Genomic DNA, 57,671 nt, shown 5'->3' with positions numbered 1-57,671 from the left:
ATGAATGCTTCTACGAGGGAAAAGGGCACTGGAAACGGATTAAGCCTTTTTTAATGCGTTGTGTGGAGTTAGGAAGAAAGGACTGTATTCGAAGGGTATTGTCGAGGCTAACCGAGGACTTGTCCTATGTATCGACGGTATTTGAGTTTGCAGAAGAACTGCACGAAGCAGGCAAGGAAAAGGAAGCGATCCCCTTTTACGAGTGTGTGGTAGAGAACGAAAGGTACCATCATTCCGAGCGGTTGGCAATCAGCCAGTTTAGGCTATTTTCTTGTTCTTTAAACAAAGATTTAGAGAATAATCGTCAACAAGCTATAAAATTTGCTCCTTATCGCAAAAATTTGCCTGAATCTCATCAATTGGATGCTTTATTAAAGCTGGCAAATGTGTACTACCAAGTTGATGATTGTGAGACAACTATACGATATACAAGAGAACTTGAGGTAATTGCCACAAATATTTATCAGCAGCAGATTCAGGTTAGATTAAGAAAACGTGAAGTTAAGCCTCTAAATACAGAAAGACATCTAATCGTCTATTATGGTCAAGCCTATTTAACGCAGGGGAATGCCTACGAGAAACAGGGGTTATACAAAAAAGCTATGGAGTTCATCCCCTACTATGCAAATTTAACTGATTTTGAAGGTCTAGATGAGGTTGGTATGTTAGAGGCACGGAAATTTGAAATGTGGGCGGAAGCAAACCGCTTGAATTTAGAAATTCTGATGGGAGATATGACTAATTTACCTGCCTATGTAGAACTTATTAGGAATAATCCTCAGGAAATATTACTTGGGTTACTAACCATATTAGAGTCTGCCAATACTTATAATTATATGATAGACGAATATTTAATTCTTTTTGGAGAGAATATTAATGAGTTTAGAGACTTACGTACAAATATTTCTTATTACAAGACGAATTATAATCTAGCAAACTATTCCCGTTTTTTTCTTGAGCTTAGTCGCTACTATTTTAATAAAGGGAACTATTCTGAGGCAATAGACTGTATGCTGAATAGTTTAAAGGCAACTTCACAGTTAAACGATAAGGCTTACTATATCAAGTCTATCACGTTGTTGTTTGAGAAATATAAGGATCATTCGACACATGAACAACGGACAGAATATGAAAAAGTGATTAAAGCAGTGGAGAACAATATCAAGGAAATGACTTTTTAGAATACAAAAGGGCTATATAATCTACTACTCTAAGTAAATTATATAGTCCTTTTGACATATTACGTGTATGACTACTCGGGAAAAAGTTAATTTTTTAGTTAGTTGCCTGAATCATCGAAGTTATTTTCAGAAAGCTCACGCTCTGAAGAGGTAAACAGTTCTTTTAAAATACGATAAGCTTTATTCTGATCCGCTTCATTCTGCTGGGAAAGGATATGAACGCATTCCCATATCCAGGGCTGACTTTTGAGTTCTTTAAAAGGATTAAAATCAAAAAATGCAAATACATTGGTGTCTAGCGCTTCGGCTATTTTCTCCAAAGTTTTAATTTGTACATTGACCTCACCGCGCTCCAACTTGCCGATATAGGAACCTGTTGAATCGGATGCTTCTGCTAACTGTTCTTGTGTAATACCCCGCAATTTTCGAAATTGACGGATTTTCGTTCCTAATAGTTTGGTTGTTTCCATAGACACCCACACTCCTATAGTATGAGTGTAGACAAAGCTGGATTAAGCGTGGAGGTAATTAAATTACCTTAATTATTCGATATTTAGTTCTTGTAAGAACTATTTTAATAAACATCAAATTCCATAATATAATAAAACAGTGTAGAAAAGGGGTTGACCGTCATCCAATTTATTCATATAATTTCTAGTATATTGTAATTGATTGTCGAGGAGGGTGATTTTTTAAAATCCTCTGAATACGCCGGGGGGGTTTTTATTGGAAAATGCAACCACGATCCGTTCGGAAATTGAGAAAGAATTAAAACTAGGTGGCTACACTTTTAATAGTTTTGGACAAGCTACGGGGCTTAACCGGGGCATATTTAGTGCTATGCTTAACGGCAATCCGCCTAAACCTATCTCGGTAAGACAAATGGACTTGATTACCAAAGCCTTTAATTATCCAGAAGGCTGGTTGTATGACCTGTATGTGGATGAATGTTTTTATGATGGAAGACCACATTGGAAAAGGGTCAAGCCGTTCCTGATTCGTTGTGTTGAAGTAGGAAATTTGCGATGCGTGGAGAAAGTGCTCTCACGCTTAATGGAAGATCTTAACCACATTCCAACAATCTTTGCTTTGGCAGAGGAGCTTTATGAAGAAGGGAAGTTAAAAGAGGCAATTCCTTTCTATGAATGTGTCATTGAAAATGAGAAATACCAACATTCAGAGAGGTTGGCAATTAGTCATTATAGAATTTTTTCAATCTCTGTTAGTGAAAGTATGGAAAGAAATTTGGAGGCCGCCCTAAGATTTGTACCCTTTAGAAATCGGGTACCCTTAGAATATCATTTAGATGGTTTGCTTAAACTGTTAAATCTTTATCACAATTTGCATCAATGGAAAGAAGCGGAGCGTTATGCGGATGAATTAAGAGCGCTTACAACTATTGTATGTAAAAGTAGAGAAACTAATAAAAAGAGTTTTACATTGAAAACTGAAAGACATTTAGTTGTCTACTATGGTCAAGGTTATTTGATGAAGGGAATTGCATTGGAAAAACAAGAAAGATATGAGGAGGCCATGAATTATATTTCTGGCTATGCTGATCTGAGTTGGTTTGAAGATTTAGGGGAAATTGGACAAAAAGAAGTACAAAAGTTCACCCTTTGGGCAAATGCTAATCAACTTAGCTTGAAAATTCTTATGGGCGATACAAGTAGTTTACCAATGTATATTCAATTTCTGAAAAATAACCCACCCGAGATTTTGTTGGGTTTATTAACGATAGTTGAGTCGGCTAACAAGCACGGTTTTTTAATTGAACATATTCTCCAACAGTTTTCTCATGAATTGGCCTCATTTAATAATGAATTATCTATGAAAGCCAGCTACTATAAACAGTCATTTAGTTATGACACTTATGCTGATTTGTGTTACCAACTGGCCATATATATGTTTAATAACCTTTCCCATGAAAAAGGCATCTATTATGTTTTAAAAAGCTTGAAGAAATGTCTGGAAATCAGCAGTAAAGAAAAGTTTATGATTTGTACAGCATTATTTGAAAGGTTTAGAAACAAAGCAACAAAAGACCAAAAATCAGAATATGAAGGTATCATGGAGGAGGTTTTAATCAATGCGAGTAAAAAACCTTAAATACATGCTGATTATGGGTTTTTTTAGCTTTTTAGCATTCTCTCATAACATTGTTGTTTTTGGACATGGTGCAGGAGGTTAATAGTTATCAAAAAACCAGCCTTACTGAGGCTGGTTTTTTGATTCATCCCGTTAAAGGGATGAATTGGGTTTTATTATATTTTTAACCTGTAGGGAAGGTATCAGCTTGTAAACTAATGTAAATACCACACCGAACAGGAGGTTTATTGATGTGAAATGGAAACAATTGGAGGAATGCATCGAAGAAAAGCGGAAGGAACTAAATGATTTGGCGAATGAGGTGGGATTGAAGGATCGGCGGGTGTTAATCAAGTCCATGGAATTGGATCGACTCCTTAATAAATACAGCGACTGGAAATATAGCTATCGTAGACAACAGAGCATACCCCAAAGTTCACAAATACAAGAGAAGCAACACGAGCTTGTCCTATCTTATTAATCTTCAAGTATCATGACAAGATAAAACCTAACTTCACCAGGGCTTCTAATACATAGTGGGATATAGAATAAACAAAATAATCTCTATGCATCTCGTACGCCGCTCTTATCCACGTTGTTCGTACGGTTTATTGTTCTGCGTCTACATCAGAGCGGAAGCCATGTATTAATGATGAATATGTATCAAAAAAACCTCCCGATTCACGTTATTGCGTGACTCAGGAGGTTTTTGGGTTTTACTGTTGAAGCTGGCGTAGTACGGTGATTTCGACACGGCGGTTTTTTTGTCGCCCAGCTTCGGTGCTATTGTCACCAACCGGCCGGGTATCTGCATAACCCGCATACTGAAATCCTGAGGGTGACAGTTGCTCTCTGTCGAGAAAGAATCGGAGTACAGATAGTGCCCGTGCGCCGGAAAGCTCCCAGTTATCCTTATACGTCGATGAGTTCGAGGAGCGCGTGAACGGAATGTTGTCCGTATGGCCCTCAATGCTAATCGGTGTTTTCAAATCTCGAAACAGACTGGCCAACTTGGATAGCGTGTTGGCAGAGCCTTGCTTGAGTGCAGCTCTACCTTGATCGAATAAAAAGCGGTCATTTAGCGTAATGACAATACCACGCGGCTGATCTGACACAAAAATCTGGTTTTCCAGTTTGTTGTCCGTAATATATTCTTGAATGACACCCATTAAATTTTGCAGCTCTTTTTCCTGCGTGCGAAATGCTTGTTCACGTTCGGTGAGCTTAGTCGATCCAGCTTCCTTTTTATCGGCTGCTGGTTGCTTGGTCGTGGGTGGATTCTTGCTGGTGTAACGATCGGCAGTACCTGTAATGCCCGAGCCTTGCTCCAAAATAGAATCTCCTTTGTGGAACGTATCCTGGAGGGATTGAACAACGACATCGTATTTTTTAGCATCCAGACTACTCATGGCATACATCACAACGAAAAATATGAGCAGCAGGGTGATCAGATCGGCATAGGTAATCATCCAGCGGTCACGATGGTCTCCGCCGCCTCCTTGACCCCCACGGCGCTTACCGCGCGCTCTCATGGAAGTCCTCCTTTGGAGAAGCTTCCTCTGTGAGCGAGCGACGAGGCGGTTTGCGATCTATATTTTGCTCTGAGCGGATAAAGAACTCTAACTTTTTGCGTACAAGCTTTGGATTCTCTCCGTTTTGAATAGCCAGAATACCTTGCAGCAGCAAATCCATAGTGATAATTTCACTCTCACTGGCTGCTCTTATTTTGGATGCGATGGGCAGGAAGATCAGGTTGGCGCTAGCAACGCCGTATAGTGTTGCGATAAAAGCAACAGCAATAGACGGACCAAGCGCAGTAGGCTCGGTCAGGCTGCCCAGTACATGGATCAGGCCCATGACAGTACCGATAATCCCCATCGTAGGGGCATAACCGCCTGCGGATTCGAATATTTTGGCGTACCCTTCATGTTTGTGTTCAATGGCATCTAACTCAAGCTCTAAAATCTGTTTGATCTGCTCCTGCTCGGTGCCGTCGATGACCAACTGAAGACCTTCACGCAAAAATGCATTCGGATGCTCTGATGAAGTACGCTCTAGCGCAAGCACACCGGATCGGCGTGAGGTGGCCGCCATGGAAACCAAATCTTCTATATATTGCTTCGTAGGATTGTCCTCACGGCTAAATGCCATCCGTAGAGCGGTGGGGATCGTCTTCAGCTTGGAAGCTGGGTAGCTGATCACAACTGCGGCGAAAGTTCCCCCAAATACAATTAGAGCCGATGTACCTTGAAGCAGCCCTGTAAATTCGCCGCCTTCCCATAAGAAGCCACCGATTAATGCAATGATTCCTGCGATGATGCCCAATACGATGGTGATATCCAAAATTTAATTCACTCCTATTCAAGACTTATCGTTTGCATCCACGGTAAGAAAGAGGTATAATACGGGAACAAACATTCTTATCCAACCATATTTCCCAAGTATCATTGCTCGGGAAATATCGACATAGAGTTACAGGTAAAGACGTTAAAGCTCGACTGGTGTAAAATCATGATGTTTCCATTTTAGACGATAAGGGTGATGCAGGGCAATGAGTGATATCGTTGTTAGCGATAAGACTTTTGAAATTCAGTCGGAATTCCAACCTCAAGGCGATCAACCTCAGGCCATTTTTGAATTGGTAGAGGGAATTGCAGAAGGAAAGAAGCATCAGACGCTATTGGGTGCTACGGGAACAGGTAAGACGTTTACCATCGCACAGACCATTGCCAAGTTGAATCGGCCTACGCTGGTTATTGCACATAATAAGACTTTGGCTGCTCAACTGGCGAGTGAGTTTAAAGAGTTCTTTCCGAATAACTCAGTCGATTATTTTGTCAGCTACTATGATTACTATCAACCGGAAGCATACATTCCGTCTTCCGATACGTATATTGAGAAGGATTCCAGCATCAATGAGGAGATTGATAAACTTCGCCACTCAGCGACAAGCTCTCTGTTTGAGCGTCGTGACGTTATTATTGTAGCGAGTGTCTCCTGCATTTATGGTTTGGGTTCCCCGAAAGAATATTCAAGCTTGCTGCTTTCGCTTAGAGTCGGCATGGAGAAACCCCGCAATCAGATTTTGTCCCGCTTGGTCGATATTCAATATCAGCGGAACGATATCAACTTCGTGCGGGGTACTTTCCGTGTACGGGGGGATGTTGTCGAGATATTCCCGGCTTCCCAAGGGGAACACGCTATACGTGTAGAACTGTTCGGGGATGAAATTGAACGAATTACCGAGATTAATGTGCTTACGGGTGAATTGATCGGTGAACGTGATCATATTGCCATTTTCCCGGCATCTCACTTCGTTACTCATGAGGATACGATGAAGGTAGCGTTGGTCAACATTGAACGTGAGCTTGAAGAGCGATTAGCGGAGTTGAAGGAGCAAGGGAAGCTCTTAGAGGCACAACGTTTGGAACAACGTACCCGCTATGATATCGAGATGATGAAAGAGGTTGGTTTTTGTTCCGGCGTCGAGAATTATTCAGGTCCACTGACATTCCGCGAGCGAGGAGCGACACCATATACGCTGATGGATTATTTCCCGGATGATATGCTGATCGTCATTGACGAGTCCCATGTTACGTTGCCGCAGATTCGTGCCATGTATAACGGTGACCAAGCACGTAAGAATGTACTGGTAGAACATGGATTTCGTTTGCCATCTGCATTGGATAATCGCCCGTTGAAGTTTGAAGAGTTCGAGGACAAGGTAAGTCAGATCATCTATGTATCTGCTACTCCAGGACCTTATGAGATGGAGAAATGCGAAACGATGGTACAGCAGATTATTCGTCCTACCGGGCTTCTTGATCCGATTATTGAGGTGCGTCCGAGCAAGGGGCAGATTGATGATCTCATTAGTGAAATACGGCTTCGCATAGAACGTGAAGAACGGGTGCTGGTGACTACACTTACGAAGAAGATGTCTGAAGATTTGACTGACTATTTAAAAGAAGTAGGCATCAAGGTTCGGTATATGCACTCCGAGATTAAGACGTTGGAGCGGATGGCTATTTTGCGGGATCTTCGTCTAGGGACCTTCGACGTGCTAATCGGGATCAACTTGTTGCGGGAAGGCCTCGATTTGCCGGAAGTATCGCTGGTCGCGATTTTGGATGCGGACAAAGAAGGCTTCCTGCGTTCTGAGCGCTCTCTGATACAGACGATCGGACGGGCAGCACGGAACAGTGACGGTCGTGTTATTATGTACGGCGATAAGATTACCGATTCTATGGATAAAGCGATAAAGGAAACGGAACGTCGTCGTGCGATCCAAATTCAGTATAATGAAGAACATGGGATTACCCCGCAAACCATCCGTAAAAAGATTCGTGATGTTATTGAAGCAACCAAGGTGGCAGAGTCTAAGAATGATTACCTTCCTAATGAGACGGGTAAACTTTCCAAGAAGGAGCGTCAATCACTCATTCAGCGTCTGGAAGCAGAGATGAAAGATGCCGCCAAGAACCTACAGTTCGAGCGGGCAGCCGAGCTGCGTGATGCTTTGCTGGAGTTACGAGCTGATTAAAGATTGAGAATAAGCTAGAAGCAAAACATATGAAAATAAAATGTTTGATTGCTTTGCTTTTAAAAATAGTGAGGGCGGCCTATGTGGTCGTTCTCTTTGCGATATATCACTTCCATGGGATAATCCAATGCGATATAGCATGACGTGAACTACGGCTAAGGAGATGAAACATTTGGCGAATGAAAGCATCATCATCAAAGGCGCACGCGCGCATAATCTCAAAAATATTGACGTGACGATTCCACGGGACAAGTTCGTCGTCCTGACAGGGCTTAGCGGCTCAGGTAAATCGTCACTGGCTTTCGATACGATCTATGCGGAAGGGCAGCGGCGGTATGTGGAATCTTTATCTGCGTATGCCCGTCAATTCCTCGGGCAAATGGAGAAACCAGACGTTGATTCGATTGACGGTCTGTCTCCTGCCATTTCCATTGACCAAAAAACAACAAGTCGGAATCCGCGTTCTACTGTCGGAACGGTTACCGAAATCTATGACTACCTGCGGTTGTTGTTTGCTCGGGTGGGTCATCCTCATTGTCCTGAACATGGCATTGAAATCACTTCACAGACCGTTGAGCAGATGGTAGACCGCATTTTGCAGTATCCTGAAAAGACAAGACTGCAGATTCTGGCTCCATTGGTTTCCGGCCGCAAAGGTGAGCATAAAACACTGTTCACGGATATAGCCAAGCAGGGCTTTGTACGGGTACGTGTGAATGGAGAACTACGTGAATTGTCTGAGAAGATTGAGCTGGAAAAGAACAAGAAGCACTCGATTGAAGTGGTCGTAGACCGCATCGTAGTCAAGGAAGATGTGCGTGCGCGTCTGTCTGACTCTATTGAGACGGCGCTGAATCTTTCAGGTGGGCAGTTGCTTGTAGACATTATGGGGCAAGAGGAGTTGCGGTTCAGCTCCAACTTTGCATGTCCTATTTGTGGATTCAGCATAGATGAGCTGTCTCCAAGAATGTTTTCCTTTAATAGTCCGTTCGGCGCTTGTCCCGATTGTGATGGGTTAGGAGTTAAAATGGTGGTTGACCCTGATTTGCTCATCCCCGATCCTGAAAAAAGTGTGGAGGATGGAGCGTTTCAGGCATGGAGCGGGGGAACTTCCACTTATTATCCTCAATTTTTACAGTCAGTATGCGAGCACTACGGTATTCCGCAGGACATTCCTGTTAGTCAATTGACGACAGAACAAATGAACCTCATTTTACATGGAACGGGAGAGCAGAAGATCCGTTTCCGCTATGAGAATGATTTTGGTCAACGTAAGGAAGCCTATGTGACCTTCGAGGGGATTATTCCCAATCTGGAGCGTCGTTATCGTGATACGGCTTCCGAAGGTATACGTGAATTTATTGAAGGCTTTATGAGTGCAAAGCCATGTAACACCTGTAAGGGACACCGTCTGAAAAAAGAAAGTCTGTCGGTAACCATTCAAGAGCGTAATATAGCTTTTGTGACAGCTTTGTCTATCGGTGAAGCCTCAAACTTTTTCCATACACTGGAGCTGAGTGAGAAGGAGAAGTCGATTGCCAATCTCATTTTAAAAGAAATTAACAGCCGCCTGGGATTCCTCGTTAACGTTGGTCTGGAATACCTGACTTTAAGTCGTGCGGCAGGCACGTTGTCAGGCGGTGAAGCACAGCGTATCCGACTGGCGACACAGATCGGGTCCAGTCTGATGGGTGTGCTTTATATTTTGGATGAGCCTAGTATCGGTCTGCATCAGCGAGATAATGACCGTCTGATTAGTGCTTTGGAGCATATGCGAAATCTTGGCAATACGTTGATTGTGGTGGAGCATGACGAAGATACGATGATGGCAGCGGACTATATCATTGATATCGGGCCGGGAGCTGGAATCCATGGTGGGATGATCATGTCGCAGGGGACTCCGCAGGAAGTTATGGAAGACCCGAATTCCTTAACCGGGCAGTATTTGAGCGGACGTAAGTTCATTCCGGTCAATACCGAGCGGCGCAAGCCTGCTGATAAATGGCTGGAGATTCGCGGAGCCAAGGAGAACAATCTCAAAAATGTGAATGTCAAAATTCCGCTGGGTGTTTTCTCAGCTGTTACTGGTGTATCCGGCTCTGGAAAATCGACACTGGTCAACGAAATTTTGTACAAAACGTTGGCGCGTGATCTGAACCGGGCGAGAGTACGTCCAGGGCAGCATAAAGAAATTCGCGGACTAGAACATATCGAAAAGGTTGTTGAGATCGATCAATCGCCAATTGGCCGTACACCGCGTTCCAATCCTGCAACGTATACTGGTGTATTTGATGATATCCGTGACTTATTCTCGCAGACGAACGAGGCCAAAGTACGAGGCTACAAGAAAGGCCGCTTTAGCTTTAACGTTAAGGGAGGTCGTTGTGAAGCTTGTAGAGGCGACGGCATCATCAAGATTGAGATGCATTTTCTGCCGGATGTGTATGTTCCATGCGAAGTGTGTAAAGGCAAGCGTTATAACCGGGAGACCCTAGAGGTTAAATACAAAGGGAAAAGTATTGCCGATGTGCTGGAGATGACGGTAGAGGATGCAACGGAGTTTTTTGAAAATATTCCGAAGATTCATCGCAAGATCCAGACACTGATGGATGTAGGTTTGGGGTATATCAAGCTGGGTCAGCCTGCGACTACCTTGTCTGGCGGTGAAGCACAGCGTGTGAAGCTGGCCTCCGAATTGTATCGTCGCAGCACAGGCAAAACCATTTATATTTTGGACGAGCCGACAACCGGTCTGCATGTTCACGATATTGACCGATTATTGACGGTGCTGCATCGTTTGGTTGATTCAGGAGAGACGGTGCTGGTCATTGAGCATAATCTGGATGTGATTAAAACAGCCGATTATCTGATTGATTTGGGACCAGAAGGCGGAAGCGGCGGTGGAACGATCTTGGCTACCGGCACACCGGAGCAACTTGTGAAAGTCGAAGAATCCTATACAGGTCGATACTTAAAGCCGATCCTTGAACGGGATACAGAGCGTAGCCAAGCGCTTCAGACAGTCGATCTATAGATACCGTTTAACATAGTTTTAAAAGCCCTGCATAGGCAGGAAGGCAGAATACGAGCTACTGTATTGATGCCTTCGCCTTGGCAGGGTTTTATTTTTTTTGTAGAAAAAGAAAACTTTTATCAAATTCCTGCGTTAAAGCATGTGACACATAGTTTACCAAGCGCTGGAATAATAAATCTATACGTATATTCATCGACAGAAAGTCTCTGAGTAGGCTCTAAATTTTGGAGTTTTGAATGTTTAGGCTCGGGCTTGAAGAGGTAAATATATAAATCATGATTATATAGCATCATACGAAGTTCCGTGCCCGCGTGACAACCATTACAAGTTGAAGCGAAACCGTCTGTAGTTTTATCACATCTAAGGTTCATACAACATCTCTGAGGAAGTCATGAAGGGAGCTGGAACGCTTGAAGGTTAAGCAAAGTAGAGTTTTACGTACACGTGTGTATACATGGGCAGCAGGAGCTGCTTTGGCGGCATGTTTGATGGGTTATAGTGCTGCACCGTCCTATGCCTCCGAGGTGTCCGAGGCGTTTGCGCCCAAACAAGCCGAAATCGAAACAAGTGCAGCAATTGGCAGTATTAAGGATTTAGAAAACGCTCATGATTACATTCAACCCGCAGCGAATGGTGGGTTTTTAATGCTGAACGTCGAGGACGATACAGAAGCAAGTGTAGTACACGTCACATATGGCAAGCTGGACAGTTCTGTGGAGGCTATATGGAAACATCAGCAGGACCTGAACGTACAACCCGGAACAAGCAGCAGGGGAGTCCAGCGGGAGACGTCGGATGGTGGCTTGCTGTTTCTGATTGATTATACAAAACCGAACGGAATACGAGAGGTGCAGGCTTCACGATTGGACGAGGGTGGAAACACCTTGTGGTCCAAAACATTACCCACAGATGGCTTGATCTCTCATGGGCAGGATTCTCAGGTTGGTTTGGAGACACTGGAGGATGGCAGTTTCCTGGTCTCCTATCTAAACCTTGCGGAGCAGTCCTTCACTGTACTCAAATACACTGAAACTGGCGATCTACAATGGAATCGAACGACGGCCGGAGTGACCTCGGGTTGGCTGGTCGGCAGTCACAATGGATATTATGCGCTTTTGAACAGCTCAGATGGTCCCGTTGGGGTACAAGCAGATGTATATGGTCGCGATATTCGTGACATCCATCTGGACTTAGGATCAGGTAAAGAAATTGCCGCAGTACGTGAGTTGCCGAGCGGTCATATTGCTGTAACAGGGCTTAAAGGAAACAGCAAGCGTACACAGGTGCTTAGTAATGGTCTGCAATTATTTAGTAATACAGAGGACTATGCGGCTGACCGGGTGTATCTGCCTGAGGAGCAGTTGTATGTCCAGTTCAGTGATCAATATGATCCACTGGGTAAAACCACGAAGATGCATGGCATCACCATTACAGGCCTGAAAGGAAACGGTACGAAGGTGTGGGAAACGAGGACTCATTATAAGGAGGATAATTCCTTCGGCATCCGATACGATACGGGATTGATATACAAGATACCTTCAGGCTACGTGGTGGTGACATCTACAACAGGAGCTCATAAGCCAACAGTACTGGATTTTGCGAAAATATTGATACCGGAGTAATCCGGTGTCTTTTTTTGTGAAATTGAGGGAAAGGATATTGCGAGGTTGTATGACGATAAGAAACAGCCTGCTTGTATATGTGATACAAGCAGGCTGTTAATAGACTCTATATTTAGGATGCAACGTGGCTGGATTGTAAAATGGCAGACAGCTTTTCCTGGAAAGTCGGAATACCTACACGCTGTACATATGCGTAAAAGCTTTCGCCAGCGCTCCTATTTTCTTTGTAGAACAGAATGAGCTCTGCCAGTACAGGTCCAACCTGATCCCCGCGTACGCGACCTTTGAGCGCCTTGTTAAACTGGGCGCCTGCTCCAAGCGCTCCGCCGACAGCGATATCGAACGCGTCGACCAAGCCTTCCGGTGTCTTAATAAGCGAGCCTTGCAGACCAATGTCCGCAATATGCTTTTGACCGCAGGAATTCGGGCAACCGATAAAATGAATGCGCACTTTTTCATCCAATTGTACGTGCTGATCCAAATACTCGGCAACGTCAACCGCCCGTTTTTTGGTTTCCACTATCGCCAGATTGCAAAACTCATTTCCTGTGCACGATACTGTACGGCTCATAAAATGCTTGGGCTGTGGTGTCAGGCGTTGCAGCACGGGGGCTTCCAGTAGTTCATCCACTTGCTCATCCGGCACGCCGCTCAGCAAAATATTTTGCGACATCGTGGTACGAATCTGACCATCGCCATAGCGGTCAGCCAGGTCGGCCAGTTCATGTAACTCATCAGCACTAAGGCGACCGACAGGCACGTTCAGACCGACATAGTTCAGACCTTTTTGAGCTTGAGGATGCACACCGTCAAAATAGGCGGCTTGCCAGCCAATCGTTTTGTCCTCGCCTCGTCCGGGCATTTCACCGATGTACTCGGTGAGCTTAGCCAGAAATTTGTCTGGGCCCCAATCGGCAACGAGGAATTTCAAGCGGGCATGGTGCCGCTTTTCCCGATAGCCGTAATCACGGAAAATGGTGGTGACAGCAATAGCAACCTTCAGTACTTCCTCAGGACGAACAAACAAATCCAGAGACTGTGCCATATGTGGCTTGGCGGACAAACCTCCACCAACCATCACATGGAAGCCGATCACTTCTTTTCCGTCAAGTATCTTGGTGGCCGGAGTGAAGGACAGGTCGTTAATTTCAGCCTGTGCATTGTTGTACGTATTACCGGAGATAGACATTTTGTACTTACGTGGCAGATTGGAGAAGTCTCGATTTAATAAGAAAAAGCGGTTTACTTCATCTACAATCTCCTGGGTATCCACCAATTCATTGGGATCGATGCCAGCCAGCGGGTTACCGACAATGGTACGCGGGCAGTCTCCACAGGCTTCAAAGGAATACAAATTGACTTTTTCCAGTCTTTCGAAAATATCGGGCAAGCTTTCGACCGTCAGCCAGTGAAATTGAATCGCCTGGCGAGTGGTGACATCCACAAGACCGCGTCCATATAGCGCGGATATGTCCGCCAATGCATGTGCCTGTGCTGAAGTCATGATCCCTGTGTTGATGCGGACCCGCATCATGAAATGACCATCCTTGGGCTTTTGCTGATATACCCCAGCCCATTTGAAACGGTCCATATCGTCCGCAGAGATCGAGTCATAGCCTTCGTTGGCATAGTTTTCAATAATGGTACGGATAACGTCGAGACCGTCCTTTTCCAGCTTGACTAACTCGAATTTGTTAAGCTTATCGGGATGAGCGTTCCAGATTGGTTCGTAGGCCATTCTTTTAACCTCCTGTAGGTGCTTATTTATACTTTAGTGTTTTGGATAGAGGATTCATGATTTTATTCTTTATTTCCGACAATAAAACTAAGATATAATGTGATGGTATCACAGTTGGTTATGCCCGTAAACGAAGGAATGACCTAAACGGTATAACGATTATTTATCGTTTTTGCTTATTTTTTTGATATAAGGATTTGGAAAATTTATAATATAAATAGCATGAGAGGACAGGGATGTAGCAAACGGCGCCTTTTAGAAAAAGATAGGGCTTAAAGCGATTGTATACGTGTCCCCTCTATGGTAGATTTGGACTAACTGATAGAACAGGGTCATGTAAGAGAGGAAATGGTGAGTATATGCGTAAGATGGGGAAAAGGGCAGTTGTTCTGGCTTTGGGCAGCGCTCTATGTATTTCTGGAACGGCAGGTGCAGCCAGCAGTGGGACTGCGTTAAAGGCCAAAGTCATTAATGGTGGGGTCTATGTTAATGTAAGCGATATGAATAAAGCATTAGGAACCAGCGGCGCATATAACAGCGCAAATGGTACATATACGTTATCGGCCGATCGTGTGCCGCAGGTGGTTAAAAATGTATCTCCTTCTGTGGTCGGTATCATTGGCCGTTCAGCCACGGGAGAGACCGTAGCAGGAGGAGATCGATACAACCTGGCTCACGGCACGGGTGTTATCATTCGTACCGATGGATGGATTGTGACGAATGCACATGTTATCGAAGGATTAGGTGATGCCGTGGTCGTAACCTCGGACGGAAAATCTTACGGAATCACCGACAGCTACAGCGACCCGATCAGTGATTTGGCATTAGTCAAAATCAAGGCAAGCGGCCTCAAACCCGCCACCTTGGCAGCTTCAACGAACAGTCTACAGGTAGGTGAGCAGGTAGTGGCTATTGGTACTCCTATATCCTTTTCACTTCGCAATTCGGCAACCTCAGGTGTTGTTAGCGGGCTGAACCGTGGTGTCAACGCTGCTTATCGTTTGATCCAAAGTGATACCGCGATCAATCCTGGTAACAGCGGCGGTCCGCTGGTCAATCTCAAGGGTGAGGTCATTGGAATCAATACGATGAAATTCTCGGCGGTCGGCATTGAAAATATGGGCTTTTCGATTCCGTCGGATACGGTGAAATATGTCATCGGCCAATTTTTCAAATACGGAGAGGTTCGGCGCGCCAGTCTTGGTCTGAGTCTGGAAGAGAGCTGGTCAGCTATCGTTGGATTACCTACCGAGGACCCTCTGAAAGTTACGAAAATTACCTCAGCCAATGCCATTCAGGCCAAAATCAAGGAAGGCGATGAGCTGTATAGCATTAACGGTAAGCGTGTGGCTTCGGCCATTGATGTCAATGAGCTGCTTAAAAACTATCAACCAGGTCAAACGGTGAGTGTACTAATGCAGTCGGACGGTGATATTGTGAAGCGCAAGCTAGTACTGACACAGGATAATGGTGAAATCTATGAGTCCATTCAGTCTGGAGAAGATGGTGAAGATTCGAACGGTTCGGAGGCCGCTGAAGATGGCGGCGTAGCGCTTCCTAAGGAAACATCGGAGCCAGCTCAAGGGGCAACTACTGGAAAGTGAACAATTACGGCACTTGAATCTATAAAATAAAGCTAAAGGGAGATTTACTGTGAAGCATATTCAAAGAAAAATGATGCGTAAGCTGGGGGTCGGCGCTGTCGCATTGTCCCTTCTGCTTTCCGCTTTGCCAGCAGTTGCAGCAGATCATGATAAAACCATGCTGGAATTGCGGTTGCAAAGCGGCAGCAATACAGCCATCGTGAACGGCCATAATGCCAATATTACGAAGCCATATTCAAAAAGTGGTGCACTGATGGTTCCAGCTGGTATTTTTAAAAAGGCATTTAACAGCAAAATTCGATTGGCTGAAGATAATGTGGTTAAAATCACTAGCGGAACTCATGTTGTATCGCTGACCATTGGTAGCCGTACTGCTTGGGTGAGAGGTCACAAGGTGACACTTCCAGCTCCACCGGAAATGTCATCAGGTATTCTCATGGTGCCTCTGCGTCAAGTAGCAGAAGGGCTTGGCGGTAAGTTGGAGAAGAACGGCGCCGGAATCATTATCCGGATGGAAGCACAAGAAGAGGCGGGCACGGTAGCTGAAGAGACACCGAACATTGATAATGATGAGGGCAAGACGCAGATCGGGAACAGTTACTATGGCTGGTCTATGAACTATCCAACAGGTCTCGTCATCGGTCAGGGAGGTGGAGATGAGAGTATCTCCACTTTTATGGATGAGAACAGTGCCTACTATATGGAGGTGCACACAGCGTCACAGCCGGTTCCACTGAATGCGGACGATCTGTTGCAACAATTAGTGCAGGCAGCCAAGGAAACGGGAGAAACTGTGATCGATCGAAAATCCTTCCCGAAAGCGAAGGTACCTTATGCTCGTGTCATTACGAAGGATGGGGACGGCGTACTGTGGGAAAATCGTCAGTACTATGATAACGGGCGATTGTATGTAGTTTATTTTTCCGATGCTAAAGCAACGAATTATAAAGATCTGGCTCAGTATGCGGGACTGTTAAATTCCTTCAAGACCTCTTTTAATGCGCAGGATAAAAGTATTAAAGACTTGTCCACTGTCGTAGGAGGCACACGCGAGGCCGGAAATCCAGACTACGGTGTGTCACTCAGCATACCCGCAGGCTGGAAAATGGACGATCAACGGATGCAATATGAAAGTAATGATGGATCGAGCTTCCGCATGAAAATAACCTCGGCTCCAGCGGATGGAAAGTTGGAGAACTGGGGCCAGCAACTGCAAAAATGGCTGAGCGATTCATTTGTGTCTACGGCTTATGAGGCACAGAAGACGTATCCGCTGGAGGTTGCAGGCGTTCAAGGATTAGTACAGGAGTACCGCTATAATTTTGGCGATGGATGGGTCAAAGAGTACAATGTGCTGATTCAGCGAAATGGATACCGCTATTTGGCTGAATACGCAGTGCCTGAAAAAGTAAGCAAAGGAAATGATCAGTTCAATGCGCTCATTTCCTCGCTTCAAATCGATTTTCAAACCGTAGCAAGTAACTTTGGACAGTTGGAAGAAGACGACTATTTGACGGACAAAACGAAAACGGTCAAAAAGACGTCAAAAGCCTATGAATATACGGTGAATATCCCACGATATTGGACCGCGATTAGCGATCAATTTGAATTGGGTGATGTAGAGTACCAGTTTACCGGAGGACGTTTTTCCATCAAAATCGACAACGACCAATCATTTGAACTAACGGTATCCCAGCTCAAGGACTTCTATGATAAGCAAGCAAAGAACTACAAAAACCTCAAAGTTGAGGAAGTTAAGGACGTAACGTTTGCTGGTGTTCCGGCAGTGTCCTTTACATTCCATCGTATAGAGGAAGGCATTGGCTACACGGGCCACCAATTGGTTTTGGAACGTGACGGAAAAACGTATACTGTGACAACAACATTAAATGATGCGAACAACACGGCTGTACAGTCTAACGCACTGGATTCGACGTTAAATTCGTTTAATTTTGTGAAGTAGAAGGTGTAGGTAAAAGATTAGCGAGGTTGTGGGGGAAGCGCTACGCGGGCCATTTGAGCCTACGAGCGCTGACGCTTCTTCGGATTCAAATGGCCCGCTTCACTGGCGCCCGCCAAATACCGCCAATCTTATAATGAGTGAAGTAAGCACTAGGGAAGTCTATACGGATTTCCCCGTATAGGAGGAATCCAAAATGATTACGCTAAAAGCAGTCGACAAACATAATTGGGAAGCATGTGCCGAACTTGAACCGACACCTGAGCAAAAAAGATTTATGGTATCTAACCTTTTTTCGATTGCGGAATGTCAGTTTTTAGATGGATTTTTATCTAAAGCAATTTATAATGATGACGAATTAATTGGTTTTACAATGTATGGTTTAGACCCGGATGACGGAAATTACTGGGTTTACCGATTTATGATTGACGAAAGATTTCAAGGTCAAGGTTATGGCTACAATGCGATGTTGCTGGTTATCGACGAAATAAGGAAAGCCAGTGATAGGACGGATGTTATCATGATTGGGTATAAACCAGACAATGAACTAGCTAGAAAGCTATACAGTAAATCAGGCTTCAGGGAGAAGGGAATATCACCCTGGGGAGAAATGCTTGCGAAGTATAGGTTTGCCTAGTTAATGATAGGATGACTCACCTCCAAAGCACCGCTTGACGGGATTGGAGGTGTTTTTAGTATTATTTTTTAAAGGAATCGCTTGGAAAGTGTAGAAGCTTAGGTCGCAGTCTGGTACACTAGATTAGTTACAAGATAAGAATGATTCTGCCGCAGATGTTTGTGATGCGGATTTTTTGAGTTGGATGTAATTCACGCGAGGAACCGATGGTTCAGTGTGTGGATGATCGGACAAGATGATAGAGACGGATAGGATTTAAAATATGATTCTTAGTAGGCTTCCATTCCCCTGACCATGATCAGCTTTGGAATGAGTCTATGGAACATCCATGAGATTACCAAGTAAGCAGCATAGCTGCCCTGAAAACAACGATTATTCCTCGGGGGATCATTCGTTTTCAGCATATGGGGAGGGCAATAATGAAATCAGCAGTACGAAGAGAAGATGTTGAGCTTCTGGCACCAGCCGGTGACTGGGATTGTATGCGTGCGGCGGTGGCAAACGGGGCTGATGCGATCTTTTTCGGGGTGGAAAAGTTCAACGCACGAGCACGGGCGAATAATTTCCGCATGGAGGAACTGCCTGAAATTATGGCGTTTTTGCATAGCTATGGGGTTAAAGGTTTTTTAACATTCAATATATTGGTATTTGAAAACGAGTTGGAGGACGCTAAGGAGCTGGTCGATGCCTGTATTGATGCTGGAGTCGATGCCTTAATTGTCCAGGATATGGGCCTGGTGAAAATGATCCGCGACATTTCACCGGATTTTCCGATTCATGGTTCTACCCAAATGACGATCACTTCGCCGGAAGCGGTAGAGTTTACAAAGCCGTACAATATGGAACGGGTCGTGCTTGGACGCGAAAACAACCTGAAACAGATCCAAAAGATAGGCGATCAGGCGAGACTTCCAATGGAGGTATTCGTACATGGAGCGTTATGCGTATCTTATTCTGGCCAATGCCTGACTTCAGAAATGTGGGGCGGCCGCTCTGCTAACCGTGGTGAGTGTGCACAGGCATGTCGTTTGCCTTACGATCTGATGGTGGATGGAGAGCAGAAACCAATGGCAGATGTGACGTATCTGCTGTCACCTAAGGATCTGGCAGCGATTGACTTGATGCCTGAACTGATCGACGCGGGTGTTGTTTCTTTTAAAATTGAAGGGCGACTGAAAACACCTGAATATGTGGCAAATGTGGTCAGCAAGTACCGCAAGGCCATTGATAAGTATTTTGATGGCGATACGTCCAAGACCAGCAAAGAAGATATCCGCGAGCTGCAGCAGAGCTTTTCACGCGGCTTTACGCACGGTTTTCTCGAAGGGACCAATAACAAGAAGCTGGTTGACGGTACATTCCCGAAAAGCCGGGGGGTGTATCTGGGCCGAGTGGAACAAATCCTTCGTGATGGCGTAGTGTGCCGTATTGATGCACCGCTCAAGCGTGGCGATGGTATTGTATTCGATGCGGGAGATCCCACGCAAAAAGAAGAAGGCGGACGCGTATACGATATCCGCCGCAAGGGCGTGAAGATTGAAGGCGAAGCCGGAGAAGGCTGGATCATCGACATCGTAGCGGGACGCAACGATGTGGATCTGCGCCGTGTGCACGTGGGCGACCGCATTTGGAAGACCAACGACCCAGCGCTGGACAAACGTTTGCGCCAGTCGTACGACACCGACAAGCCGTACCGGGTCTTCCCGGTACATGTGCGGGTCAGCGGCTCTCCAGGGCAACCGCTGTCGACATGGTGGACCGACGTGCAGAAAGGCACAACGGTCCGCGTGGACTCCGAGCTGGAGCTTGAAATTGCCCAGAAGCGTCCGATGACGCATGAACTGCTCGAAGAGCAGTTCGGCCGACTGGGCGGAACGGTGTTCCAGCTGGAAGAACTGGACGTCCATCTGCATGGGGACGTCATCGTGCCGATGCGCGAGCTGAACGGTATCCGCCGTCAGGCGGTGGAACTGCTCGCGGGCGAGCGCCCCAAACCGCCCGTGTACACGAAGCGGACGGTCGAGGTGTATGACGATGCATCGACTCCGGCATCGTCTGTGGCACGCGGTCAGGCAGAGCTGACCGCGTTGTGCCGCAGCCTCCCTCAGGTGGAGGCTGCGCTCGAGGCCGGCGTGGAGTTCATCTACGCCGACTTCGAGTTCATCAAGCAATTCCCGGCAGCCGTAGAGGCTGTGCACGCTGCAGGCCGCCGAATTGCGCTAGCGACCCCGCGTATTCACATGCCGGGTGAAAATGGCTACCACAACAACATCCTGCGCTTGAAGCCGGATGCTGTGTTGGTACGCAATCCAGGGGCACTGTATTTCTACTTGCGACATCGGTTGGAGAACCCGGACGCACATCACCCGCAATTGATTGGTGACTTCTCGCTGAACATAGCCAACCATAAAGCGGCTGATCTGTTCCTGGATTCCGGCTGCGACCTGGTTACGCCTTCGTACGATCTGAACATTCAGCAAATGGTCGATATGCTCAGACGTACACGTACTGATAAGCTGGAGATCGTGATCCAGCAGCATATGCCAATGTTCCATACTGAACATTGCGTATACTGCACCTTTATGAGTGAAGGCACCGACTACACTAACTGTGGACGTCCATGTGAGGACCATCGCGCATCCCTGCGTGATCGAATTGGTATGTCTCATCCGGTCCGTGTGGACGAAGGCTGCCGCAACACGGTGTACAACGCGATTGAGCAATCCGGCGCGGAATATCTGTCCAACTTCCTGGAGCTGGGCGTGTCCCGTTACCGCGTGGAATTTTTGGAGGAGACACCGGAGCAAGTGCATGAGGTTATTGATCTCTATAACCGTGCCCTGCGCGGAGAAATCAGTGGAACACAAGTATGGAAGACGCTGAAAGCGACGAATCAGTTGGGTGTAACACGTGGGCAGCTGGTGAAGTAAATAACTGTATATTTGTTCGGGAGCCAGAAAGATTCCGGCAGCATAATATATTCATATAGAAAGCAAGTGATTAGAAGACATGTTCTCTTTGAGGGAAGATGTCTTCTTCTTTAACCTATCAAATTCATCTATCTTCCTGTTATAATCATAGACAGTATATCTATCCGTTATATTGAAGACAAAGGAGTTTTAACCTATGAAAATCCGTAAAGCGATTATTCCTGCTGCGGGATTAGGGACCCGGTTCCTTCCTGCTACGAAAGCGATGCCTAAAGAGATGCTTCCCATTGTAGACAAACCAACAATTCAATATATTATTGAAGAGGCTGTTGCATCTGGTATAGAGGATATCATTATCGTTACTGGTAAAGGCAAAAGGGCGATTGAGGATCATTTTGACTACTCCTTTGAGCTGGAGCATAATTTGACTGCCAAGGAAAAATGGAACCTGCTCAATGAAGTGCGTAAACCATCGGAGATGGCAGATATCCACTATATTCGTCAAAAGGAACCCAAAGGGTTGGGGCACGCTATCTGGTGTGCACGTAAGTTTATCGGTGACGAACCTTTTGCCGTCCTTTTAGGGGATGACATCGTTGAGTCTGAGAATCCGTGCCTCAAACAGATGATAGACGTGTTCGATGAGTATCAGCGTTCTGTTGTAGGTGTAAAACAAGTGGATTGGAACGAGGTACATCGTTACGGCATAGTTGAAGGTCATGCAATTACTTCCAAAATCTCTGAGGCGGAACGATTGGTAGAAAAGCCAAAGAAGGAAGAAGCAACCTCCAACTTGGCGATCATGGGACGTTATATCCTGACGCCCGATATTTTTGATATACTAGGTCAACAATCCGCAGGAGTAGGCGGTGAAATTCAGTTGACGGACGCATTGTCCAAACTGGGAGAGAAGAATCCGATCCTGGCCTACGAATTTGACGGGAATCGCCATGACGTTGGCGAGAAATTGGGATTCATTGAAACTACTATTCATTATGCTCTGCAGCATAGCGAAATCAAGGATGAAGTTCTGGCTTATATGAGACAGGTTATTGAAAAGATTGACCAACAAAAATAAACACCTCACTAAACCTCTCTTTCTCCAAATAAAAAAGAGACTATCGAATGATATAACATCATCTGATAGTCTCTTTTTGTGTTACTATTTCTCCGATTTCAACTGAGCAATTTGCTCTTTCTCCTTCGGATCAGCTTTTATTAGTTTATCGTACAATGCTTTGTCATCCTGCCCTTGCTTTTGCAGAGCGACGATATAATATCGAGCAATCTCACGATTTGTAGCGTCGCTCAGGTCGTCTTTCAAGCCGTTTTTGAGGATGCTTGCAGCCTCTGCAGGCTTGCCTGACATGAATTCAATTTTGCCAGTGCTGAGCGCAATACCTGGAGTTACCTCAAAAGTACGTGTCAACTGAATTTCAGGTGGAACTGTTTTAATATGAGCTACCCCATCCAGAACCTGCTGGTAAGCAGCAAGGCCTGCTTGGAAATATTTCTGCTCCTTGGCGGTGTCCTTCTGTTCACGTGCCTTATCACCAATAGAGTAAGCTTGAGTAATCAACATGTTGTACCAGTCATTGTCCCATTTGAAGTTGGAAATGTTATTTTCCAAAATACTGAAGGCTTGCTCATGCTCACCTTTTGCTTTTAAAAGGTTAACTTTGGAGTTATACATGATTTTATTATACGGTTCTGCCTTCAGGCCCGTATTAAGTACCTCTATTGCAGCATTATAAAATTCCTCTTTTTTCGTTTGATCATACACATTCTTGTACAGTGCAGCCAATCTTATAACCGAATCTGGGTGCGTAGGACGAAGTTCAAGATCCTTATTAATGGCACTTTGGATTTCCTCAAAAGATGTGCTGACCGCCATGATCTGTTTGGCAGATGTGGCAGCATTGGCCGATTGCACGAAGCGGAGACCTGCAAAAAGCACCACAATGCTTAGAATGCCGATGACTGCACTATACATGATTCGGAAACCAGAAGTACTCATGGACAAGCGTCTAAGAGGTTTGCTGTCCATAGCAGCGGCCATACCACCAAGACTCATAAATATCAGTATGCCCATGAACACGTAGCTCAGATTAAAGTCCAGCAAGCTATGAAGTAAGATCGAGAGCGCCAAAATGAGATACAGAAAGTGAGAATCCCGTTCTTCATCATTTTGTCTAATATAGTTACGGATATATTTGTAGAAAATAAATAAGATGAAAGACATGAAAATTACAAAACCGAGAATACCAACTTCAACCAGGTACTGCATGAAGAAGTTATGGGCCTGACGGCTTGTGTAAGGATAGTCTTGGTATTTCTCATATAAAGTAGCCCAACCGCCGCCGCCGGTGCCAATAACAGGATGATCTTTAATCGATTTGGCAGCATCCTGATAGAATACAAGTCGTTCTAGTACACTATGCTGCCGGAAATTGATATTTTCAAACCGGACCTGGACGTTTTCTGGTAGTACGCTGCGCAGGCCAGTTCCAATAAACAGAAAAGCCAGCAAGCCAATCACGACAACTGATCCGACAGGCAGCCACAGGTTGGATAACTTACGGGAAGTCCAGCCTGTGAGGGCACTTTCCAACTTCGGCGCCAGATAACGTTCAACAAGCCACAGTACAACAGCTACAGCAAGGGAGACTCCAATAAGTAATCCCCAAGCCTTGGCAGCCTCTCCGCCGTTGTAGGTCTTATTGAGTTGTAATCCCATATTTGTAATCGGCGACAAGATAGATATTGACGCTACACCAGCAATGGCGCAATGCAAAATCCATATAATTTGGCGTGCAGGTTTAAGGAAAAGCAAGAGCAGGACGAAAACGACTGGCAGCATAACCAGACCGCCCCGTGACAAGGTCAGGAACAGCGAGACCAAAATGGGCACCAACATGAAACCATGAGTAGCCTTGCCATACCATGATTTTGATTTCATCAGACAAAAAACGGCAGCGAATAGGAAAGCCATTAGAAAGGCGGCATATGTATTCGCATATTGAAACACGGATGTCAGCCGGAGCCCATTCGTATCTGTCATGACTGCATTGATATAACGGTCTTGATACACATATTGGCTAAGCCAGCCTACCAGCTTGCCGGCAAGCACCCACTGTCCGAACCAGTTAATGAAGCCAAAGCCTACAATGACATAAGCAATAGTCATAATCAGATTGTGAATAATCTTATTGCCTAAGCGATCCTGGAGTAGATAAATTGAGATGATAAACAGGGCTGCATATATGCACTGTACCACCACCATATTCATGGCCAGGTAATGTGAAGCTGCTGAAGTCAGTGAAAGCACATAAGTCAAGGGAAGCAGTAGTACTAATACAGCCAGCCAATCCCTTTGCTCTTCCAGCTTGAATTTTTTATAATAGGTTACGATTCCTAAAATCAATAGAATCGAGGCGATGATAACAGCCCAATAGAGAGGCTTTTCAAAATCGAGCATTTGCCCATTAAAAAGTGCAGCCTGGAAGGGAGCCCAAGCTAAAAACAGAATCATGCCAACAATTAACACCCAAAACATAGCCGGCCTTTTATCGTCACGGGTCGACGTTTTGGCCTGTTTCCCGTATACTGGATTCGACAAGGTTTACAATCTCCTTTTCTTGTAGATACGTCAACATTTTAGCATAATGACGCTTTGGAACCAACTAGCAGTATATCAAGGGCATGCTAACTCATTTAAATTAAAACTTAATTATAGGAAGAAGAGATATTGAGAATGTATTTAAGAACAACATTAAAAAGTATTTTTAACCATAAATATCTTATTAAAAATTTTATGGTCAAGGATCTAAAAAATCGCTACCAAGGTTCCATGATGGGTTTCTTGTGGTCAATCATCCACCCGTTGACAACTCTTGCAGTCTACTCACTTGTTTTCTCATGGATGCTAAAAATGAGAGTGGGTGTGGAACTGGGAACCAATAATTTTACACTGTGGATGTTCGCAGGGTTGCTCCCATGGATTTTCTTTTCAGAAACTCTTAGCCGCGCTACCTCAGTTGTGCTTGATAATAGTAACTTAATTAAGAAAACAGTATTTCCTTCTGAAATTTTGCCGATTTCTTTGTTGCTTTCTAACGCGGTGAATTTTCTAATCGGTTTTCTAATATTAATTGGCGGAATGTTTTTCTTAGGTCAACATGTCTCGGGCCTTTCGTTACTGTATGTATTGGTATATATATTCCCTTTGGTGTTGTTTACTCTTGGATTCTGCTGGTTATGTGCCAGTTTAAATGTTTTCTTTAGAGATTTGGGACAGATCGTAAGTGTAGTTTTAAATATTGTTTTTTATGCTAGTGCAATTATATATCCTATACATGTTGTACCACAAAAATTCCAAGGTTGGTTTTTCTGGAACCCGTTAATACATGTGGTACAAGGAATAAGAGATGCTTTGTTTAAATTACAGTTCATTGAGGACAGGGAACTTATTTATCTTTATACTTTTTCAATTATAGTCTTTTGTTTGGGGCAATATATATTCCAAAAATCGAAAAAAGGATTTGTTGATGTACTATGATGAAAAACGACTTGGCAATAGAAATTGGAAATATAACGAAGACATATAAAGTATACAATAAGCCTTATTATAAATTGCTTGAGATCTTCAATTTAGGGAAAAAAAATACTGAAATAAACGCTTTGAAAGGAATCTCTTTTAAAGTGGAAAAAGGGAAAACATGCGGTATAGTTGGTCCTAATGGTTCTGGGAAAAGCACACTTCTTCAAATCCTCACAGGGATTTTGCAACCTACATCTGGATATTTTAACGTGAAGGGTAGGATATCTGCACTGTTAGAACTTGGTGCGGGTTTTAATCCAGATTATACTGGGAGAGAGAATATATTTTTATATGCTTCCATACTAGGAGTAGAGAAAAAGGAGATTGAAACAAAGATAGATGAAATAATTGAGTTTGCTCAAATTGGCGATTTTATTGATAGATCTGTTAAAACATACAGCAGTGGTATGTATGTGAGGTTGGCATTTGCGGTTGCCATCAATGTGGACCCTGACATTCTCATTGTTGATGAGGCACTCGCAGTAGGAGATGAAAGTTTTCAAAGGAAATGCTTTAGAAAGTTCGAGGAACTAAAAGAAAAGGGCGTCACTATATTATTCGTAACTCACAGTTTGGGACTAGTTAAGCAATTTTGTGATGAAGCAGTTTTAATTTATAAAGGGGAACTTATCGAGCAAGGACATCCGAATCACGTCATAAATGTATACACTAAGCTTATTGCTGAAATGGAAAATGGAGTGAAGGTCACTAAGCCAACAGAAAAAAGTAATGACATCCCGATTTTGGGCGAATCAAAATTGTTGGATAGCAAACAAGCTCCTTCAGAGTATAGATACGGTAATGGGGAAGGGAAGATTATATCCTTTAGGTTAGATGGCGAAGACGGGAATAGATCAAGAATATACAGGCATGGTGAAAAAATAACCATTTCCCTTAAACTTCAGTACTATAAGGATACTTATTCTTCACTTGCAGCCTATACGATTAAAACTGTTTCGGGGGTCGAAATAACCGGAACGAATACCAGCTTCGAGGGTTTGGATTTAAAAAATTATAAGAAGGATGATATTTTAAATGTTGTCTTTACTCAGAACACAATATTAAATGCAGGAGATTATGTTGTATCTTTGGGATTTATTGAATTAGTTGATGATAATATCGTAGTTATGGACAGAAGATATGATGTTTTAACTTTTAAAGTCGCAGAAACCAAAAAAGCAGCCGGCCTTGTAGATCCTAAAGTTGAAATAAACGTAAGCAAAGTAATGAATAACTTAACTTTAGAGAACTCGGAGTGATCTTATGAATGATTTATTCAAACAAATTTATCCTATACATGAAGGAATTTATTTATGTTCTGAAAGTGGACATTATTATTCTGACTTAGATAATAAGCGGATGAGTAAACTAGTTGCTGAATGTATCTCTAAAGGATGGAGAACGGCTGTTAAGGAAAATTTTTACGATAATCCTTTTTTATTCAATATCATTACAGATGAATCCAGAGCAGATTGGCAGTATCTATTGCCGTTAACTGAAGATTCAGTAGCACTGGATATTGGGGCTGGCTGGGGGACTATTTCCATTCCGCTTGCACGTAATATTAAACATGTTGTTGCATTGGATGGAACCTTAGACCGTCTTCAATTTCTGTCTACCAGAGCAAAGCAAGAGAATATAGAAAATATTACGGTTATTCACGCGGACATATTTAAGCATCCTTTTAAAGAAGCGAGTTTTGACTTAGTTTCCTTTAATGGGGTATTAGAGTGGGTGGGACTTAACGATCTGGGCCAGAATCCACAAGAAAGACAGAATGAGGCTTTAAGAATAGCTTACAGTTTACTCAAACCTGGAGGCTATCTATACATTGGGATTGAAAACGCTCTGGGGCTAAAATATTTGCTTGGCGAACCTGACGATCATACAGGTATTAAATACATTAGTTATTTGAGCAGAGAAGAATCCAATGAAATAAGTTTAAAGTGGAATAAAAACGAATATAGTACTTATACGTACACAAAGCAGGGTTATCAGCAACTGTTGGAGATTTCAGGCTTCAGTAACATTGACTTTTTTTATCCGCATCCAGATTACAAAAGGATTGAGTTTCTGTACAGTCTGTCCGAAAAAAACGTATCAAGCTATTTAGTCGAATTTTTACGCTACACAAAGTCCAGCTCTTCAATTAGTGAACGTGTAAATGATTTGGAGAAGTTTCTAATCGAATATGAACAGTTAAGTCCATTTCCTGCTTCTTATAGTATCTTTGCTCGTAAGGAGGAGAACTAATGATACCTCAGATTAAAAATTATGTAGAAACAAACTGGAACCGATTTTTCGAAATTAAGCCTTCGACACTTCAATTTCTTTTATTATCTAATCCTCAGGGGAAAAAGATTACGCATGGAAAATGCACAGTGCTTGTTTTTAAAAACCACGAAGCCAAGCCTACCCTAGTTGCTAAATTTTTAAGGGATCGTAAGGGACGCCAGGAGAAGATCGTTAGTGAATATAAAATTCTTGATAAAATAAGTGGTTGGGGTCAAGCTCCTCAACCTTTTGATTTGTTAAGAATCAACAATCGTTATGTTTCAATTGAAGAATTTAAGCCAGGCAGTTCCCTTAAGTCCAGATTGCAGCGGACAGTCAACAAGCTTTCTTTGAATAACTTAGAAGATGTTATTGATCATGTTCGTTCAGACTTTCGAAATACTGGAGTCTTACTGAATCGCTTTGCAAATATAGAGATACCGACTTTAGAAATAGATGATAATAGTAACTACGCACACAAAGCATTAGAAAACTATAGTGAGTTAACTTCTTTATTAAGTTTGTCTGATAACAATCGTAAAATATTAAATAAGCTGGTTGAGGTTGATAAGGAAACCGACCAGCCTACAAAAATGGTGCATTTTGATTTAACCCCATCCAATATATTGGTAGATAAAGGGGAACTCAACCTTATTGATTTTGAATTCAGTATCCCTTCTAAAAGCTATTTTCTAGATCCATTAAGATTTAGTTTTTATTATTTTTATTTACTTTATGAATTGAATTTGTTCCGTGGTCTTTCATGTGAAGCAAGCTTCTATCATTTTTTTGCGGAAAATGAAATCACACAGAGTATGGTTCATGAGTTTTTTGAGGCAACCATTGAAGGGTATAGACAAGAATCGTTTTTTAGTTATATGTCTTTATTTTTGTTGAGCAATTTACAACTTCAATTAGATGAAACTGATTTTATTAATGATGACTTTGTTGTGCAAACCAATAATCTGTTGACTATCTCGCTGGATGTTTTGCAAAATAATGAAGTTAATTTGGCTGTTTATGAGAGTAAAGTAGTTGAAATGACTAATGAAGAGGTTAGAATTGAGTATGGTAAGTGCCAAAATGTAATTGCAAATTACGAAGCCGCAATTCAGGAAAAAGATCAACAACTGGCACAAAACCTCGAATATATAGAGCATTGTCATAAGGTGGTAGCCGAGAAAGACAAGGAACTGTTGAAAAACACTGAATATATTGAACAGTGCCATGCTACAATTACTAAGAAAGATGGACAATTAGAGGAGAATAATCGTTATATCTCGTTGTGCCATGACTCTATAAAAGAAAAAGATGAGCATTTAGCAGTTTTACAAGAGAATATCTCACAAAAAGAACAAACACTTGCAGACTTGAAAGCACAGTTGGTGCAACATGAACAGCTTATTACGAGCTTGCAAGAAAAACTAAATCAAAATCCATTTGTTAGAGCTTTTCAAGAATTTAGAAAAAGGTGAGAATTAAAAATGGAAGTGCGATCCTGTGATATTATTATTCCTGTGTATAATGCACCGGAAGAATTAGAAGAATGTGTACAGTCATTATTTCGTTACACTAATTTAAAAGAAAATAGAGTTGTAATTATTAATGATTGCAGTCCTGATTCTAAGGTGAATGAATATCTCGCTACCCTAGATAAACAGGAAGGTTTAATTATTCTACAAAATGAAAAAAATCTAGGTTTTGTAGGCACAGTTAACAGAGGTATGTCTTTCTCGCAGGACGACGTAGTACTGTTGAATAGTGACACGGTCGTTACAACTGGATGGTTGGAAAAGTTAAAAGAAGTTGCATATTTAGATGAATCTATTGCAACAGTCACACCACTAACAAACAATGGAAGTATTTGCTCTGTTCCAAAATTTTTAGAAGATAACTCAATTCCCGAGGGTTATACAGTAGAAAGCTTCGCACACTTTATTGAAAATATCTCTCTGAAAGAGTATCCTGAAGTGCCTACCGCAGTTGGTTTTTGTATGTATATTAAAAGAGTGATCATTGATGAAGTCGGATTGTTCGATCAGGAGACATTTGGTAAAGGGTATGCAGAAGAAAATGATTTCTGTTGCAGAGTTATTGAGCATGGCTATAAAAATGTGATTGATGATCACACATTTATATACCATAAAGGATCTATGTCTTTTAAAGGTGACAAACTGGCCTTATTAAATAAAAATTTAAAAACTTTAAATGCCAGATATCCTTATTACGATAAAAATGTTCATGATTTCATTGTTAAAAATCCATTGAAACGTATACATGAAAATATAAACATTAGATTACCACATTATGTTGATTCTTACAAAACCCGCGGCAATATACTTTATGTTCTTCACAATTTCTTTGACGAGAGCTATACTCAGCCAATTGGTGGGACGGAGTATCATGTTAAGGATATTGTATCGGAGTTAGAAGATTATTACGCTTTTGTATTAGTGACGAATGGAAATGAGTTGGTGCTAAAGCAGTATCTTAAGGGTGATTTTATTGCAAAGTATCATTTTCCTTTACGTGATTCTATCTCTATACAACATTTTCATCATCAAGAATATAGTGAAATTGTAGAAAAAATCTTGGGGACTTTTGAGATTAGCCTTGTGCATATACATCATTTGATCAGGCATTCTTTTGATATCCCTCATATTGCTCATAAATTAAATATACCAGTAATTTTCACTTTACATGATTACTATTTATTCAGTCCTAAAGTGAATTTATTGGATGAGAATAATAAGTACATTTTAGAAAGTGGAAATGAAGAAGAAAAATTCAATTCCTCCTTGAGAGCTGCTTATGGATTTCATACTCCATTTATAAAGAAATGGAGAGAAAAAGTTGAAGGTATGACTAGTAAAGTAGACCAATTTATTACACCTTGTGATTTTTCAAAAGATTTATTTATAAAGCACTTTCCTTCTTTAGAAAACAAGATTTTTGCTATCGAACATGGAGTTACTATTGAGAATAGTTTAACAGGCTCTGAAATTTCATATGTGAAATCAGAGGAAAAAGAAATTAAAGAATGGAATATTGGATTTTTAGGCGGGCTTGCACCTAATAAAGGTAGTGATTTGATTTATAAATTGATCACAAAGTACCCTAGGAATCATATTAATTGGCATTTAGTTGGTGGTCTGGGAGATCAAAAATTAAATTTATTGAACCAAAATAATCTCCATAAGCATGGGGAGTACAAAAGAGAAGAACTGAGCCATATTATAAAACAACTGGATCTGGATTTAATTTGTTTGTTATCTCCATGGCCAGAGACTTTTTCTTATACGTTAACTGAAGCGTGGTTGCATGATATACCTGTTCTGGTTACTCCTATGGGAGCCCTTAAGGAAAGAGTTAATAAGGTAGGCGGTGGATGGGTATCCCAATCTCTTGAACTAAGCGATGTTATGAAGAAATTGGATGAAATTATTGATCATGGGCAAAATGAACTGGCTAAAATTAAAATTAATATTAGTGAGTATAACTTTAAAACAAAATTAGAGATGGTAGCTCAATATAAAGAATTGTACGACAGGTTCGAGAGTTCCAAAGAGCCGACTAAAACAATAACTGTATTTGATAATGCTGATCTTCTTGTGTCCTTAAAATATTATTTCCCTCATGATAGTAATATAACATCACATGAGTACCATAACCAACTTAACCAATTGGAAACGGAATTAATGAACATGAGAAACACAATTGGATGGAAGGTTTTGACTAAACTTAGAAACAATAATAAAGGTTCTTTGAAAATGGGAAAGAAGCTAATTTATTTTATTCTCAAGTTCAAAGCCTTAAAAAGATAGATTCGATGTGAATTAGCATATTTTAATAAATATTCTATTAGCAAATTTGGACAGATGAATCCTGCTTTCCTATGTAGGATTTTTTCTTTTTTAGATTATCTATAGATATAGATGTACTTGTGTTGGGAGTAATAATTCTAATGAAAGAGTTGATTATTTGAGCCAGAAATCAGTACTACTCGAAAATCGAATGATTGGTAAAGAGAATAATTTTGATTTTATGAGGCTTGCCGCTGCAGTTATGGTATTGCTTTCGCATTCTTATCCAATCTCAGGGAATGCAAATGAGTTTTTTGCTAAAATAACAAATGGTCAATGGCCACTTGGAGGAGTATCTGTTGCCATTTTTTTTGTTATTAGTGGCTTTTTAATAAGTATGAGTTTTAATAAAACGCATAGTAAGTTTAGGTTTGTTTTTAATAGAATATTAAGAGTTTTTCCGGGCTTGATTTGTGCCGTTTTGTTTTCAACTTTCATCATTGGAGCTGTTGTAACTAATAATACTTTAAATGATTATTTAACTAATCCTCAGACATATGATTATTTAAAAAGTTCATTCCTTTTCCCTGTTTACTATGAATTACCAGGTGTTTTTACTGGAAACATTTATCCCAATTCAGTAAATGGCTCATTGTGGACTTTGCCTTATGAGGTTCTATTTTATGCATTGGTTTTGATTATAGGATCTATTGGCTGGTTTAGTCATAAAACTCGCGAAACCCTATTGCTTTTATTTGTACTGGTTTTATATCTAAATATATTCTCTCCTCATATTTTTGATAATTATAACTTTTACGGGATAAGTATGGGTAGCGCAAATTATCTCTTAGGCTATTTCTTGGCAGGTACGGTTATGTATTGCTATAGAGATCAAATTATTATTTCGAGAAAGCTAATGCTATGTTCATTTATAGTTATATTAATAAGTTTTAAATTTGGTGGTTTGAAAGAAGTTTTTATGATCTTTGGGAGCTATCTTATTATTTGTTTTGCTTACTCTCAGAAAATAAAAATGTATAAAATAAATAAGTATGGTGATTTTACTTACGGTATGTATATTTACGCATTTCCTGTTCAACAATTTGTTATATGGATTTTCGGTGGTGGCAAAATGAATACCTTTTTTCATTTTTCTATTTCTTTTATTATTTGTTTGGCTTGTTCGTATTTATCTTGGCATCTAGTTGAAAAGAAATTTTTAGGTTTAAAATTACTTCATAAGAACAAGAGGGAGCCTGAGCATGAGCAATTTGAAGTCCTTTCTTCCTAAATCCTCAATGCACCTTTTAATATCAAGTGTGTTGGCTGTACTTTTATCACTAATTTCAACCGTGTTTTTTTTAAAGATTTATGCTAACGGCAAGCAAGTTTATCATGACATCATTGCAGGCAACATCGTATGGTCTGATCAATTTAAGAGTTTGGATTACTCGATAATATACTTCTTCATTCTCTGCTTCTGTTTGTTTTTAATTCCCTTAATATACTTTGTGAATAAAAAAAATATAACGGAAATACAGGTGAGTCCAGCAGGACTTTTCGTGTCCAAGAATTTATTTGTCTGCTTCTTTCTCTTATTTTACGCGGTCAGTTTTTATTTCTTTAGTGGGAATAGTTCTTTCATTTATATTTCTATTTTGATGTTTATAACCTATTTTGTTGTTGAATGTAAAAAAACTGATACAACAGATAAAGAGCAAGTCTTTACAAGTATTATTGTATCTCTTACTTTTACTTATTTCGCAATTATAACGATGCTTTTCGTCTTTAGTTTTGTTAACCCGAATTCTTCTTACAAATTAGCGCAGTTTTTCCCGGAAGTTCTGACTCTGTTAGTTTGGATGATTCAAGTTGTAATTTACTTTTATAAAGAGCGCGTACTAACCACTCTGACAAAAACCTTAATGTATTTATCTCAATTGATTCTTCCTTTTATAACGTTAGTGTTAGTGTTTGGTGTATATCAGACAGGAAATAAAATTGAATTGCATAGAAATAATTATACATTAGCTATTATGGCTTCTATAGCTATTATACTGTTTATTTACACTGTTCTTTTTATTTTAAAATACAGAAAATGTGAAGTTAGTAATGTGTGGGATTACATATTCTGGCCTTCATTAATACCAATGACGATCATTATGTTGTACTCCACTCCTGTTTATAGTGGCTTTGTTTCAGATGATTTCCATTTAGGGGAAATCTTCATGCCCTTGCAGCAAATGTTGAATTATGGAATGAAGCTTAATGTAGATATAATGTCAATTCAGGGAATAATGGGTCCAATGTATAGTCTTATTAATGGCTATGTATTTAATGGAAATCTATCGAGTATCAATTATACTTTTGTTGCCTTTCCTATAATTATGGGCGTTCTGGTAGTATTGCTTATAAAAAAAATATATGGTTCTAAATGGGCCTTTTTATTTATTGTATTTTCTTTACCGATACTATATGAATCAGGTATGAACAGAACTTATTTAATTGTTCCTTATGTACTAATTCTTTTTCACAAAAAAACGTTGTCCAACCCTGTAAAGTGGGTCATTCTTTATTTTTGGATGTCTTTAATTCACTGTTTGTATAATCCTTCCATGGGTGCGGCTTTAACAGTAGCCTTTTTCCCTCTATTTAGTGTGATGTTTTATAGGACGATAAAGCTTAAGTTATGGAGTAAGGTATTTCTTAAACACAAATTATTATTTTGTACTTTATTAGTAATTCAACTTTGTATATTAGTAATGTTACTCCCTACATTATTGGGGACTATTCAATTTATACTTGATAATGGTTCTGCTAATACACTTGCATATGGAATAAGTCTTTTTTCTGAATCCCAAACTTCTCCAGAATGGTTTCCTAAGCCCTTTCCTTACGATAAACTGAATAGATTGCTTTGGGAAGCCATTAGAATTGGAGGATGGATATTTACGCTGCTTCTTTTTGTGGGGTTAATGATTTTCAATGTGAAAAAAGTAGTGTCTTTCAATAAAGAAAAGCAAACTTATCTCATGATTTTATATTGTATTGTATCGATTGTATTCTTATTATTAATTACCGGATATAGCCTAGGTCGCTTAGATTCTGGATCAATGCATCGCTCTGGATCAATTACGTTTATATGCTTTGCTTTTTTAATACCAGCTCTGTATGTCTTTTTTCTTAAAAACAAGTTTAAGTTTAATGGTGTAGTTCATCATATATATTTAATCATATTTGCAATATTGTTAGGTTCTGTGGCAACTTTCGGACAGCAGCAGGCTTTTAGAATTACAGAAAAATTAATACAACCAATAGTTGTGCCAGACAACGCTGTTTTTGTAAATGGTGCAAAACAGGGTGTCCCTGACGTTGGGGAGGGATATATTGCAAAGGATAGATGGAAAGAAATGTTGGATTTTGAAATGGTTATATCCAAAATATTGAAAAAAGGAGAGACTTATGCAGATCTGACAAATAGAACACTTTTTTATGAGATAACTAATAAAAAGGTTCCTACTTTCTACTCTGCAGATTATCTTGCTGCCAATGAAGAGATTCAAGAAAAAATGATAAAAAGTCTTGATAAAGAAGCACCGCCATTAGTTTTTATTGGTCCTGCAATTAGGCATGATGGAGGCCCCGCTTCGATTCGTGCCTATAGATTATATAAATGGTTTTTAGAAAGAGACTATGTGTACTATCAATATAATTCCCTTCAATTTTTGGTGAGCAAGCAGAGAATGTTGGAAACTAAAGCTTATGATGGTACAACTGATACCGATGAAAACGAATTAAGAGCAGTATTTCATCAAAAGGATTTAAAATCGTTACCAGTTGCTTGGGGAAGAAACTTTAAAGAAATGAAGGATCGATTTCAATTTTTACCAGACCATAATATGTCATTGTCAGGATCTAATGAGATTATCAAAGAAGCGGATGGGAGTATAGTGACCAGTGGTAATGATCCATATGTGAGCTTTAAATTTGATTCTTCTATGCAAGGAAAAGATGCTGACTTTTTATTAATTGACCTCAATATTATAGGATCTCAGGAACCCTTCCAAGGCCAACTATTTTGGAATAGTAGTAATAGAAAAAGTGAGAAATATGATGAAGATCATTCTTTCTTATTCAATGTGGTTAGTGGTCAATTATTAATTCCTTTAGGTTCGGATCCTGACTGGCTAAAAAATAGCCACAATGAACTAAGATTCGACATTGGAGATAAAGCAAATGTAAAAGTTAAAATTAACTCTATTAATTTAGTTAAGCTAGTAAATTGACTGATAGAGGGCACATAAGAGCATGCATCATACTTTATGTATTTCATGCTCATTATGTGCTATTAATAGAGGAACTAAATGCAAAGAATTCAAAAAACTATATTCGTAAGAACTTCTAATCTAAAACCATACTCAAATATAAATAATATTGATGCTTCGTATCATGTTCTTGTTAACCATAGATACACTTAAAGAGAATTCCATCAAAGATCACTTGTTATTACCTATTGTTTCATTGGAGTTAGTGGAAGACAAGTATATTTCTTGGGGTGCAACTGTTTCTGATAAAAAGGGAAATTATTTTTATACTTCTTTTCCTCAACGTGGTTTTATCGTTCCTTATCTCATTTTAAAAATGGAGTTTCCATTTTCTTTAGCTATTCTACTATTTAAATGAATAATCCCTTGAGGATCTATTCTATAAATTGGTAGTGATTTATTGTTTACTTTCAAACTAGAGACATTATTGTCTGTAAATAACTTCAAGACATTATTATCAATCGGAATTTCACCTTTAATAATATTCTTAGATATACTTTTGAAATTTTGAATATTACGGCAGCAGATTTTACCGATAATAACTGGCATTCAGGAATTCATCGTAATAAATCAATGATTTTATTTCAAAATATAGAAAATAATTGATTACTAGAGAAAAAAACAAGTTTGATAGACAAGGAAATAAACAATAACATTTTGGACTTTTTCATTAATGGACCTTAGATTCAGCTTAATCTTAAAAAAAAGATTTTCAGAAGTTGAAATTTCCAAATTTTTATTTGCCATAAAATAATTGAGTCTTTTGCAATTTTGCCTTGATGTTTTGACATAATTCTTCATAATGCAAATTTTTTTTACAAGTGATAGAATAAACAATAAATAAACTGTTAGGGGATCATAATGCTATTATTGTTGCTTTTTTTAGCAATGCTTTTTAACATTGTCGCTCAAATCACTTTAAAGCATGGAATAAATGTATTGAATTTTACCGGAATTAGCTTGCAGTCACTTATAAAGTTGTCTACCTCACCTTATATTTGGTTTGGAGCAATTTTATATGGTGTTAGCTTTGTATTCTATATCTTTGCTTTGTCTCGGGGGGAATTGGGAAGGATTTCACCTGTATCGCAGGCATTGACTACACTAGGCATTGTTGCGGTGTCTGTTTTGATTTTTCACGAACCAATAACCGCTTTTAAACTTGTAGGCATTATCTTACTGATTGTTGGAACTGTTATTATTTTTTATTAGCTAAAATATATAAAAAAGTGGCACTAACAAAAAGGGGAATGACTTTTTTGAAATACGATTATGTTATCTTTGGCGCTGGAATATACGGTCTATATGCTGCTCACTTATTAGCGAAAAAAGATCTGAAAATAGCTGTAATTGAATTTGATGATAAACCTTTACAACGTGCGAGTTATATTAACCAAGCTAGAGTTCACAACGGGTATCATTACCCAAGAAGTGTTTCTACCGCTGCAAAATCTGCTCATTATTATGAACGGTTTGTCCGTGATTTTTCTTTTGCTATAAACGATAGATTTAAGAAAATATATGCGATTTCCGCGAATGATTCCTTAACAAGTGCCGAACAGTTTCAGCATTTCTGCGATTATGTTGAAGTACCTGCGGTAGAGGTTAACAGCAGGGTGTATTTTAATCCAGGGGCTGTGGAGGCAGCATTCGAAACGATGGAATATAGCTATGATGCTAATTTAATTCGTAATTGGTACATGGAGAAGTTACAGGGTTTTAAAAATGTGTCGCTGTTTTTCAATCAACTAATTGATAAAGTTAGCATTGAAGATGAACGCTATGTACTTCGTTTCACTGATGGATCTGATTGTACAGCTACCAACATACTTAATGCAACCTATGCGAGTATTAACCAGATTTTACGTAAGTTTGACTATGAATTATTTTCAACAAAATATGAAATATGTGAAGTGATTATGACAGGAGTAACCGAAAACGTTCAAAATGTAGGCATTACTGTAATGGACGGGCCGTTTTTTTCTTTGATGCCTTTTGGAGAAAGTGGGTATCATTCTCTTACATCTGTTGGACATACTCCGCATGAGTCGTCTTTTAACGCTTTACCTGAATTCTCTTGTCAGAAATACAATGATGCTTGTAATGTAAGGCAATTAAGCAATTGTAACACTTGTCCAGTTAGACCTTATACAGCTTGGACAAGAATGAGCCAGTTGGCTAAAAAGTATCTTAATCCTGAAATTCAAATAACCTACAAAAAATCTCTATTTGCTGTAAAGGCATTGATCAGTGCTTCAGAACTCGATGATTCTCGACCTACCGTTATTAAAGAATTTTCAGAAAACCCGAGATTTGTTTCTGTTTTTTCTGGAAAGTTTAACACCATCTATGATTTGGAGGAAGTGCTATGAAAGAGCAGGTTTTTGTATCTACTGTTCTATATGCGCACAATAATGAGCAAGAAATTGCGCAGGCATTAATTGAATTAGATCGCACGATGATGACATATTTCCAACACTATGAGATTATACTGGTTAACGATTATAGCCAAGATAAGACACTGGAGAACGCGCATAGTGCTATGGAGAATATTTACGGGGACACTACGATTATTAATCTGTCCAGAAAACATGGCGTTGAGCATGCTATGGTGGCCGGACTTAATAAATCTATGGGTGACTTTGTGTTTGAAATTGAGTCTTTATTTATTGATTTTAATTTGGACCTGCTGTATGAGATGTTCAAAACGGCAACTGGAAATGGGTTTGATATAGTCGCTGCTTCCTCTGGACAAGCTGGCTGGAAATCTCGAATATTTTATAGAATACTGAATAAGGTGTCTTACTTAAATTTATCTCTTTCTACAGAGAATGCACGCTTAGTAACGCGTCGTGCTTTAAACGCTATGCTGAACTTGAAGGAAAAAGTAAGGTATAGAAAAGCGCTTTATGAGCTTACCGGTTATTCTAAAACCCTGATTAACTACAAGGCCATAAATAGACTGACTAGTAGGAAAGTAAATCGGGAAAATATATCGTTGGCTGTAGATGCATTGGTCTCCTTTTCTCATTTTGGGCTAAGAGCAGCTCATCTTCTTACCGGTGTGTTTTTCTTGTTTTCTTTGTTCATGGGGGGTTACGCTTTATATAATTACTTTTTTAATCAGTCAGTAGTAGAAGGTTGGACTACACTTATGATTTTAATCTCTCTTGGTTTTGCTGGTTTGTTTTTTATTGGCGGGATTATCGGGGAATATACTTCGCGTATATTAATTGAGATCCAAAATCGTCCTTTTTACAGTACCAAGTCTGTAGAAATGTATAAAGAGAAAAAGCCTAGACTGGAATTAATTAAAGAAAAAGAGAGTGCATCTGGTCAATAAGGAAGGAGAGAGTGTTGTGAGGAGAAATTGTCTTGTAGGATTTACCGGGTATGTAGGCACCACTTTACTTGCACAAACTGCATTTGATGAATTATATAATTCGTCCAATATTGAGTCTATTAAAGGTATGGAATTTGATTTAGTGGTGTGTGCAGCCGCCCCGGCTGTCAAATGGAAGGCCAATCAAGCCCCAGAGGAAGATCTTGCGAATATCAATCAACTGATTTCCTGTTTAAAAGAGGTCAAGGCTGAAAAGTTTGTGCTTATCTCTACAGTTGATGTATATACTACTCCTATCAAAGTTGATGAGTCTACGAATATACAAGCAGAAACAGCAGAACCTTACGGAAAACATCGCTTTTATTTGGAACAATTCGTTACCCAAACTTTTCATGACCATTTGATTATTCGTCTCCCTGGCCTATTTGGCAAAGGACTTAAGAAAAACTTCATTTATGATTTAATCCATGACAATGCTTTACATTTAACTCATTACCTAAGTGAATTTCAATTTTATAATATGAACCATTTGTGGGATGACATTCAAACTGCGATTGCTAATTCGCTGAGCTTAGTGAATTTTGCTACGGAGCCTGTAAGTGCAAAAGAAATTGCCCAGGCAGGACTGAATATTAACTTTTCTAATGAAACGGAGAAAAAGCCTGTTTCTTATGATATGAGAAGTCTATATTCACATATTTTCGGTGACCGTGACAATAAAGAGTATATGAAATCTAAGGGAAAAGTTCTACAGGAGATTAAAGCTTTTATTGAGGAAGAAAAGAGGGCGCTTCGATGAAACTTTCTATTTCCAATATTGCATGGAATAGTAATGAAAATGAAGAAATCATTGTGTTACTTAATAAACTTGGCATTCGTGGGATAGAAATTGCCCCCACTAAAATATGGGATCGCCCATTAGATAGCGAACCTAACGAACTACTACAATTTAAGCAATATTGGGAACAAAGAGATATTCATTTAATTGCTATGCAATCATTATTATTTGGACAGCATGGATTGGCGTTATTTTCAGATGTTGAATCTCGTAACAAGCTAAAAGAATATGTAATGGGTATAATGGGCTTGGCGGGTAAAATAGGAGTTAAAGCACTGGTATTTGGATCTCCTAAAAACCGGCTTTCTAATGGGCTATCTAAGAATGAGCAACTGGACATTGCTATCCCATTTTTTACGGAACTTGCTGAGTCTGCTGTTACAGAAAATGTAACCTTGTGTATAGAGCCTAACCCGTCCCAATATGGTTGTGATTTCATTACAAATAGTGAAGAAGGTTTACAGTTGGTTCGAGAAGTGAACCATCCGGGTTTTCAATTGCATCTTGATGCAGGAACTCTTACTTTAAATAACGAAAATATTTCTTCTGCTATTGAAAATAGCATGCCTTATTTGAGTCATTTTCATATTAGCGAACCTTATCTTAATAAGGTTGGTAGCGAGGAAAGTCTTTCACCACACAGGGAAATAGCAAAGACTCTAAAAATAAACGAATATAAAAATTGGGTGTCTATTGAAATGAAGAACGGGGACAATTCGAATGCTGGTACAGTTGAGCGAGCTCTAAAATATGCTTCAGAAATTTATGTATAATTAAGGAGAAAATCCTACCAATGAACGCTATACAAAATAAAGATTGGTCAGTACCCAATTTTGAACTTAAAGAGTTTAAGACAAAAAGTAGTAAATACTGTGTTTGTATTCCTGTCATTAATGAGGGGATAAAAATTCAAAAGCAGCTTAACCAGTTAAAATCACTTGCTGAAACTGTTGATATTATTATTTTAGATGGTGGGAGCACCGACGGTTCTTTAGAAGAATCATTTCTTTTAGATAACCGTGTAAGAGCTATTCTAGTTAAAAAAGATAAGGGTAAGTTGAGTGCACAATTACGGATGGGGTTCGCTTACGCATTACAAGAGCAATATGAGGGCGTCATTACTGTGGATGGAAATAATAAAGATAGTGTTGAGTCAATTCCTGAATTCATTCAGAAGCTTGATGAAGGCTATGATTTTGTGCAAGGTTCAAGGTATGTACCAGGAGGTAAGGAAATAAATACTCCTATATCAAGGAAACTTGCTATTAAACTTATTCATGCACCATTTATATCATTAGTTGCAGGATATCATTATACAGATACTACAAATGGATTTAGAGCCCATTCTGCTCGATTTTTAAAAGATCCCGAATTACATCCATTTAGAGATGTTTTTGAGACCTATGAGCTGTTGGGCTATTTGTCAGTTAAAGCGCCTAAATTAGGCTATAAAGTTACGGAGATTCCTGTTGAACGTTCATATCCAAAGGGGAAAGTACCTACTAAAATTAGTCCACTTCGAGGGAATCTGCTACTTATTAAAATATTACTAAACTTATTTTTGCGCAAATATGATATCCAAAAAAATCTGAAAGTAATTAAGGAGGAGCAATGAAAGGTATAATTCTTGCAGGAGGTACAGGCTCTCGCCTCTATCCCTTAACTAAAGTAACAAATAAGCATTTATTACCCGTTGGTAAGTATCCGATGATTTTTCATTCGGTAAATAAGCTCAAACAAGCTGACATTCAAGATATCCTTATTGTCACAGGCAAGGAACACATGGGAGATGTTGTTAACCTTCTTGGCAGCGGTCGTGAGATGGGTGTAACGTTTACTTATAAAGTTCAAGACGAAGCTGGCGGGATCGCACAAGCGCTTGATCTGGCTGAACAATTTGTAGGTGATGATCAAATGGTTGTTATTTTAGGCGATAATGTGTTTGAAGATGACATTGCACCATTTGTGGACAATTTCCGTAATCAAATCACAGGGGCGAAGATTCTTCTTCAACAGGTGCAAGATCCACATCGTTTTGGAGTGGCCGAGCTTCAAGGGGAACGTATTGTGTCAATTGAAGAAAAACCTAAAGAACCAAAAAGTGATTATGCTGTAACAGGCATCTATATGTTCGATCATAGTGTGTTTGAAATTGTAAAGACGCTCGAACCTTCAGCTCGGGGAGAACTTGAGATCACTGATGTTAACAATGCATATATTGCTAATGGGACATTGACGTATGATGTTCTTCAAGGCTGGTGGACAGATGCAGGAACTCACCCCTCACTTGCTCGAGCTAATGAATTGGCTAAGGATATCGTGTTTGGTGAAGAGTTTGGAAAGTTAAAGATTTAAAATAAAGGGAGGATGCGAACGAAATGAAGGTAATCCCTTTGAAATTAGAAGGTGCAAAAATCATTGAACCCGTGGTTCATGGTGATCACCGTGGTTTTTTTATGGAAAGTTACAATGAACAGATCATGAAAGAAAACGGAATAGACCATGCTTTTATTCAAGATAACCAATCCTTGTCTGCAGAAGCCGGTGTGATTCGTGGTTTGCATTATCAGCTTAATCCTAAAGCACAGACCAAACTCATTCGTGTGCTTTCTGGAGCTATCTACGATGTGATTTTGGATATTCGTAAAAGTTCTCCAACATTCGGTCTATGGGTCGGGGTAATCTTAAGTGAACATAATAGACGTCAGCTACTGGTGCCCAAGGGTTTTGCTCATGGGTTCTGTACGCTTGTTCCGAACACTCAAGTGCTGTATAAGGTAGACGAGTATTATTCACCTGAAAATGATCGTGGAATTCTGTGGAATGATCCAGCACTAGGGATTGATTGGCCAACTTCTCATGCTATTCTTTCAGAGAAGGATCAGAAGCATCCGGCACTGGCCGACGCTGACATTAATTTTGATTAGAGGAATAATAAGATTTAGGAGGTCAGTATGAAACTTCTTGTCACCGGCGGGGCCGGATTTATAGGCAGTAACTTTGTATTGTACATGTTAAAACAGCATCCAGATTATGAAATTGTAAATATAGATGCTCTTACCTATGCAGGTAACCTGGAAAATTTGAAATCCATTGAAAATAACCCCAAGCATAGCTTCATCAAAGCAGATATTACCGACGCACAAGCGATTGACCAACTGATGCAGCAGGGGATTGATGTGGTGGTTAATTTTGCAGCGGAGTCACATGTGGATCGAAGTATTTTGGAACCGGAAGTGTTTGTGAAAACAAACGTATTGGGTACGCAAGTGCTACTGGATGCAGCCAAGAAATATAACGTGACCAAGTTTGTACAGGTATCAACAGATGAGGTGTATGGATCTTTGGGAGAAACAGGATTGTTTACGGAGGAAACTCCGTTGCAGCCTAATAGTCCTTATTCTGCATCCAAGGCAGGCGGCGATCTGCTAGTTCGTGCATATCATGAAACCTTCGGTTTACCAGTGAACATCACACGTTGTTCTAACAACTACGGTCCATATCAGTTTCCTGAAAAATTGATCCCGCTAATGATCTCACGTGCATTGAGCGACCAACAGCTACCTGTATACGGGGATGGCTTGAACATTCGCGACTGGTTGTATGTAGAGGATCATTGCAGCGCAATTGATCTAGTCATTCATCAGGGTAAACTGGGTGAAGTATACAATATCGGGGGAAATAACGAGCGGACAAATGTGCATATCGTCAAAACAGTATTAGAGGAGCTGGGCAAGCCGGAATCTCTGATTTCGTATGTGCAGGATCGTCCAGGACATGACCGCCGTTATGGCATTGATCCAACGAAGACCATGAATGAGCTGGGCTGGAAGCCAAAGCACTCTTTTGAAACAGGCATTAAAGAAACGATTCGCTGGTATTTAGACAACGAAGAATGGTGGACTCGTATTCAATCCGGCGAATACCAACAATACTATGCTAAACAGTACGGTTCCCGCTTGGGGGATGCGTAAAATGAAGGTGCTGGTTACTGGAGCATCCGGTCAACTTGGTAAAGATGTAGTAAACGTTTTTCAGGGCCAAGGACATGATGTTCTTGGATACGATCGGGAACAGCTGGATATCACGGATTTGGAGCAGGCTGTGAAGATCGTGGAACAGTACCAACCTGATGCCGTAATCCACTGTGCAGCGTATACGGCTGTGGATGCAGCAGAGACTGATGTAGACGGGGCTTATCAAGTCAACGCGGCAGGTACACGTAATATGGCAATGGCTGCGGAAAAGGTTGGAGCCAAGCTGGTTTATATCAGCACAGATTATGTGTTCGATGGAACGGCAAAACAGCCATATCATGAGTACGATAATACCAATCCGCAGAGTATCTACGGAAAGTCCAAACGGGCGGGGGAGGTATTGACCCAAACACTTTCCTCTAGGTATTTTATTGTTCGTACATCTTGGGTATATGGATTGTACGGGAACAATTTTGTTAAAACGATGCTGAAGCTTGGACAGGAGAAGCCGCTTCTCCAGGTGGTGAATGATCAGAAGGGTTCACCTACCTATACGGTGGATCTGGCACGTTTTTTGGCGGAATTGATTCAAACGGAGAAGTACGGCATATACCATGCATCCAATAGTGGTTCCTGTACCTGGTATGAATTTACGCAAGCTATTTTACAGGATGCGGCGGAAATATTAGATGCCAAGATCACAGCGAAATTGGAACCATGCAGCACAGAGCAATTCCCCAGACCTGCAGCGCGGCCACGTAACTCTGTTATGGAGCATATAGCGATCCGAACCAATGGATTGAATGATTTGCGCGACTGGCGTGAGGGATTGCGTGATTTTTTGCAGGAGTGTCTTAGTACATCCGAGTAAATAAAACCTTATTATAAATATCAACAATCTCCCATCAGTTCATGATTGGGAGATTTTATTATATTAAGGCCTATGTTGATTAAGGACGATGAGCATTATAATGTATAAGCAGATGCAACCTATTGTCCCTCTATTGCACATTTTAAAAGAAGGAGGTCATTACTCTGAACAGACCTAACGTACAAATTTTATTATCTACATATAACGGAGCAGCTTACTTAGATGAGCAGATAGAAAGTCTCATCAATCAAAAAGACGTAGAAATTCAGATTCTAATTCGTGATGATGGCTCGACAGATGATACGGTTGCCAAGTTGAGCGCGCTGAAGCAACGTTATCCTCAACAGATTTTTTTATGCCTTGAGAGCAATGTAGGGGTTATTAAAAGCTTTTTTGATCTGATTCAAAGATCGTCTGAGACATTCGACTATTACGCTTTTTGTGATCAGGATGATGTGTGGATGCCGAATAAACTTGCTCAGGCTGTGGCTCATCTCAGGGAGCAGGATGGGAGCCGACCGCTGATGTACTGTTCTGCTACTCAAATGGTCTCTCAAACATTGGAACCACTCAAAGTATGGCCAGCTTACATCCCCCGACCTGTATCCTTCTATAATGCTCTCATTGAGAATGTATGTGTAGGTTGTACCATGGTGATCAATAAAGAAACACTCAAGCTCGTGAAAAAGAGAATTCCGACTTCTTTGGATAATATTATCATGCATGACTGGTGGATTTACTTATGCACTTCCTCTTTTGGTGAGGTTGTTTTTGACCCCGATCCGTACATTTGGTATCGGCAGCATCAAAACAATGTGCTGGGAGGTTCTACGGATGGCTGGGTTAGCAAGTGGAGGAAAAGACTAAGTAGATTTGCAAAAGGAAAAAATCGCTATATTTTAAGCAAACAAGCCCAACAATTTATTCAACTTTATGGACAAGACATGTCTCCTCAAATGTATAGAGATATGGATCAATTCCTGGACAGCTACCAAAAGGGTGTGTTTTCTCGTATGAAATATATTTGGCAGTCTCCATTTTACAGGCAGTCACGGTTGGACAACTGGATTTATAAGTTGGTTTTTGTATTGAGGAAGTTATAGAGGTATGGAAAGAAAAAATATTGAAACTTTTTTCCATATATAAGCGTCAAATAGTCAAAGGTGCAAATGAATACTAGATAAAATACCATCGAATGCGTGTTCCTTTATGGAAAAATATAGTATAATTGAAACGTGCAACCGATAGAGCTGGCAAGGGCGGTCGGCTAACTCTCCCGAGGAGGGGGGTGAAGCCTGTGACAGTGTTTGAGGCGCTCAGTTTAATGCTGACGTTCGGGGCGTTAATCGTCACACTGTTAGAGTTTAACAAACGAAAATAGACCGCCCCCGCAAGGAAGGGTCTATTTTCGGCCTGATTGTTCCAAAACCGTCCGCTCTTGGAGCGTTGGTTGCGCAGGGGCTGGCTGGCACCAGCCCTTTTTCCATGTATATCTTACCACGATGAATTTTAGACCTCAACCGAGGATTTTACAAAAATCTAATAAACGACTTCCAATGAACTATATATAGATCGAAATGGTTTCGTTTGTCTATATTTGCACTTTGGAGCGACTGGAATCGAATTTTTTGAAATTTTGCTAACTATGTAAGGTTACAAGTTATGTGCTTTTTTGCGCCCCGTGGTCTGCGCGGTATGCTATAATAGGCGATAGTAGAATAGATTACTGAATTTGTCAGGAGCGTTTTAAATATGGATGTAAGCATACTGGTCGTCAACTATAATACATCTCAATTGACGCTGGATTGTTTGCAATCGGTGTATGCGTCAAAGTCGCAGTACCGATATGAAGTGATTGTGATTGATAATCACTCTAGTGACGGATCTGTTGAGGCTATTCGTGCTGCATACCCGGAGATTACGTTGATAGCCAATAAGAATAATTCAGGTTTTGCCAAGGCGAACAACCAGGGGATGGAAGTAGCCAGCGGGCGTTATGTATTGTTATTGAACTCCGATACGTTGGTGCAACCGGACACGCTGGATACAATGATTCAGTTTATGGATACGCATCCGGAGATGGGAGCATCGGGCTGTAAGGTCATCTTGCCGGATGGATCATTGGACAAGGCTTGTAAGCGTGGCTTTCCAACGCCGTCAGCTTCTTTTTACTACGCTTTCGGCTGGTCGAAGCGTTACCCGGATAACCCGAAGTACAATCAATATCAGCTTGGGCATCTAAGCCCGGACGATGAGTATCCTGTAGATGTACTGGTAGGTGCTTTTATGCTGGTGCGCCGGGAGACAATCGACCAAGTCGGGGGGTTGGACGAAACCTTTTTTATGTATGGTGAGGATATTGATTGGTGTTACCGGATTAAGCAAGCCGGGTGGGGCATTTACTACTACCCGCGCACATATATTATTCATATCAAAGGGGGCAGCGCTCGCCGTCGTCCTTTGAAAATTATTTATGAGTTTCATAGAGCTATGTGGGTATTTCATCGTAAGCATTATAAACAGCAATACAGTTGGATCACCAATATGGCTGTTTATGCGGGAATTATCGTAAAATTTGGAATGGCCTTTCTGAAAAATAAGTTGTCCGCACCGGTCAAGCCGGACAGCGGGGAACAATCTCGTACTGAGGTGAAAGCATGATACGCAGAAATCAGCGTTTTTTAACCCAATTATATATTGTGGCGGATTTCGCGGTCATTCAGTTGTCCTTTCTGATCGCTTGGTTTTTCAAATTTGAAAGTGAATGGATCACCTATAAAGAACCGCTTCCTATTCAAGTATATGGAGGCTGGAGCTTAATCTACGGCCTGATTGCCGTAGTGCTGGGGATGTTATTCTCGCTCTATTCGCCCAAACGCAAAAAACGATTTGCAGATGACGTATTCCGCGTCACCCAAATTCATATTGTTGGCCTGTTCGTGCTGTTGAGTGTGATGTTCTTCGTGAAGCAAATCGACATTTCGCGGTCCTATCTAGCGATCTATATGGTTGGGAATGTGCTGCTTATTTTGTTTTACCGGTTCTTTTTGAAGCAAGTTCTTAAAGCTCTCCGTCAAAAAGGGTACAACAAGCAGTTCATGCTTATTCTCGGGGCGGGTACTCTAGGCCAACGATTTTATCATAATCTTGGACAGTATCCTGATCTAGGATACGAGGTCGTGGGTTTTCTGGATGATAAGCGGCATTGGAGTGAAGAGGAAGCGGCGCATTTCCGCCCGATTCTTGGAGGCTTAGATCAATTGGAGGCTACGCTGTCGCGTCTGATGATTGACGAGGTCATTCTGGCGCTGCCGCTGGATGCCCATGATAAGTACCCCAAGATTATCAATATGTGTGAAAAGGCTGGAGTGCGCACGCTTATAATCCCTGACTTTTTTGATTATTTGCCGGCTCGTCCGTACTTTGATAACTTTGCAGGTATGCCGATGATTAATGTACGGGATATTCCACTGGATGTGGCGGGGAATCGATTGTTTAAGCGTCTATTCGATATTTTATTCTCTTTATTCGCGATTCTTCTGACCTCTCCGATCATGCTGGCAGTGGCGATTGGTGTAATGATCACATCCAGAGGGCCCATCATTTTTAAGCAGGAGCGGGTAGGCTTGAACCGTCGCACCTTCCGAATGTACAAATTTCGTTCGATGAAGGTGTTACCTCCTGGAACTGAAGATACGGGCTGGACGACTGCTAATGACCCAAGACGCACACGTTTTGGTACTTTTATTCGTAAAACGAGTCTCGACGAGCTGCCTCAATTTTTCAACGTTCTGCTGGGTGATATGAGTGTCGTTGGTCCACGCCCAGAACGACCCTATTATGTGGATCAGTTCCGTGAGGAAATTCCAAAATACATGGTGAAGCATCATGTTCGTCCTGGAATCACAGGCTGGGCACAGAGCAACGGGTTGCGTGGAGATACATCTATTGAGGAACGGATTAAGCATGACATCTTCTATATTGAGAACTGGTCGCTCTTATTTGATATTAAAATTATTTTCCGCACGATTCGCAACGGTTTCAAGAACGCGTATTAATACAGAAGCACCCTTCGGTTTAGCCGGAGGGTGCTTTTGCGTCTGGCAGTTGTTTTGAGCATGCGTATGTGGGGTATTGACCTGTACGAAAAGGATGTGACACCCCATGAAACGATTGATTGTTTCGGTTATTCTTTTAATGTTAATCGGCACATTTTTACTGGCATACAAAGGGAAATCTACAGAAGAACATACTGGCTTTACCGCGCACCGTGTGATTTCGCATGCCATGGGAGCCGTTGATGGTTTGGCCTATACTAATGCGCGTGAAGCGTTTGTGGAAAATTATAAAAAAGGCAGCCGCGTATTCGAGGTCGACCTGATGTTTACATCGGATGGACAATTGGTGGCGCGCCATGAATGGACAGAATCTTTTACAGAGCAAATGCAACAGGAACATGCAGTTGCTACGGAACAGGGTGGAAAACCTTGGAGCTATCATCAATTTAAGAACACCCCCATACACGGTTCCTATACCCCAGTAGATTGGAAGGATGTATTGGATTTATTGGAAACATACCCGGATGCTTATATTGTGACCGATACGAAAGAACAGGACCCTGCCCAAATCAAACAGTTGTTTGCGCAACTGACCCGTCAGGCACAGGAGAAAAATCCCGAGCTTTTGTCCCGTATTGTTCCTCAAATTTATAATGAAGAAATGTTGCGAACGTTACGAAGTATTTATCCTTACCCATCCATTATTTATACGCTCTATGCCACAGAAGATAAGGACGACCAGATCATTCGATTTGTACAACAAAATGATATAACGGCAGTAACTTTACCAGAGAATCGGGTGAGTGGTGCTTTAGTGGAAAGTTTGCGTCAGGCAGGAGCAGTGTGCTACGTAAATACCATTAATGAGTTGAAGGATGCGGCTGAGTATGAACAGATGGGTGTGCGAGGTTTCTATACAGATATTTTAACGGAAAAAGAACTTAGTGAACGCAGTTGGTTGTATGCGTTACGACCATGAGTTGTCTGAACGGGGTGTTCCCATTTGATACGAACATTGACACCTTTTAAGCACTATCATAGACTTAGCATAGAACGCTTTTGGATATTGGAATTCGGCTCGCCTGGATCATGACAAAAGCAATGAATGCTGGAGGAATGTGTGTTGGCAGATTCAATTCAATCATGGAGGCATGTGTTTAAGCTTGATCCTGACAAGGAACTGGATGATGGTGCGCTTGACGCCGTGTGTATGTCTGGTACGGATGCGATTATGGTAGGAGGTTCCTCAGGTATTACCTATGAAAATACGGTGGATTTGCTGTCACGAGTTCGGCGTTATGAGGTGCCGTGTGTGCTTGAGGTGTCCGATCTGGAGGCTGTTGTGCCGGGGTTTGATCTATATATGATTCCCATGGTACTAAATACCACTGACAGTAATTGGATTCTAGGGCAGCACCAACGTGCGATTGAGCAGTTTGGTTATATGATCCCTTGGGATTTGCTTGTGACGGAAGGATATATTGTTTTGAACGGTGGTTCCACAGTTGCTAAGCTTACCGGAGCAGATACTTCGCTGGGTGCTACATCAGCCGCCTCATATGCACAGATTGCTGACAAGCTCATGCATCTACCGATTGTATATGTGGAATATAGCGGTGCTTTTGGAGATATGGAGCTGGTGCAGAAAATACATCGCAGTACGGAGCGCTCTCGTGTCTTATACGGGGGAGGTATCGTGGATAAATCTACCGCGTTACAAGCGGCTGCCGTTTGTGACACCATTGTAGTAGGAAACATCATTTATCGTGACTTGGCGAAAGCGCTGGAGACGGTAGCCGTGAAATTGGAAGTATAGAACGTGAATTTATGGAAGCTCAGGGAAAGGAGCATGCACGCATGCAATCAATAGATATACACGAGGCGGTAGCTCGTCTTAATCCGCCTCAGCGTCAGGCTGTGGAGGCGGTAGATGGTCCGCTACTGATTATGGCTGGCGCAGGCAGTGGTAAAACACGGGTGCTCACGCACCGAATAGCCTACCTCATCGCGACCCGAAAGACGGCTCCATGGGGCATTTTGGCGATTACCTTTACGAACAAGGCCGCGCGTGAGATGCAGGATCGCGTATCCAAGCTGATTGGCCCACAGGGAAGAGATGTGTGGGTATCCACCTTCCACTCGATGTGTGTGCGTATTTTACGTCGGGATATCGAGCGGATTGGATTCACCTCGAATTTCAGCATTTTGGATTCTACGGATCAATTGTCTGTCATTCGGAGCTGCATGAAGGATCTGAATATAGACACCAAAAAGTTTGAGCCCAAAGCGGTTCAGTCTATGATGAGTACGGCTAAAAATGAACTGGTCACTCCCGAAATGTATGAACGCAAGATTGGCGACTATTTTGAGGGGATTGTGGCGAAGGTATATACCAAGTACCAACAACGACTCAAAAATAACAACTCTCTTGATTTTGATGATTTGATCATGGCAACGATTCAGCTTTTTAAAGAAGTACCTGAGGTACTGGATTTCTATCAGAAGAAATTTCAATACATTCATGTTGATGAATATCAAGATACGAACCGTGCGCAGTACATGCTGTGCAAAATGCTGGCCGACAAGCATCACCGGATTTGCGTAGTAGGTGACAGTGACCAATCCATCTATCGGTGGCGGGGGGCGGATATTAGCAACATTTTGAATTTTGAAGAGGACTACCCGGAAGCGCGCACCATTTTGCTGGAGCAGAACTACCGGTCCACCTCAAATATTCTCAATGCTGCCAACGAAGTTATTGGTCAAAATACAGGCCGCAAGCCGAAAAAACTATGGACTGACAAAGAAGGCGGAGCCAAGATTAAAGTTTATCGTGCTGACTCTGAGCATGATGAGGGCTACTTTATCGCCTCCGAAATTCATAAGAATATTAATGCGGGCAAAACCTATAGCCATCATGCCATTTTGTACCGTACGAATGCTCAGTCTCGGGTTGTCGAGGAAATTTTGATTAAATCCGATATTCCTTACCAGATCGTGGGCGGTATCAAGTTCTATGATCGGAAGGAAATTAAGGATTTGCTGGCGTATCTTCGCCTGCTCTCCAATCCTGACGACGACATTAGCTTGATCCGAATCATTAATGTGCCAAAACGAAGCATCGGAGACACAACCGTCGGCAAATTGCAGGCAGCTGCAGCAGAACGTGGAGTTTCAATTTTCCGTGTCCTTCAAGTTGTAGACGATTTGGGCTTTGCAGGACGTACGCGCAATGCGTTGGTAGAGTTTTACGATATGATCGAAGGTTTAAGTCGGATGGTAGACTACCTTTCGGTTACCGAGTTAACAGAAAAAATGCTGGAAACCACCCAATATCGATTGGAGCTGCAAAACGAGAATACACTCGAGTCGCGCTCACGTTTGGAGAATATTGATGAGTTCCTGTCGGTAACCATGGAATTTGAAAAAGGAGCGGAAGACAAGTCACTCGTCTCCTTCCTGACCGACCTTGCGCTGATTGCCGATATTGATTCCATGAATGACGATGAAGAAGAGCAAAGCGATGCGGTTGTATTGATGACCATGCATAGCGCCAAAGGATTGGAGTTTCCCATCGTATTCATTGTCGGTATGGAGGAGGGAGTATTCCCTCATAGTCGTGCCTTTCTGGATAACGAAGAGCTGGAGGAAGAACGCAGATTGGCGTATGTCGGGATCACCCGTGCAGAGGAGCAACTGTTCCTTACATGCGCACAGATGCGCACTCTGTTTGGCCGCACCACAGCTAACCCGCCTTCCCGTTTTCTCGAAGAGATTCCGGACGAGTTAAAAGAGGATACGATCATCAAACGTGACCGCTACCGTCGTTCAGGCAATGTAGGCGGATCTTATGGTGGGCGCGGACTGAATAAAGGTAGTGGCAGCAACTTTGGTGGAGAACGCTCGTTTGATACGATGAGCCGTAGTGGTTCGTCCGCTTCCGCGTCACCCCGAGTAACAGTAACGACATCTTCATCCACGAAACCCACTCCGGCTGCTTCGGCAGGAGGTCCCTCCATTTTTGCTGCTGGAGACAAGGTACAGCATGGTAAATGGGGGATTGGAACTATTGTAGCTGTAAAAGGGACGGGCAATGATATGGAGCTTCAAATTGCTTTCCCGGCTCCAGTAGGGGTTAAACGACTGTTAGCTGGCTTTGCACCGATTACAAAAGTAGAATAAATCTCAAACATCATTAAATCTCGAACCTCATGAGTGGCAGCTTGGCTTAGGACCTCTGCCCTGATGAAGTTCCCGGAGGGATACGCCTGCATGAACCCAATGCACAGGATGGAGCAGCTTGTTGCTGAACTGAACACATATAACTATCATTACTACACACTGGATGAACCCAAGATCAGCGACAAAGAATATGATGTGCTTTATGACGAGCTGGTAGCGCTTGAACAGACGAGCGGTCTTGTGCTGCCGGATTCGCCGACACAGCGTGTGGGCGGGGAGTTACTCAAAGGGTTCACACCGCATCGCCACCTTGCCCCATTATGGAGCCTTGATAAAGCTCAGAATATGGAACAACTGCGTGCATGGAACGCGCGTGTCGTGAAGCTGGTCAATGATTACAATACCAAGAACCCAGAGCAACCTTTGCCATCTCCAGGTTATGCGATAGAACTTAAATTTGATGGTCTAACGCTGAACCTGACGTATACTGATGGACAGCTGGTACAGGCTTCTACCCGCGGTAATGGTGTGGTGGGTGAGGGGATATTGGCGCAGGTAAAAACGATTAAATCCGTGCCACTTACAATTCCTTTTCGAAATGGAACTATTGAAGTTCAGGGAGAAGGGATAATGAATCTCTCTGTACTGTCCAAATATAATGAGACTGCCGCTGACCCTCTTAAAAACGCACGCAACGCCGCAGCTGGCGCTTTGCGTAACTTGAATCCCAAAGTGACAGCAGAACGGCGATTGAATGCATTTTTCTACAATGTGGGTTATGCAGACCGTATCCAGTTTAACAGCCACCAGGAAATGATGACTTTCCTGCGTGAAAATCATTTTAAGGTAAACCCTTACCTGACTTACTTTGATAATTTTGAAGATGTAATGGAGCAACTGATTGAGATTGAAAAATCTCGTGCCGGATTGGATTACCTCATTGATGGGGCAGTATTGAAAATTACAGATATGCGCACACGTGAGGCTCTCGGGTATACCGATAAATTCCCGCGCTGGGCGGTGGCCTATAAGTTCGAAGCCGAGGAAACAACTACGGTGCTTAACTCGGTTGAGTGGAATGTAGGACGAACGGGTAAAATCACCCCACTTGCAAGGGTAGAGCCGGTAGAACTGGCGGGAGTCACTGTACAAAATTGTACACTGAACAATGCTGGTGACATCGAGCGCAAAAACCTGAAGTTTGCTTTGGGTGCACGTGTGTTTATCCGTCGCTCAAACGATGTCATTCCGGAGATATTAGGAAAGGTAACATCTGAGCACGACGGAGAGGAAATTGTTGTACCAGATCATTGTCCAGCCTGCGGGTTTCCGTTGCAGCAGCGAGGTGCCCATTTGTTTTGCGACAATAAGCTGGGCTGTAAACCACAAATTGTAGCTCGTATTTCCCATTTTGCTTCACGTGATGCTATGGATATTGAGACATTCAGTGACAAAACGGCCATACAGCTGCATGACGAACTGGAAGTGCGCGAGCCTGCGGATCTGTATACACTCCAATATGATGATCTAGTGAAGCTGGAGCGGTTTGGTGAGAAAAAGGCCAGTAACCTCTTGGCGGCACTAGAAAAGAGTAAAGAGAGAGATTTGGCTTCTTTCCTTTATGCTCTGGGTATACCGAATACCGGTAAAGCAACAACACGCATGTTGGCTGAACACTACCGTGATTTGCACAAGACGATGTCCGCTACGGTGGAAGAACTGATAGAACTACCGGATGTGGGCGGGATTGTAGCCGAAAGCATTGTTGCTTTCTTTGCAGATCCATTTACTCAGGCGGGAATTGAAAAGATGCTGTCTCTAGGGGTGAAAGCTCAGGCCCCTGAAGCTCCACAGGAGAAGAAGACAGACAGCTTTTTCAGTGGCAAAACGGTCGTGCTTACAGGTACCTTGCATCAGCTTACGCGTGACGAAGCTGCATCCAAGCTGGAGGCGCTTGGAGCCAAAGTTGCGGGGTCTGTATCGAAAAAGACGGATCTAGTCATAGCTGGTGAAAAGGCTGGGAGTAAGCTGGCTAAGGCCCAACAGCTCGGAATTGACACCATAGAAGATGAGGATGAATTTATCAGACTGCTGGAACAAGAATAAACAGTTTTGCAATGAGTGCAGTCATTCCGCTCTGGGGCGGGGTGGCTGCCTTATTATCTGTTGTATAGTAGGAAATAAAATAGATATAAATAAATGCTTGCTAAATAACTTTAAGCATGATATATTATTAGACGTTGCTTTGAGAGTATCATTTCTTGAGGCGAGGTTGCTGAAAAGATAATCGAAAAAAAGATTTGACAAGAAAGCAACTAACATGATATGATCTAATTCCTGGCTCGTTGAACGAACGAGAACAGACAAGTTCTTTGAAAACTGAACAAATGGATGATGAAACAAAGATTTCTTCTTTTATAAAGAAGAATCGCTAGCATTAAAATGAGCTTATCGCTCTTTCTATAAACCAACTTCGGTTGGTCTTTAATGGAGAGTTTGATCCTGGCTCAGGACGAACGCTGGCGGCGTGCCTAATACATGCAAGTCGAGCGGGGTTGTTTAGAAGCTTGCTTCTAAACAACCTAGCGGCGGACGGGTGAGTAACACGTAGGCAACCTGCCCACAAGACAGGGATAACTACCGGAAACGGTAGCTAATACCCGATACATCCTTTTCCTGCATGGGAGAAGGAGGAAAGACGGAGCAATCTGTCACTTGTGGATGGGCCTGCGGCGCATTAGCTAGTTGGTGGGGTAAAGGCCTACCAAGGCGACGATGCGTAGCCGACCTGAGAGGGTGATCGGCCACACTGGGACTGAGACACGGCCCAGACTCCTACGGGAGGCAGCAGTAGGGAATCTTCCGCAATGGGCGAAAGCCTGACGGAGCAACGCCGCGTGAGTGATGAAGGTTTTCGGATCGTAAAGCTCTGTTGCCAGGGAAGAACGTCTTGTAGAGTAACTGCTACAAGAGTGACGGTACCTGAGAAGAAAGCCCCGGCTAACTACGTGCCAGCAGCCGCGGTAATACGTAGGGGGCAAGCGTTGTCCGGAATTATTGGGCGTAAAGCGCGCGCAGGCGGCTCTTTAAGTCTGGTGTTTAATCCCGAGGCTCAACTTCGGGTCGCACTGGAAACTGGGGAGCTTGAGTGCAGAAGAGGAGAGTGGAATTCCACGTGTAGCGGTGAAATGCGTAGAGATGTGGAGGAACACCAGTGGCGAAGGCGACTCTCTGGGCTGTAACTGACGCTGAGGCGCGAAAGCGTGGGGAGCAAACAGGATTAGATACCCTGGTAGTCCACGCCGTAAACGATGAATGCTAGGTGTTAGGGGTTTCGATACCCTTGGTGCCGAAGTTAACACATTAAGCATTCCGCCTGGGGAGTACGGTCGCAAGACTGAAACTCAAAGGAATTGACGGGGACCCGCACAAGCAGTGGAGTATGTGGTTTAATTCGAAGCAACGCGAAGAACCTTACCAGGTCTTGACATCCCTCTGACCGGTCTAGAGATAGACCTTTCCTTCGGGACAGAGGAGACAGGTGGTGCATGGTTGTCGTCAGCTCGTGTCGTGAGATGTTGGGTTAAGTCCCGCAACGAGCGCAACCCTTATGCTTAGTTGCCAGCAGGTCAAGCTGGGCACTCTAAGCAGACTGCCGGTGACAAACCGGAGGAAGGTGGGGATGACGTCAAATCATCATGCCCCTTATGACCTGGGCTACACACGTACTACAATGGCCGGTACAACGGGAAGCGAAATCGCGAGGTGGAGCCAATCCTAGAAAAGCCGGTCTCAGTTCGGATTGTAGGCTGCAACTCGCCTACATGAAGTCGGAATTGCTAGTAATCGCGGATCAGCATGCCGCGGTGAATACGTTCCCGGGTCTTGTACACACCGCCCGTCACACCACGAGAGTTTACAACACCCGAAGTCGGTGGGGTAACCCGCAAGGGAGCCAGCCGCCGAAGGTGGGGTAGATGATTGGGGTGAAGTCGTAACAAGGTAGCCGTATCGGAAGGTGCGGCTGGATCACCTCCTTTCTATGGAGAATCGTTTCCTGCAA

At 41.9% G+C, this 57,671-nt stretch carries 42 protein-coding genes, 1 rRNA gene and 1 pseudogene (1 of these 44 running past the window's edge); 38 read left to right on the top strand and 6 right to left on the bottom strand.

Annotated features, from left to right (window positions below; genetic code table 11):
* Positions 1-1,181 carry the 3' portion of a helix-turn-helix domain-containing protein gene (locus G9G54_RS09530; protein ID WP_165177621.1) on the top strand. The gene continues 217 nt to the left of window position 1, outside the view, so only the last 1,181 of its 1,398 coding nucleotides appear in the window; its start codon lies beyond the left edge, outside the window; the stop codon is at positions 1,179-1,181.
* Between the two features lie 98 nt (positions 1,182-1,279).
* Here G9G54_RS09530 and G9G54_RS09525 read toward each other — a convergent pair whose 3' ends face one another.
* On the bottom strand, positions 1,280-1,651 hold the full coding sequence (locus tag G9G54_RS09525) for a helix-turn-helix domain-containing protein (RefSeq protein WP_076264483.1): 372 nt from the start codon (positions 1,649-1,651) through the stop codon (positions 1,280-1,282).
* 256 nt (positions 1,652-1,907) lie between these two features.
* On the opposite strand from G9G54_RS09525, the gene G9G54_RS09520 reads away from it, so the two are divergent.
* Positions 1,908-3,290 (top strand): DNA-binding protein, encoded by a 1,383-nt coding sequence (locus G9G54_RS09520; protein ID WP_165177619.1) that lies wholly within the window; start codon positions 1,908-1,910, stop codon positions 3,288-3,290.
* 232 nt (positions 3,291-3,522) lie between these two features.
* Complete coding sequence (locus G9G54_RS09515; RefSeq protein WP_023990607.1) at positions 3,523-3,750, top strand: aspartyl-phosphate phosphatase Spo0E family protein; 228 nt, start codon at positions 3,523-3,525, stop codon at positions 3,748-3,750.
* 235 nt (positions 3,751-3,985) lie between these two features.
* On the opposite strand, the gene G9G54_RS09510 is transcribed toward G9G54_RS09515, so the two are convergent.
* Positions 3,986-4,801 carry a flagellar motor protein MotB gene (locus tag G9G54_RS09510; protein ID WP_013312222.1) on the bottom strand — a complete coding sequence of 272 codons (816 nt, stop codon included), beginning with the start codon at positions 4,799-4,801 and terminating at the stop codon, positions 3,986-3,988.
* Positions 4,785-5,612, bottom strand: coding sequence for a flagellar motor protein (locus tag G9G54_RS09505; protein ID WP_165177617.1), 828 nt, complete (start codon positions 5,610-5,612; stop codon positions 4,785-4,787). The genes G9G54_RS09510 and G9G54_RS09505 overlap by 17 nt, the downstream gene beginning before the upstream one ends.
* A gap of 208 nt (positions 5,613-5,820) precedes the next feature.
* Between G9G54_RS09505 and uvrB the strand changes: the two genes are divergently transcribed.
* The 3 genes from uvrB to G9G54_RS09490 all read left to right on the top strand — a co-directional run bounded on the left by uvrB (position 5,821) and on the right by G9G54_RS09490 (position 12,468).
* Positions 5,821-7,812, top strand: a complete 1,992-nt coding sequence (gene uvrB, locus G9G54_RS09500; protein WP_165177615.1) for an excinuclease ABC subunit UvrB — start codon at positions 5,821-5,823, stop codon at positions 7,810-7,812.
* A gap of 172 nt (positions 7,813-7,984) precedes the next feature.
* The gene (gene uvrA, locus G9G54_RS09495; RefSeq protein ID WP_165177613.1) at positions 7,985-10,846 is read left to right on the top strand and encodes an excinuclease ABC subunit UvrA; all 2,862 of its coding nucleotides are present in this window, start codon (positions 7,985-7,987) and stop codon (positions 10,844-10,846) included.
* Positions 10,847-11,256: 410 nt separating this feature from the next.
* Positions 11,257-12,468, top strand: coding sequence for a hypothetical protein (locus tag G9G54_RS09490; RefSeq protein ID WP_165177611.1), 1,212 nt, complete (start codon positions 11,257-11,259; stop codon positions 12,466-12,468).
* Positions 12,469-12,580: 112 nt separating this feature from the next.
* Here G9G54_RS09490 and G9G54_RS09485 read toward each other — a convergent pair whose 3' ends face one another.
* Positions 12,581-14,206, bottom strand: coding sequence for a nitrite/sulfite reductase (locus G9G54_RS09485; protein WP_165177609.1), 1,626 nt, complete (start codon positions 14,204-14,206; stop codon positions 12,581-12,583).
* A 359-nt stretch (positions 14,207-14,565) separates the two neighbouring features.
* Here G9G54_RS09485 and G9G54_RS09480 point away from each other — a divergent pair, with 359 nt between their 5' ends.
* From G9G54_RS09480 to galU, 5 genes are all read left to right on the top strand, one after another.
* Positions 14,566-15,810 (top strand): S1C family serine protease, encoded by a 1,245-nt coding sequence (locus tag G9G54_RS09480; protein WP_053326213.1) that lies wholly within the window; start codon positions 14,566-14,568, stop codon positions 15,808-15,810.
* Positions 15,811-15,859: 49 nt separating this feature from the next.
* Positions 15,860-17,773: a stalk domain-containing protein gene (locus G9G54_RS09475; RefSeq protein ID WP_165177607.1), complete on the top strand. Its 1,914-nt coding sequence runs from the start codon at positions 15,860-15,862 to the stop codon at positions 17,771-17,773.
* A 193-nt stretch (positions 17,774-17,966) separates the two neighbouring features.
* A complete protein-coding gene (locus G9G54_RS09470) occupies positions 17,967-18,407 on the top strand; it encodes a GNAT family N-acetyltransferase (RefSeq protein ID WP_165177605.1) in 441 nt (146 codons plus the stop codon).
* Between the two features lie 419 nt (positions 18,408-18,826).
* Positions 18,827-21,337, top strand: a complete 2,511-nt coding sequence (locus tag G9G54_RS09465; protein WP_185156289.1) for a U32 family peptidase — start codon at positions 18,827-18,829, stop codon at positions 21,335-21,337.
* Between the two features lie 196 nt (positions 21,338-21,533).
* Positions 21,534-22,415 (top strand): UTP--glucose-1-phosphate uridylyltransferase GalU, encoded by an 882-nt coding sequence (gene galU, locus G9G54_RS09460; protein ID WP_165177603.1) that lies wholly within the window; start codon positions 21,534-21,536, stop codon positions 22,413-22,415.
* An 84-nt stretch (positions 22,416-22,499) separates the two neighbouring features.
* Here the strand turns inward: galU and G9G54_RS09455 are convergent, their stop codons facing one another.
* The gene (locus tag G9G54_RS09455) at positions 22,500-24,956 is read right to left on the bottom strand and encodes an O-antigen ligase family protein (RefSeq protein ID WP_165177601.1); all 2,457 of its coding nucleotides are present in this window, start codon (positions 24,954-24,956) and stop codon (positions 22,500-22,502) included.
* A 135-nt stretch (positions 24,957-25,091) separates the two neighbouring features.
* Here G9G54_RS09455 and G9G54_RS09450 point away from each other — a divergent pair, with 135 nt between their 5' ends.
* The 7 genes from G9G54_RS09450 to G9G54_RS09420 all read left to right on the top strand — a co-directional run bounded on the left by G9G54_RS09450 (position 25,092) and on the right by G9G54_RS09420 (position 36,300).
* Positions 25,092-25,895, top strand: a complete 804-nt coding sequence (locus G9G54_RS09450; protein WP_025723433.1) for an ABC transporter permease — start codon at positions 25,092-25,094, stop codon at positions 25,893-25,895.
* Positions 25,895-27,196: an ABC transporter ATP-binding protein gene (locus tag G9G54_RS09445; protein ID WP_238807878.1), complete on the top strand. Its 1,302-nt coding sequence runs from the start codon at positions 25,895-25,897 to the stop codon at positions 27,194-27,196. Before G9G54_RS09450 ends, G9G54_RS09445 begins: the two co-directional genes overlap by 1 nt.
* 4 nt (positions 27,197-27,200) lie before the next feature.
* Positions 27,201-28,190 (top strand): class I SAM-dependent methyltransferase, encoded by a 990-nt coding sequence (locus tag G9G54_RS09440; protein ID WP_165177597.1) that lies wholly within the window; start codon positions 27,201-27,203, stop codon positions 28,188-28,190.
* The gene (locus tag G9G54_RS09435) at positions 28,190-29,686 is read left to right on the top strand and encodes a hypothetical protein (protein WP_165177595.1); all 1,497 of its coding nucleotides are present in this window, start codon (positions 28,190-28,192) and stop codon (positions 29,684-29,686) included. The genes G9G54_RS09440 and G9G54_RS09435 overlap by 1 nt, the downstream gene beginning before the upstream one ends.
* A gap of 9 nt (positions 29,687-29,695) precedes the next feature.
* Complete coding sequence (locus G9G54_RS09430; RefSeq protein WP_165177593.1) at positions 29,696-32,035, top strand: glycosyltransferase; 2,340 nt, start codon at positions 29,696-29,698, stop codon at positions 32,033-32,035.
* Positions 32,036-32,192: 157 nt separating this feature from the next.
* Positions 32,193-33,305 (top strand): acyltransferase family protein, encoded by a 1,113-nt coding sequence (locus tag G9G54_RS09425; protein WP_165177591.1) that lies wholly within the window; start codon positions 32,193-32,195, stop codon positions 33,303-33,305.
* Positions 33,306-33,876: 571 nt separating this feature from the next.
* Positions 33,877-36,300 carry a hypothetical protein gene (locus tag G9G54_RS09420; protein ID WP_238807876.1) on the top strand — a complete coding sequence of 808 codons (2,424 nt, stop codon included), beginning with the start codon at positions 33,877-33,879 and terminating at the stop codon, positions 36,298-36,300.
* Between the two features lie 339 nt (positions 36,301-36,639).
* On the opposite strand, the gene G9G54_RS09415 is transcribed toward G9G54_RS09420, so the two are convergent.
* The gene (locus G9G54_RS09415; protein WP_165177587.1) at positions 36,640-36,888 is read right to left on the bottom strand and encodes a hypothetical protein; all 249 of its coding nucleotides are present in this window, start codon (positions 36,886-36,888) and stop codon (positions 36,640-36,642) included.
* 312 nt (positions 36,889-37,200) lie between these two features.
* On the opposite strand from G9G54_RS09415, the gene G9G54_RS09410 reads away from it, so the two are divergent.
* The 20 genes and pseudogenes from G9G54_RS09410 to G9G54_RS09325 all read left to right on the top strand — a co-directional run bounded on the left by G9G54_RS09410 (position 37,201) and on the right by G9G54_RS09325 (position 57,648).
* Entirely contained in the window at positions 37,201-37,551 is a 351-nt protein-coding gene (locus tag G9G54_RS09410) for an EamA family transporter (protein ID WP_165177585.1), read from the top strand.
* 47 nt (positions 37,552-37,598) lie between these two features.
* The gene (locus tag G9G54_RS09405) at positions 37,599-38,711 is read left to right on the top strand and encodes an FAD-dependent oxidoreductase (protein ID WP_068938840.1); all 1,113 of its coding nucleotides are present in this window, start codon (positions 37,599-37,601) and stop codon (positions 38,709-38,711) included.
* Entirely contained in the window at positions 38,708-39,682 is a 975-nt protein-coding gene (locus tag G9G54_RS09400) for a glycosyltransferase (RefSeq protein WP_053326201.1), read from the top strand. The genes G9G54_RS09405 and G9G54_RS09400 overlap by 4 nt, the downstream gene beginning before the upstream one ends.
* A gap of 16 nt (positions 39,683-39,698) precedes the next feature.
* Positions 39,699-40,481: an NAD-dependent epimerase/dehydratase family protein gene (locus tag G9G54_RS09395; protein WP_165177583.1), complete on the top strand. Its 783-nt coding sequence runs from the start codon at positions 39,699-39,701 to the stop codon at positions 40,479-40,481.
* Positions 40,478-41,293, top strand: a complete 816-nt coding sequence (locus G9G54_RS09390; RefSeq protein WP_165177581.1) for a sugar phosphate isomerase/epimerase family protein — start codon at positions 40,478-40,480, stop codon at positions 41,291-41,293. The genes G9G54_RS09395 and G9G54_RS09390 overlap by 4 nt, the downstream gene beginning before the upstream one ends.
* 20 nt (positions 41,294-41,313) lie before the next feature.
* The gene (locus G9G54_RS09385; protein ID WP_165177578.1) at positions 41,314-42,135 is read left to right on the top strand and encodes a glycosyltransferase family 2 protein; all 822 of its coding nucleotides are present in this window, start codon (positions 41,314-41,316) and stop codon (positions 42,133-42,135) included.
* Complete coding sequence (locus tag G9G54_RS09380) at positions 42,132-42,875, top strand: sugar phosphate nucleotidyltransferase (RefSeq protein ID WP_165177576.1); 744 nt, start codon at positions 42,132-42,134, stop codon at positions 42,873-42,875. Before G9G54_RS09385 ends, G9G54_RS09380 begins: the two co-directional genes overlap by 4 nt.
* A 23-nt stretch (positions 42,876-42,898) precedes the next feature.
* Positions 42,899-43,447, top strand: a complete 549-nt coding sequence (gene rfbC, locus G9G54_RS09375; protein ID WP_165177573.1) for a dTDP-4-dehydrorhamnose 3,5-epimerase — start codon at positions 42,899-42,901, stop codon at positions 43,445-43,447.
* 27 nt (positions 43,448-43,474) lie between these two features.
* A complete protein-coding gene (gene rfbB / locus G9G54_RS09370; RefSeq protein WP_165177570.1) occupies positions 43,475-44,494 on the top strand; it encodes a dTDP-glucose 4,6-dehydratase in 1,020 nt (339 codons plus the stop codon).
* 1 nt (position 44,495) lies between these two features.
* The gene (gene rfbD, locus G9G54_RS09365; protein WP_165177567.1) at positions 44,496-45,368 is read left to right on the top strand and encodes a dTDP-4-dehydrorhamnose reductase; all 873 of its coding nucleotides are present in this window, start codon (positions 44,496-44,498) and stop codon (positions 45,366-45,368) included.
* Between the two features lie 158 nt (positions 45,369-45,526).
* Positions 45,527-45,814: pseudogene (locus G9G54_RS25575) on the top strand (glycosyltransferase); the annotation flags it as partial.
* A gap of 15 nt (positions 45,815-45,829) precedes the next feature.
* Positions 45,830-46,471, top strand: a complete 642-nt coding sequence (locus tag G9G54_RS09360) for a glycosyltransferase family 2 protein (protein ID WP_238807875.1) — start codon at positions 45,830-45,832, stop codon at positions 46,469-46,471.
* A gap of 185 nt (positions 46,472-46,656) precedes the next feature.
* Positions 46,657-46,749, top strand: coding sequence for a putative holin-like toxin (locus tag G9G54_RS26220; protein ID WP_219727884.1), 93 nt, complete (start codon positions 46,657-46,659; stop codon positions 46,747-46,749).
* A gap of 371 nt (positions 46,750-47,120) precedes the next feature.
* Positions 47,121-48,029, top strand: a complete 909-nt coding sequence (locus G9G54_RS09355) for a glycosyltransferase family 2 protein (protein ID WP_165177564.1) — start codon at positions 47,121-47,123, stop codon at positions 48,027-48,029.
* The gene (locus G9G54_RS09350) at positions 48,026-49,426 is read left to right on the top strand and encodes an undecaprenyl-phosphate glucose phosphotransferase (RefSeq protein ID WP_061831729.1); all 1,401 of its coding nucleotides are present in this window, start codon (positions 48,026-48,028) and stop codon (positions 49,424-49,426) included. The genes G9G54_RS09355 and G9G54_RS09350 overlap by 4 nt, the downstream gene beginning before the upstream one ends.
* Before the next feature lie 106 nt (positions 49,427-49,532).
* Positions 49,533-50,405, top strand: a complete 873-nt coding sequence (locus G9G54_RS09345; RefSeq protein WP_165177561.1) for a phosphatidylinositol-specific phospholipase C/glycerophosphodiester phosphodiesterase family protein — start codon at positions 49,533-49,535, stop codon at positions 50,403-50,405.
* A 126-nt stretch (positions 50,406-50,531) separates the two neighbouring features.
* Entirely contained in the window at positions 50,532-51,242 is a 711-nt protein-coding gene (locus G9G54_RS09340; RefSeq protein WP_165177558.1) for a heptaprenylglyceryl phosphate synthase, read from the top strand.
* 41 nt (positions 51,243-51,283) lie between these two features.
* Positions 51,284-53,608: a DNA helicase PcrA gene (pcrA, locus tag G9G54_RS09335; protein ID WP_069290489.1), complete on the top strand. Its 2,325-nt coding sequence runs from the start codon at positions 51,284-51,286 to the stop codon at positions 53,606-53,608.
* A 90-nt stretch (positions 53,609-53,698) separates the two neighbouring features.
* Positions 53,699-55,714, top strand: coding sequence for an NAD-dependent DNA ligase LigA (ligA, locus tag G9G54_RS09330; protein WP_165177555.1), 2,016 nt, complete (start codon positions 53,699-53,701; stop codon positions 55,712-55,714).
* 378 nt (positions 55,715-56,092) lie between these two features.
* A 16S ribosomal RNA gene (locus G9G54_RS09325) occupies positions 56,093-57,648 on the top strand.
* The last annotated feature ends 23 nt before the right edge of the window (positions 57,649-57,671 follow it).

Source organism: Paenibacillus sp. EKM212P (assembly GCF_011066115.1).
GTDB lineage: Bacteria > Bacillota > Bacilli > Paenibacillales > Paenibacillaceae > Paenibacillus > Paenibacillus polymyxa_B.
The sequence above is the reverse complement of the archived record's forward strand: the minus strand, read 5'-3'. Positions and strand labels throughout refer to the sequence as shown.

Coding starts and splice junctions, on each gene's coding strand:
- G9G54_RS09450 (WP_025723433.1), top strand. CDS start 25,092: ATGTATTTAAGAACAACATTAAAAAGTATTTTTAACCATAAATATCTT.
- pcrA (WP_069290489.1), top strand. CDS start 51,284: ATGCAATCAATAGATATACACGAGGCGGTAGCTCGTCTTAATCCGCCT.
- G9G54_RS09410 (WP_165177585.1), top strand. CDS start 37,201: ATGCTATTATTGTTGCTTTTTTTAGCAATGCTTTTTAACATTGTCGCT.
- rfbD (WP_165177567.1), top strand. CDS start 44,496: ATGAAGGTGCTGGTTACTGGAGCATCCGGTCAACTTGGTAAAGATGTA.
- G9G54_RS09340 (WP_165177558.1), top strand. CDS start 50,532: ATGCTGGAGGAATGTGTGTTGGCAGATTCAATTCAATCATGGAGGCAT.
- G9G54_RS09380 (WP_165177576.1), top strand. CDS start 42,132: ATGAAAGGTATAATTCTTGCAGGAGGTACAGGCTCTCGCCTCTATCCC.
- ligA (WP_165177555.1), top strand. CDS start 53,699: ATGAACCCAATGCACAGGATGGAGCAGCTTGTTGCTGAACTGAACACA.
- G9G54_RS09465 (WP_185156289.1), top strand. CDS start 18,827: ATGAAATCAGCAGTACGAAGAGAAGATGTTGAGCTTCTGGCACCAGCC.
- uvrB (WP_165177615.1), top strand. CDS start 5,821: ATGAGTGATATCGTTGTTAGCGATAAGACTTTTGAAATTCAGTCGGAA.
- G9G54_RS09360 (WP_238807875.1), top strand. CDS start 45,830: ATGCCGAATAAACTTGCTCAGGCTGTGGCTCATCTCAGGGAGCAGGAT.
- galU (WP_165177603.1), top strand. CDS start 21,534: ATGAAAATCCGTAAAGCGATTATTCCTGCTGCGGGATTAGGGACCCGG.
- G9G54_RS09485 (WP_165177609.1), bottom strand. CDS start 14,206: ATGGCCTACGAACCAATCTGGAACGCTCATCCCGATAAGCTTAACAAA.
- G9G54_RS09390 (WP_165177581.1), top strand. CDS start 40,478: ATGAAACTTTCTATTTCCAATATTGCATGGAATAGTAATGAAAATGAA.
- G9G54_RS09345 (WP_165177561.1), top strand. CDS start 49,533: ATGAAACGATTGATTGTTTCGGTTATTCTTTTAATGTTAATCGGCACA.
- G9G54_RS09420 (WP_238807876.1), top strand. CDS start 33,877: ATGATTCAAGTTGTAATTTACTTTTATAAAGAGCGCGTACTAACCACT.
- G9G54_RS09430 (WP_165177593.1), top strand. CDS start 29,696: ATGGAAGTGCGATCCTGTGATATTATTATTCCTGTGTATAATGCACCG.
- G9G54_RS09385 (WP_165177578.1), top strand. CDS start 41,314: ATGAACGCTATACAAAATAAAGATTGGTCAGTACCCAATTTTGAACTT.
- G9G54_RS09440 (WP_165177597.1), top strand. CDS start 27,201: ATGAATGATTTATTCAAACAAATTTATCCTATACATGAAGGAATTTAT.
- G9G54_RS09525 (WP_076264483.1), bottom strand. CDS start 1,651: ATGGAAACAACCAAACTATTAGGAACGAAAATCCGTCAATTTCGAAAA.
- G9G54_RS09350 (WP_061831729.1), top strand. CDS start 48,026: ATGATACGCAGAAATCAGCGTTTTTTAACCCAATTATATATTGTGGCG.
- rfbC (WP_165177573.1), top strand. CDS start 42,899: ATGAAGGTAATCCCTTTGAAATTAGAAGGTGCAAAAATCATTGAACCC.
- G9G54_RS09415 (WP_165177587.1), bottom strand. CDS start 36,888: ATGCCAGTTATTATCGGTAAAATCTGCTGCCGTAATATTCAAAATTTC.
- G9G54_RS09480 (WP_053326213.1), top strand. CDS start 14,566: ATGCGTAAGATGGGGAAAAGGGCAGTTGTTCTGGCTTTGGGCAGCGCT.
- rfbB (WP_165177570.1), top strand. CDS start 43,475: ATGAAACTTCTTGTCACCGGCGGGGCCGGATTTATAGGCAGTAACTTT.
- G9G54_RS09355 (WP_165177564.1), top strand. CDS start 47,121: ATGGATGTAAGCATACTGGTCGTCAACTATAATACATCTCAATTGACG.
- G9G54_RS09470 (WP_165177605.1), top strand. CDS start 17,967: ATGATTACGCTAAAAGCAGTCGACAAACATAATTGGGAAGCATGTGCC.
- G9G54_RS09510 (WP_013312222.1), bottom strand. CDS start 4,801: ATGAGAGCGCGCGGTAAGCGCCGTGGGGGTCAAGGAGGCGGCGGAGAC.
- G9G54_RS09435 (WP_165177595.1), top strand. CDS start 28,190: ATGATACCTCAGATTAAAAATTATGTAGAAACAAACTGGAACCGATTT.
- G9G54_RS09400 (WP_053326201.1), top strand. CDS start 38,708: ATGAAAGAGCAGGTTTTTGTATCTACTGTTCTATATGCGCACAATAAT.
- G9G54_RS09445 (WP_238807878.1), top strand. CDS start 25,895: ATGAAAAACGACTTGGCAATAGAAATTGGAAATATAACGAAGACATAT.